The organism is Burkholderia sp. Se-20373 (assembly GCF_017104705.1).
In the GTDB taxonomy this organism is placed as follows: Bacteria; Pseudomonadota; Gammaproteobacteria; order Burkholderiales; family Burkholderiaceae; genus Burkholderia.
In genome coordinates this window covers 1-57,671 of the sequence record NZ_JAAGPH010000016.1, presented here as the reverse complement: position 1 = coordinate 57,671, position 57,671 = coordinate 1, and the positions used below count along the sequence as shown (strand labels likewise).

Sequence of the window (57,671 nt, the reverse complement as noted above, 5' to 3'; positions counted from 1 at the left end):
GCCGAGCCCCATCACCACCGCGCCCTCGAGTTGCGAGCGTACCCGCTCCGGATTGACCTGCGGGCCGCAGTCGATCGCGATGTCGACTCGCGGCACCGTGATCTTGCCGTCGGCATCGACTTGCACCTCGCACACCGCCGCCGTGTATGACACGAAGCTGCGATGCGCGGCGATCCCCAGGCCGTGCCCCTTCGGCAGCTTGCGCCCCCAGCCGGCGCCGCGCGCAACCGTCTCGACCACGCGCCGCAGCCGGCCGGTGTCGATCGGATACAGCGCCGGATCCTCGCCGTAGTTCGCGTTCTTCACCGTGATGTGCGGCTCGAAACGCCGCGCGGGCCCGATCAGGTCGAGCAGGAAATCCTTCGGGTCGCGACCGGCCGCGTGCGCCAGCTCCGACACGAAGCTCTGGATGCCGAACGCATGCGGGATGTTGTAGACCGAGCGGAACCAGCCGATCCGCGTGTGCGCTTGCGCGGCCGGATTCTCGATCCGCACGTTCGGAATCGCGAACGGCAGATCCGCGATGCCCTGCGCGAGCTCGCCCGGCTGCTCATGCACGACACCGGCCCTGAACGTCGACTGGATCGACGGGGCGACCGTGCGATGCTGCCACGCGACCACTTTCCCCGATGCATCGATGCCGCCGTCGAATGCCTCGAGCGACACCGCGTGGAAATAGTCGTGCGCGATGTCGTCCTCGCGCGTGAACGTCAGCTTGACGGGTGCGCCGACCGCCTTCGACAGCAGCGCCGCCTCCACCACGTAGTCGGGCTTCGACTTCCTCCCAAAACCGCCGCCGAGCAGCGTCACGTTGACCGTCACGCGTTCCGTCGGCCACCCGAGCGCCTTCGCGACCTCGTCGCGCGTGGTCTGCGGCGCCTGCGTGCAGGTCCACACGTCGCAGCGGCCGTCGGCCACGCGTGCAACGGCCGCGGGCGGCTCCATCGTCGCGTGCGCGAGATGCGGGATGTAGTACGTCGCGCGCACGCGCTTCGCGGCGCCGGCCAGCGCCGCCGCCGCGTCACCGTCGTTGCGGATCACGTCACCCGGTTGCGCGGCAGCCGCGTCGAGCGTCTCGCGATACGCGGCGGAATCGTAGTTCGCGTTGGGCCCGCGCTTCCAGTCGATCTTCAGTTGCGCGCGCGCCTGGATCGCCGTCCACGTATCGCGCGCGACGACGGCCACGCCGCCGAGCGGCTGGAAACCGGACGGCAGCGGTGTCGGCGCAAGCTGCACGACCTTGACGACACCCGGCAGCTTCTCCGCCGCCGATGCATCGAACGATGCGACCGTGTCACCGTAGGCAGGCGGTCGCGCGACGACCGCATACAGCATCCCGTCGAGCCGCGTGTCGATCCCGTAGCGTGCACGGCCGCCGACGATGTCGCGCCCGTCGATCAGCGCCGTTTCGCCCTTGCCGATATAGCGGAATTCCGCCGGCGCCTTCAGCGCCACCGTGGCCGGATCCGGCGTCGGCAGCGCAGCTGCCTTCGCGGCCAGTTCGCCGAAGCCGAGCTTGCGCCCGCTCTTCGTGTCGACGACCTCGTGCACCGTCGCCTTGACCTGACGCGCATCGACGCCCCACGCCGCGGCGGCCGCCTGCTCGAGCATCGTGCGCGCGGCCGCGCCCGCGCGGCGCAGCGCGGCGAAGCTCTGGCGCAGGCTGCGCGATCCGTCGGTGTTCTGGTTGCCGTAGCGCGGCTCGTCGCCCACGGCCTGCGCGACCTTCACGCGCGCCCAGTCGGCGCCCAGTTCGTCCGCCACCACGAGCGCGACGCTCGTGCGCACACCCTGCCCCATCTCGGAACGGATGCAGGTCACGGTGACCGTGCCGTCCGGTGCGATCGCGACGAACAGGTGCGGATCGTCGCGCAACCCGTGCGGCATCCCGGCGCCGCCGAATTGAGGATTCGCGCTGACGGGCGGCTGCACCGGCACGGCCGCGTGAACGAGCGACGGCACGCCGAACGCGAGCAGCAGCCCGCCGGACGCGAAGCCGAGCAGCAGCGCGCGACGGCTTTCGTTATGGACGGAGAGTTCGGGCGCGCTCATGCGGCACCTCCGCGGCGTACAGCCAGGCGGATCGCCGCACGAATGCGCGTGTAGGTGCCGCAGCGGCAGATGTTGCCGGACATCGCATCGTCGATGTCGGCGTCGGTCGGATGGGGATTCGTCTTCAGCAGCGATGCGGCCTGCATGATCTGCCCGGACTGGCAGTAGCCGCACTGCGCGACGTTCAGTTCCTGCCAGGCCTGCTGCAGCGGATGATCGACGTCCGTCGACAGTCCCTCGATCGTCGTCACGCGCTTGCCGGAAGCGGCCGCGACCGGGGTGATGCACGAGCGGATCGCAACGCCGTCGAGGTGCACGGTGCATGCGCCGCACAGCGCCATGCCGCAGCCGAACTTGGTGCCGGTATCGCCGAGGACATCGCGCAGATACCAGAGCAACGGCATGTCGGGATTGCCGTCGAAGTGCTGCTCGCTACCGTTGACGGTCAGCGTGATCATCGTTCACCTCCTGGTCGAGGCGCCCGCGTCGCACCACGGGTGCCGGGTGGGGATTCGAACGGTGCCGAGCCGGCACCGCCTGGTGGACTGCTTCGCCGGAAGTACCGGCGGTCGATGTGTTTCCCGGTGCTGCGGGCTGCCGAGGACTGCCGCGCGTACGATTCCGCTCGAAGGCGGGTGCCCGCGGGTCCCGATTCTGCCCCACCCAAACCGTCACGCCGGCAACACGAACCTGTCGAGGCTGCCAGAAACGGCGCGCCGGATCGCCGTTACCCGCGCGCGACGTTCGGCCCGGACGGGCGGATTCGTATGGGGATTGAGCCGAGCTCCGACTTTAACCGATGTGCGACGGTTTTGCGCCGGCGTGCCGGATGCAGCGCCTCGTGCGCGTCGAGCGCTTCCGCTATCCGACAGGCACCACCGGCATGCCCAGGAACTGCCGCGTGTTGAACCCTGCGGAAAACTGCGTTGCGGGTCGCACACATGCAAGGATCCGGCGGGCCTGGCGGCCGGACCGGATCCTTATGCGACGGCAGCGAACGATCTGGAAGACGCTATCGCGTGCTCCCCTCACGGCGACCGCAACGCCTGCAACCCCAGCGTGAGCGCATTGAACGGCATCTCCGCGGCCCCCATCGAAAAGCTCGTCGTCTTCGTCGTCACGCCCGGCGTGCGCATCAGCGCGTGAACGATCCGCTCGCTTGCGTGACCGTCTCCATACGGATTGCTCGCATGCGACATTTCCTCGTAGGCGCTCTCGCTGTCGAACAGGCGCGATGCCTCCCATACGATCCGTTCCTGGTCCGTGCCGACGAGCCGCGCGGTGCCGGCCTGGATCGCTTCGGGCCGCTCGGTCGTCTCGCGCGTGACGAGCACCGGCTTGCCGAGCGCCGGCCCTTCCTCCTGAATGCCGCCCGAATCGGTGATGATGAAATGCGCGCGGGACATCAGGAATACGAACGACAGGTATTCCTGCGGCTCGATCAGATAGATGTTCGGCACGCCGCCGAGCCGCGCACGCGCCGGCTCGCGCACGTTCGGGTTCATGTGCAGCGGATAGACGAACTGCGCGTCGCGATAGCGGCCCGCGAGCGTACGGAGCGCCTCGCAGAAATGCTGGAACGGTTCGCCGAAACTCTCGCGGCGATGGCCGGTGATCAGCACGACGCGCCGCGACGGTTCGAGAAACGGGAAATACGCGGCAACCTGGTCCGACAGCTTCGACGTGCGGTCCAGCATGCGTTTGACCTCGTGCAACGCATCGATCACGGTATTGCCGGTCAGCGAGACCGCGCTGCCCGGCACGCCCTCGCTGAGCAGGTTGTCGCGCGCCTGCCCGGTCGGCGCGAAATGCCACGACGACACCGCATCGGTCACGCGGCGATTCAGTTCCTCCGGCCACGGCGACCAGATGTCGCCACTGCGCAGCCCGGCCTCCACGTGCCCGACCGGCAGATAGCGGTAGAACGCCGCGAGGCTGACCGCAAGCGTGGTCGTCGTGTCGCCGTGCACCAGCACGACGTCCGGATGCAGATCGTCGAAGACCATGCCGATCGCCTGAAGAATGCCCGTCGTCACGTCGGTCAGCGTCTGGCTTTGCCGCATCAGGTTGAGATCGTAGTCGGGCTTGATGTCGAACAGCGTCAGCACCTGGTCGAGCATTTCCCGATGCTGCGCGGTCACGCACACCCGTGCGTCGACACCCGCTTGCGCCTTCAGCGCACGCACCAACGGTGCCATCTTGATGGCCTCCGGCCGAGTCCCGAACACAAGCAAGATCTTCTTCATCGTTATCCTCGTTGAGCCGCTTCGCGCGGATGATCCAGCACGTGGTGCGAAGCATGTATTCAGGCGACGCATCCCGTACTCGCACGCAGTCAGCGCGTGGCGGTGTCGCGGGGCGAGCGCGCCGTCTTGTCCACGCGGTCCCGGCCGCGCGAATCGTCGTACTACCGGCGTCCCGTTGCACTTGATCAGTCACGTCATGAGTCGTTCCTCGCTGTGTCGAGCGTCACGTCCGTACGTCACGTCGCTTCCACACCAGCAATATTCAAACCAGCCGCCCTGCGGCCGGGTCCGGTTCGCACGTCTCGCATCGCACACACGCGGTGCGCTACGGAATGTTTCACAACTGCTACGGGGCGTCTCATTGACGGATCGGCACGACAACGATAAACAGCCGGCCGACCGCTCGATCCGTCTGACGACGTCGTCCGATGAATCGCGAATGCATGTCGGGCACCGGTCGCGCATCGAACCGTCCGCATCTTTCGAAGCGCGTTGCGTCGTCTCGATTCGGCACTTTTGTCTGTGCAGCGCACTGCGTGCACGCGGCCGCCGGCCGCAGTCAGGTCCGCACGATTTCCCGGACAGGCGGCGGCGCTTGCGTCGCACGAATCGATGCGCGGGAAATGTTGCGAATGTGTAACGCAGATCCGGCGCGGCCAGATACATCGGAGTCCGGTCTATTCAGCACGGACGACGGCAATCGCCGTTTCGGCATCCAGGTCACCACGCACGCGGAGAACGACGCGCGATCGCGCGTCTCGCAAAGTCGCGGCGGGCAACGCGACGGCGACTCGTTAGACAAACCGCCAGCCGTGTGACGTGCGTGAGGGCCGTCGCGGCGTGCTTGGGGTCGAATGTCATGCGCATACGCTGATTCGTCAGTGAATCAAAACGCGCCGCCGTCGCCCCGGCCGCACGCACACCTCGCGCCCGGTCCCTTGCTGCGCGGGGCATCGCGTCCCATGGCTCACGCCTTGCTTAATGTCAGACAGGTGCGTCCCGAAGCACGCGCACGGCAGCAGCGGACACACGGGGACGCCAAAGCAACGAAGCCGGGAGGCGACGCAACGCGTCCGCCGGGGCGAACGAGATCCGCCCTTGCGCGACGAACGTGCGGCCGTGTCTCATTCACATCCGCGCGATCCACGGGCGCCTTCAGCTCTCATCGGTCGTTGTCGCGGACACCGGGGACCAGGACATGAAGAAAACGCGGATGGCGTCACTCTGCGAGCAAGGCATGCTGCTGCTGATCGTGCTTGCCTTCTCGCTGAGCGTGCGCGACACCGCATCGCAGGCGATCGCCGAACCGGCGCGCATCGCCATGCCTGCGGCTAACGTGGCGGTCGCTGTCGAGCGCACGGCCCTCGACAGCGCGCCGCTCGCGATCCCCTTGCCGGCGTCACCCCATGCGGACGCGTCGCTCGAACCGCCGCCGGCCAGCGCACCGGGTATCACATTCGACCCCGATCTGCTGCTGATGCCCTGCGTCGCATACCTGTGGCTGTTCACGCTGTTGACGTGCGTCTACGCCGGACGGCATTACGTGTTCAGCATCGACCGCCTGTTCAAGCCGCAATGCGCGCCCTACCGAACGATTACCCATGGCGAATGGCCGCGGCTCACGGTGTTCGTCGCCGCCCACAACGAAGAAGCCGTCGTCGTCGATTGCCTGATGGCGCTGCTGGCGACGACCTACCCGCGCGACAGGCTGACGATCATTCCCGTCAACGACCGGTCGACCGACAACACCCGCGCGCTGATCGACGAGGTCCAGGCACTTGCGCCCGACCTCATCCAGCCGTTTCACCGCGAGTCGGGCAAGCCGGGCAAGGCGGCCGCGCTGAAGGATGCGCTGCACTTCATCCGCGGCGACATCATGGTGGTGTTCGACGCCGACTACCTGCCGCGCCCGGGGCTGCTGAAGGAACTCGTCGCGCCGTTCTTCGACCCGGAAGTCGGTGCGGTGATGGGCCGCGTCGTGCCGCAGAACGCCGACAGCAACCTGCTCGCGCGGCTGCTCGATCTCGAGCGCGCGGGCGGCTACCAGGTCAACCAGCAAGCCCGCAACAATCTCAACCTGGTGCCGCAGTACGGCGGCACGGTCGGCGGCATCCGCAAGGGCGCGCTCGACGCGGTGGGCGGGTGGCGCGACGACACACTCGCCGAGGACACCGACATGACCTATCGCCTGCTGCTGAGCGACTGGCGCACGGTCTACCTGAACCACGCCGAATGTTATGAGGAAGTACCCGAGCGTTGGGCCGTGCGTGCCCGGCAATTGACGCGCTGGGCGAAAGGCCACAACCAGACGCTGCTCCGCTATCTGGTTCCGGTGCTGCGCAATCCGCTGATCTCGCGGCGCTGCAGGCTGGACGGCGCGCTGCTGCTCGGCGTGTTCGTGATGCCCGCGCTCCTCGCGGTCGCATGGAGCGCCGCACTCGCGCTCTACCTGTTCAACGGCGTCAACTCGACGGCGCTCGGCCTGATCGTGTCGCTGTTCGCGCTGTTTTCGTTCAGCACCTTCGGCAACTTCGGCGTGTTCTTCGAGATCGTCGTCGCGGCCCGGCTCGACGGCCGCGCGACGCGGTTGCGGCTCGTGCCGGTCAACGTCGTCGGCTTCTGCGTGACGATCGCGGCCGTCGTCTCCGCGCTATGGGGGCTCACGCTCGACGCCGCATTCCGCCGTGAACTGAAATGGGACAAGACCGAGCGTTTTCGCCGGCAACTGAAACCGGAGCGATGATCGATGACGACCTTCAATGTGATGGTGCCGGTGGCCGGTGTGTTGAGCCTGCCGTTCCTGCCGATGCTGCATGAACTGATTCGTCGCAGCGACGTCGCGGCGCTGCCGATCGGCGACGGTCCGTTCGTCGATCAGGCGTTGCTCGCCACGCGCTGGCACGACGCACTGCGTGCACACGCGACGGGCGAGACGCCGGCCGATCCGTGCGCCGCACCGCCCTGGCAAGCACTCGGGCTGACCGTGCAGCACGCCGACTCGATCCACGTCGCACACGACGAGCATCGCGACGACGTGCTCCATGCCGATCGCGCGATCACGCTCGACGGCGGCGCCCGCGCGGCGTACGCGTTCGCCGGCGAACGCATCGACGTTCATGCCGGCGCGACGATCGGCGCACTTGCACACGCGCCGCGGATCGACATCGACGGCGCGGTGCTGCGTGGCGTCGTGGTCGGCGGCACCGTGCACCTGCACGGCGCCGGCGGCTTCGCGTGCCTGTACGGCGAACCGATCGTCTTCGGTGCCGCGCCGAGCGCACGCCCCGCCGGCGCGCCAGCCGCGCCACGCCGCGCGATCTCGCTCACGCGCCACTTCGCGACGCTGCCGCATTGCTTCCTGCACGGCCGCTACCTGCTGCATTGCGATGTTCGCCTGCCCGCGCACACGGTCGTGCAAGGCAACCTCATCGTCGACGGCACGCTCGTGCTCGGCGAAGGCTGCGTGCTGCGCGGCAGCGTCAAGGCGCATCGCGTCGAACTCGAACGTCATGCGTTACTGCACGGCGCCGTGTTCGCGCGCGACGAAGTACTGCTCGCGAATGCGAGCTGCATCGACGGCGTCGTGTCGGCCGGCGGCCTGCTGCGACTGACCGGTGCGTGCATCGGTGTCGCCGGCCATCCTGTCAGCGCGTGTGCGCGCGATGTCTCGGTAGTCGGGCACGCATGCGTGCACGGCGACCTCGTCGCGTGGCGCAGCGGCTGGTTCCACGCATCCCGTTAAGGAGCGCCCTCATGTCCGATCGCCCCTGCCATCGCGGCCCGCGCGCGCCGGTTGCCACCCTGGCGGTGCTGTGCGGAGTCGCCTTCGGTACGCCGCCGGTACTGGCCGCCCTGCCGGATGACGCCGCCGCACCGCCCGTGCAGTCGCCCGACGCTCCGATCGTCATCACGCCGCGGCCGCGAGACGAATCCACGTTCGTGCGCGTCAGCGCCGACGGCCTGCCGGACGGCGTGCCGCTCGCCGAGTTCACGCCTGACGATACGAACCGCCCGCCGCTACCCGACGCAATCGTCACACATGTCCAGGCGCCGAAAGAATCGCATACCGAACTGTCGCTCGGCTATTCGAGCGCGCACCTGACGCACGGTTACGGCGACTGGTACGGCGTGCATCTGCGTGGCGTCTATCAGGACGGCGGGCGCACCGTGCTCGGCGAACTCGCGCAGCTTCATCGCTTCGGCGAGAACACGCAGCTCGGCGCCCTGACCTACGTGCAGGATATCGGCCCCGACTGGTTCGGCGGTATCGGCTTCGCCGGCGCCACGTCAGGGACGATCCTGCCGAGCGCACGCGTCGACCTGTCGATCAATCGCAAGTTATTGTCGGATCGTTCGCTGGTCGTGTCGCTGGGCGCCGGTTACGCATGGAACCGCAGTGGCCATCGCGATCAGCTCTATCACGCCGGCGTGATCTGGTACGCGCTGCCGAAATGGATCTTCGAGGCCGGCACGAACTACACGGTCGATTCGCCCGGATCGGTGAAGGCGCCCGCCTATTACGGCGCCGTCACCTACGGCGAAGTCGGCAAGAGCGTGATCGTGCTGCGCGGCGGGTTCGGCCGCGAGGCCTATCAGGTCACCGGTTCCGGCTCGCAGATCGCCGATTTTCGCAGCCACGAGATCGACGCGAAATGGCGCTACTGGTTCACGCGCAAGTGGGGCACGCAGCTCGAGTTCGACTACTACCACAACCCGTACTACTCGCGGATCGGCGGCGAGCTGAGCGTGTTCTATCGCTGGTAAGCGGGCGGGCGACATGCAGACGCATCCCGTCCGTCCTCCCGCCGACCGTTCGCTGCGAATCCACGCGTATCCGCAGCGCTGGCTGCTGTCGATCGTACTGCTGACGCCCGCGCTGTATGCGTTGCTGTGGGTCGGCCTGCCGCTGGCCTGGCGCTACTGGCGCGCGGTGATGGTCTGGGGCGCGCAGCAGATCGATCCTGCGCTCCACGTGATCGTGATCGGTTATCCGCCCGACGCGCCGCGCGTGCCGCTGCTGTCGATCGACGTCGCGGCGCGCATGCCGGGCGACGTGCTGCTGGGCGCCACCGCGGCGCTCTGCGCGATCGGCTTCGCCGCGTCCTTCTTGCGACACAGGAACTGGCTGCCTGTTGCATATCTGTTACGTATCGCGAGCTTCACCCAGTTGCTGATTTGCGCGTACTTCTGGCTCGCGCCCGGCACGTTTCCCTATGTCCCGTTGCTGCATCTGCGCGACATGTTCGTGCTGCACGGCGCGGCGATCGCGATGATCCCGCTGGTGATGGCGACGTTGTACTACCCGCTCGATTTCTCACTGCTTCAGAAGGCTTGTGCGTCGGTGCTGGTACTCGGCTACTTCATCGTCGCGCTGCCGTTCGTGATGCTGCTGCACGCGACGATCATCCATAACGGCTCGCTGCTGTTCCTGCCGTTCTGCTATTTCCTGCTCGGCGGACCGCTGCTGATCGGCCTGCTGGTCACGCTCTACACCTACTGCGCGAGCTGGCCCGGTGCGCTGACGAACGGCTCCGATTCCGTCTGCTGATTTCGCGCACAAACGCGCCGTATCAGCGATGAAACGAATCCACCGTGTTTGCCGCCGTGCCGTTCGACTGGCGCCGCAGGAAGCCAGAAGAACCGGGCCTCCGGGGCAAATGGCACGTTGTTCGCTTCACTCATTGCGTCGCATCGAGTCCTCTCGTCGATGACGACAGCATGGTGTACCGACGTGTCCCGTTGGTCCGGCTGTCGTCGACAGGTGCTGCTCGATGTCCGACGCACCGGACAGCCGCACACACCTACGGGGCAGGATTGGTCGACCTGGCGGCACGCGCATCACGGCTGCCGCGCGCCCCATTCCTTGAGCGAGGAGTACACCATGTTGGCAAAGTCAGGCAAGTTCTTGCGGATCCTGTTCGCGTTGTTCGCGCTCGCGTTCGCATTCAGTCCGGGCGGCGTTCAGGCGGCCACCAACCAGCTCATCCTGCTGGTGCCGAATACGCTGACGTTGCCCGATCCGCGCGTGTCCGCATGGCTCGACACCGCGCAAGAGGAAGGGCTGCAGATCACGGTGATGACCGACAGCCAGTTCATGGCGGCCGGCGCGTCGCTGTCGCAGTACCCCGGCCTGATCCTGCCCGATCAGGTGCATACGACGGCCGACGACACGCTCGTCACCGCGATCCAGAACTATGCGCTGAACGGCGGCAAGGTGATGCTCGTCTACGATTTCGGCGTGCTGAACTCGGCCGGCTTCTACGTGAGCCCGAAATCTCGTTTCAGCAACATGGTCGGTGTGGACTACGTACTGTATGACCAATTGGGCGGCAACATGATCGGCCTCGGCAACGTGACCGGCATGAGCAGCTGGCTGCGCACGCTCCAGGTGCCTCCCGGCAAGTCGATGACGTGGACCACGACCGCGGCGAGCACGACGACCGCCAGCGTCATGGCCGCGGCAACCACCAGCGGCTCGAAGACGAACAACTCGTCGAAGCCGACGACCGGTACCGCGCTCTACCTGTCCGGTAGCCCGTCGAACCCGGGCGGCCTCGCCAACTACAACCACGGCGCATGGTTCCAGTACGACACGCCGCCGGCAGGCAGCGGCATATTGAACCAGACGGCTCCGACGCTCAGCGGCGTCGCCAACGGCAAACTCGTGAAGTCCGGTACGTATAGCGCCAATTCGCTCGTCAGCACCACGACCGGCAAGGCAGCCACCACGCTCGCGTCGACCATGGCGACGACCACCGACACGCTCGAGGGCATTTCGGGCTACGTGTACGGCTTCCTGACCTATCCGAGTTTCGTCACACAGGGTACGTACACCGGCACGACGATCCTGACCTCGCCGACGTTCGGACTGGTGTCCGGCTACAACACGTACGGCAACGGCGGCGTGCTGTTCGTCAACCTGCCGCTCGCCTACCTCGACGGCCAGACCGATGGCATGCTGATCCACGGCTACCTGCATTATTTCGGCACGCAGATGCTGAACCTGCCGTCGCTGTCGCCGCTGCCGAAGGCGATGGCCGGGCTGGTGTTCAACTGGCACTTCTGCGCGGGCGACCAGATCCAGCCGGCGCTCCAGCTGAAGAACCTCGGCGTGTGGAACAACGGACCGTTCTCGCTCGTGATCACGGCCGGCCCCGATGAAGCGGCCTTCGGCGACGGCGACGGTGTCAACCTCGCCAACAACCCCACCGCGCTGAATCTCGTGAAGTATTTCCTGAGCAAGGGCCATCACGTCGGCAGCCACGGTGGCTGGATTCACGACTACTGGGGGGCGAACGCGAGCGAAACGAACGCGAGCACGTTCACGCAGTACCTGGTGATGAACCATCAGGCCGTTCAGGCAGCGACGGGCCAACCCGACGTCGAGTACGCGGCGCCGGAAGGCAACACGCCGACGTGGTCGGTCAACTGGCTCGAAAGCAACGGCTTCAACGGCTACTACTTCACCGGCCACACCGGCTCGGCACCGACCCGCGCATACCGCAACGGCGCGCTGCTGAACCCGGGCCTGTGGGCTTACCCCGTGATGCCGTTCGGCAAGTACGCGACGTTCGAGGAGTTCCAGCAGTATGCGGTACCGACGAGCGACGTGAACAACTGGTACGCAGCCCTGATGAACTTCGTCGTCGCGAACCGCACCAGCAGGCTGATCTACGCTCACCCGCTCGGCGCATCGTCCTATACGTCGACATTGAGCGCGATCTTCTCGCAGGCCAACACGCTGAAGCTGCTCGGTCAGTTCAAGTGGTACACGATGAGTGACATCACGATCTTCGATCGTGCGCGCCTGAACGTCACGTGGTCGGCCACCGACACGGGCAGCAGCTGGGCGTTCGCCGCCAGCCACCCGACGAGCCTGGCGAACATGACGTGGCTGTTGCCGAAGAAGGCCTACGCACTGCCGTTGATCACGCAAGGCAGCGGCATCGTCGTCATCACCGACGCGACGTACTGGCTCGTCACCGCGAACGGCGGCACCAGCCTCAAGTTCACCAGCGGCAAGGTGAACTGAGCCGCAACGTCGACACACTCGCCGGCGCGCGACGCGGCCAACGCCGCGCCCGGCGAGCATTGCGCAGGACTACCGCGCAGGAGCCCCCCAATCATGAACCGGCCCGCGCTTTCCCCGGCCGCACGCGCCCGCGTGACGGCCACCGCCCGGCTATGCCGCCTGTGGTGCGTTGCCTGCTGTGTCTCGGTATCCGGCTTCGCACTGCACGCGAACGCCGCCGAACTCCAGCTCAACGGCCTGTACCAGCGCCCCGACGGAGCGATCACCGTGCGTCTGAATGGCGCAGGCATCGATCCTTATTTTGCGGCGAAGGCGCTGCTCGCCGCCGACGACGCCGGGCTCGACGCGCACCAGGCCGCACTGGCGTGGATCGCGTGGCTGCTGCCGCGCCAGCGCCCCGACGGCGGCTTCGATCGCTACTGCATGAAGAGCGGCCAGTACAGCGCGTGCGCGGAAGCCGACGCCGACGACGCGATGATGGCGACCTGGATCGAACTGCTCTCCCGCTTCGCGCCGCCCGACGGCATGCCCGCCACGTGGGAACTCAGCCTGAACCGCGCGAGCGCGCATCTGGACACGCTGCTCAGCAAGCCCGCCGGCGTCTATCAGATCTCGTCGACGCTGCATGTCGCGCTGCTGATGGACAACGTCGAGGTGCACAGCGCGTTCCAGGCGCTCGCCGCGTACTACGTCCGGCACGCCGACTACACGCATGCGGGCCCGTGGAGCCAGCGCGCCGACCGGCTCTCGTTCGCGATCCTGAAGGTGTTCTGGCGCGGCACGCAATCCGGCTTTCGCGCGAGCACGCAGCGCATCAGCGACGCGACCTTCTATCCGGCGAAGGTCGCGCAGATCTTCCCGCTCCTGTCGGGCATCAAGGTCCCCGACCAATCGAGCGCGGCGATTTACGCGCAGTGGATGCAGAAATATGGCAAGACCTGGCTGCAACTGGCCGGCAGCGATTATCCATGGGGCTTGATTGCGCTGGTCGCATTCAAGATGAACGACTGGAGTACGGTCGCCTGCTGGCATGCGCGATCAGGCCCGTACCGGCACGGTGCGCACTGGAACGTACTGGAGGAATCGCTTTATCTCGCATTCGAAAGCAGGATGGCCGACCCCGTCGCGCCCGCTCAATGCGGCTTCACGACGGCGGAGGCAACGGAGACTGCATCGCGCTGACACAGCGTGCATGCGGCCCAAGAAAATCGCCAGGGAAGGAGACGTGTCATGTGTGGCATCGTCGGCGCGGTCGCGCAACGGGACATCGTCCCGATTCTGATTGAAGGTTTGCGTCGCCTCGAATATCGCGGCTACGATTCATGCGGCGTGGCGACGGTCGTCGACGGCCAGGCGCGTCGCGAACGCAGTGTGTCGCGTGTCGCCGATCTCGACGCGCACGTGCGCACCGCCGGCCTGACCGGCAGTACCGGCATCGCGCACACGCGCTGGGCGACGCACGGCGCACCGGCAACCTGCAACGCGCATCCGATCTTCTCGCGCGACGAAATCGCGCTCGTGCATAACGGCATCATCGAAAACCACGAAACGTTGCGCAAGCAACTTTCCGACGCACACTACGAATTCGACGGCCAGACCGACACCGAGGTCGTCGCGCACCTGATCCACAGCCAGTACCGCGGCGATCTACTCGCCGCCGTGCGCGCGGCGACATCGCAGCTTCACGGCGCGTACGCGATCGCCGTGTTCAGCAAGCACGAGCCGCAGCGGCTGATCGGCGCGAAGGTCGGCTCACCGCTCGTCGTCGGCGTGAAGGACGGCGAATGCTTTCTCGCCTCCGATGCGCTCGCGCTCGCCGGCATCACCGACCGCTTCATCTTTCTCGAGGAAGGCGACGTCGTCGAGTTGACGCCGGGCGGCGTACGCGTGCTCGATCGCGGCGGCGCACCGGTCGAGCGCGCGGTGCAAACCATTTCCTCCGCGCAGGCCGCGGTCGAACTCGGGCCGTACCGGCACTTCATGCAGAAGGAGATTTTCGAGCAACCGGAGGCCGTGGCCGCGACCATCCCGGATGCGGGGCTGTTCGATCCAGCCGTATTCGGCCCGGATGCCGCGCGGGCATTCGAGCAGATCGACAACGTGCTGATTCTCGCGTGCGGCACGAGTCACTATTCCGGCCTGACCGCGCGCCGCTGGCTCGAAACGATCGCGCGCATCCCCGCGCAGGTCGAGATCGCGAGCGAATACCGTTACAGCGATGCGCTCGCGATGCCGAACACGCTGGTGGTCAGCGTGTCCCAATCGGGCGAGACCGCCGACACGCTCGCCGCGCTCAAATACGCGCAGGCGCTCGGCCATATCGACACGCTGGCGATCTGCAACGTGCCGACCAGCGCGATGATGCGCCAGACCGGCCTGCGCTTCCTGACGCGGGCAGGCCCGGAAATCGGCGTCGCGTCGACCAAGGCGTTCACGACGCAGCTCGTCGCGCTGTTCCTTCTCGCCGTCACGCTCGGCCGGCTGCGCGGCTACGTCGACGATGCGCAGCTCGCGCGCTACACGATGCAATTGCGGCGGCTGCCCGGTGCGCTCGAGGATGTGCTCGGGCTCGAACCGCAGATCGAACGCTGGGCGGCGGAGTTCTCGCAGCACGAAAACGCGCTGTTTCTCGGGCGCGGGCTGCACTACCCGATCGCGCTTGAAGGCGCGCTGAAGCTGAAGGAGATTTCGTATATCCACGCGGAGGCGTATCCCGCGGGCGAGTTGAAGCATGGGCCGCTCGCGCTCGTGACGCACACGATGCCCGTCGCGACGATCGCGCCGAACGACGCGTTGCTCGAGAAGCTGAAGTCGAACATGCAGGAGGTGCGGGCGCGCGGCGGGCAGCTTTACGTGTTCGCCGATGCCGATACGCGGATCGACAACAGCGAAGGCGTGTCGGTACTGCGGATGCCGGATTACTACGGGCTGTTGTCGCCGATCCTGCATGTGGTGCCGTTGCAGCTGCTTGCGTATCACGCGGCGTGTTTGCGTGGCGCGGATATCGACAAGCCGAGGAATCTGGCGAAATCGGTGACGGTGGAGTGAGGGGGTTGGGTAACCGGGGGCGGACTGGTGAAGGTCTTCGAGGGATCAAACTGGCCCGCCCTACACGATTCGAACGTGTGACCTACGGCTTAGAAGGCCGTTGCTCTATCCAACTGAGCTAAGGGCGGTCGGGGAGAAAAGACACGGCCGGCGCGGGCTGCATTTGATGCAAGGCTTCAAGCGGCAGCAAGAACCACCACCCTCGAAGCCCCGAAACAAAACGGGCCCGGCATGAAGCCGAGCCCGAAATTATACCCGATCATCGCGCCACATCACGCGAGATCGGCCTTCGCAGCATCAAACCGGCTGTGGATGCAGCATGAACCAGCCGAGGCAGAACACACCGGCGATCACGCAATACACGCCGAACGAAGCCAGCCGGCCACGCCCTTCGAAGTAGCGCATCAGGAACCGCACGCTCAGATACGCGGCGATCGCCGTCAGCACGCCGCCGAGCAGCGCATCGGCGAGCTGGTCGCGCGCATGGAACAGCTTCGGCAGCTCAAGCACCCCCGCCGCGAAAATGATCGGCGTACCGAGCAGGAACGAGAATTCCGCGGCCTTCTCCGCCGTCAGCCCCGCGGCATTGCCCGCGATCATCGTCAGCCCGCTGCGCGAGAAGCCCGGAATCAGCGCGCCGATCTGCGCGAGCCCCACGAAGAACGCCTGCTTGAACGTCATCTTCTCCGGTGCCTGATGCGCGCGGCTTCGCTGAATGCGATCGCCGAGCCACAGCAGCACGCCGTTCACGATCAGCGCGATCGCGACGATCCGCAGGTCGTGGAACACGCGCTCGATGCGCTTTTCCAGCAGCAGCCCGACGATGCCGGTCGGAATCGTACCGATGATGAGCGCCCACATCAGGTGTCCGTCGTCGTTCTTGCGGCCGCCGAGCTGCGCAAAGAAGCCGCTGATCAACGCGATCCAGCGCGCGCGGAAATACCACAGCAGCGCCAGCGCGGTGCCGAGGTGCAGCGCGACGAGGAACGGCAGCAGTTGCGGTGCGTGCTTGTCGATGTGCATGCCGAACAGCGCAGGCACGAGCAGCGTATGGCCGAGGCTGCTGACGGGGAAGAGTTCGGTGACGCCCTGCAGGACGCTCAGGAATACCAGAAACCAGAGACTCACGCGTCGGTCCTTTTAGTGAAAATCAAGCGAAAAGAGAAGCGGACGACGCGATGCGCGTCCGTAAAAACGCGCCACGATTATGCCGAGCCCGGATTACTGCGCCAAGGCATTTGGCTGGATATTGCGGCAATGCACACAAACGCTTGCAATTTGTAAGCACTCAGAAAGCAAAAAGCCCGCCATTTGCATGGCGGGCCTTTCGACTTCGGCAGGAATTGCCGTCAGCGGCCGAGCTGATAGAAAAATAATACCGTGCTGCCGGTGAACATGCCGAACAGTGCGATACCCATTGCCATTGCCAGATCCATGGCCCCCTCCACGAAGTGTCATGACCCGGCAACATCACCGGTTTAGACGCATTATCCCGACCGATGACAGTCTAAAAAACTCGCGATTTCCCGAGAAGGGTTTTCCCCGAGCCGCCACGGCCCGATAATGGAGCGCGCCGTTCCCGTCCACCCGCCCAACCCGATTCGCCATGCCGACCTTCCAGCAACACGACATTCACGAACTTCACGCCGGCCCATCGCTCGTCCGGGTCGCTCCGCAATTCGGCGGCCGCCTGCTGTCATGGGATGTCGACGGCGAACCGGTAATCTTCTGGCCGGACACGGCCGACTGGAGCAATCTCGCACGCGTGCGCGGCGGCAACCCGCTGCTGTTCCCGTTCCTCGGCCGACACCGCGTCGACGGCGAACTCGGCCGCTGGCGCGATGCCGCCGGCGTGGTGCGCGACCTGCCGATGCACGGGTTCGCGCGCGACCTGCCGTTCGCCGCGCAACCGTCGGCCGATGGCGCCGCGCTGTCGATGACGCTCGACGCGACCGACGCGTTGCGCGCAAGTTACCCGTTCGACTTCCGGTTCGAAACGACCTACCGGCTGGCCGACTCGCACACGCTCGAAGTCGCGCTGACGACGACCAATCGCGGCGACACGCCGCTGCCCTACTACGCCGGCCACCATTTCTATTTCGCGCTGCCGCACGGCGAACGCGCCGACACCACGCTCGAACTGCCGCCCACGCATCGTTGCGCGCAGCAAGCCGACGGCTCGATCAGCACGCCCGAACCGGGCGAAGCCCGTTATCACCTCGACAACCCGGACATCCTTGACCGCTTCCACTGCCTCGACGGCGTGCCGGCCACGCCGGTGCGCATCGTGATGCCGGGCCGCCGCCGCACGATCGAGATCGCGCTCGACGTGCCGGGCTCGATCCCGTGGTACGCGGTGACGACCTGGACCGAGAAGCCGGATTCGGACTTCTATTGCGTCGAGCCGTGGCTTGGCCTGCCGGACGCGATCCACAACGGCCTCGGGCTGCGCCTGCTCGCACCGGGCGCGACCGAAACGGCCACGCTGCGGCTTCGCGTCCTTCCGCTCGCCGGCTGATACACAGGCTTGATACGCAGGCTGAAACGCCGTCAGGCAACGCGTGGAACCGGTGCGCCGCAGCCCCGATAACGGCCCAAACTGCGGTGCGCGGGTCGAACCCGTTAAAATCGGACGTTTTGTGTTGCCTGCCGCATCACGCGCGGCAGGGTTTTGCGAGGTTCAATGTTCGGAACAACAACGAAGCGACTCTTCGCAGCCGCCTGCGCCGCCCTGCTCGTCGCGTGCGGCTCCGCGCCCGTCGGCCCCGGGTTCTATCGCGTCGAGCGCGGCGATACGCTCTACAAGATCGCGCGCGACAACCGCACGTCGGTATCGAACATCGTGCGCTGGAACCAGATGACGAACCCCGATGCGATCGAAGTCGGCCAGGTGCTGCGCGTCGTGCCGCCGCCCGGCACGACCACCGCATCGACGCCGTCGACCACCGGCACCGGCAGTGCCGGCCGGGCCCGTCCCGCGCCCTCGGCGCCGGTCGAATCGGCCGTCAAGCCGGCCACGAGCATCGCGCTGATCTGGCCGGCCGCCGGCAATGTGGTCCGCACGTTCGACGGCTCGAAATCGAAGGGCATCGACATCGCGAACTCGCCGGGCACGCCGGTGGTCGCGGCTGCGCCGGGTGTGGTGGTCTATGCGGGTAACGGGCTGCGCGGCTACGGCAATCTGATCATCCTCAAGCACAACGCCGATTACCTGACCGCCTACGCGCACAACCGCGCGCTGCTGGTGAAGGAAGGCCAGTCGGTCACGCAAGGGCAATCGATCGCCGAGATGGGCAACAGCGACAGCGATCGCGTCGCGCTGCATTTCGAGTTGCGCTACGGCGGCCGATCGATCGACCCGTCACGCTACCTGCCGGCGCGCTGAACACCCGATGGACGACACGCGATGCCGGCACGCATCGCGTGTCGTCGCGGTGAAAACCGGGAAAGGTGATGTCAGCGCTTGCGCAGACGTCCGGTGAACCGGCCGGACAACGGATCGACGTGACGGGCAAACGCTACCAGTACGCCGATTCCGATCAGGCTGAACCCCGCAGCTATCAGAAGCAAATCCATGGTCACACACTGATTTTTTCGTGATCTTATGCGTCATTGTGGAATCGTGCACTGAGGCGGGCTATCGGACGAGTCCGAACATTCCCTATCAGCAGACACCATTGTGGATCCGCCTGCGTGAAATCCTGATGTAAGCCGCTCGCGCGACGCCACGTTCGCCCCCAGGAGACACCTCGATGCTGCCCGCCGCCGACCGCTACGACGACCTGCTCTCCCGCTTCGCGTGGGACGTCCCGGCGCGCTACAACATCGGCGTGGACGTCTGCGACAAATGGGCGGACGGCAGCGGGCGCCTCGCGCTGATCCACGAAACGGCACAAGGCGACGTTTTCCGCATCACGTTCGATGACCTGAGGAATGCCTCTAACCGGCTCGCGAACAGCTTTGCGCGCGCCGGCCTGCGGCGCGGCGACCGGATCGGCATCTTTCTCGCGCAGGGCCCCGAAACGGCCGTCGCGCACCTCGCCGCGTACAAGCTCGGCGCCATTGCAGTGCCGCTCTTCACGCTGTTCGGCGTCGATGCGCTCGAATACCGGCTCGCGAACAGCGAGGCGGCTGCGCTCGTCACCGATGCGGCCGGCTACGCGAAAATCGCGCCGCTGCGCGCCCGGCTGCCGGCACTGCGTACCGTCTACCGCATCGGCGACGATGCGCCCGATGAGCCCGATCAGCCGGGCGTGCTGCGCTACGACGCGGCGCTCGCCGCCGAAACACCCGACTTCGTGCCGGCCGATACGGCCGCCGACGATCCGGCGGTCATCATCTATACGTCCGGCACGACGGGCAAACCGAAAGGCGCGCTGCACGCGCATCGCGTGCTGCTGGGCCACCTGCCGGGCGTCGAGATGTCGCAGCAGTGCTTCCCGCGCGACGCGCGCCTGTTCTGGACGCCCGCCGACTGGGCATGGATCGGCGGCCTGCTCGACGTGCTGCTGCCGTCGTGGCATCACGGCGTGCCGGTGCTTGCGCGCCGCTTCGAGAAATTCGACGGCGACGCGGCGTTCGCGCTGATGGCGCGGCACGGTGTCACTCATGCATTCCTGCCGCCCACCGCACTGAAGCTGATGCGTACCGTCCCGGCACCGCGCGAACGCTACGCGCTGTCGCTGAAATCCGTCGCGAGCGGCGGAGAATCGCTCGGCACCGAGCTGACGGCCTGGGGGCGCGACGCGCTCGGCGTGACGATCAACGAGTTCTACGGGCAAACCGAGTGCAACATGGTGCTGTCGTCGTGCGCCGCGCTGTTCGATGCGCGGCCCGGCGCGATCGGCAAGGCGGTGCCCGGCCATGCGGTCGCGATCGTCGACGCGGACGGCACGCCGCTGCCGCCCGGCGTCGAGGGGCGCATCGCGGTGCGCCGCCCCGACCCGGTGATGTTCCTCGAATACTGGCGCAACGCCGACGCGACGCGCGACAAGTTCGCCGGCGACTACCTGCTCACCGGCGACACGGGCACGATCGACGCCGACGGCTTCGTGCGCTTCGTCGGCCGCGACGACGACGTGATCACGAGCGCCGGCTACCGGATCGGCCCGGGCCCGATCGAGGACTGCCTGCTCACGCATCCGGCGGTGCGGATGGCCGCCGTCGTCGGCGTGCCCGACGCGACGCGCACCGAGATCGTCAAGGCGTTCGTGGTGCTGAATCCCGGCCACGCCGGCGACGAGGCGCTCGTGCAGGCGCTGCAGGCACATGTGCGCACGCGCCTCGCCGCGCACGAGTATCCGCGCGCGATCGCGTTCGTCGACAGCCTGCCGATGACCGCGACCGGCAAGATCGTGCGCCGCGCGCTGCGCGACGCGTAGGCTGGCCGCCCCCCATGCCGCCGGCCCGGCCGGATGGTTTATAGTGGCGCCACTACGCAGTCTTTCCTAGAAAACGATGTCCTCTGATCACCACTCCGACGCGGGCGCGTCGCACAGCCCGCTCTACGCCAAACTCCTCGGCGAAACCGCCAAGATCGACTGGTGCGATCTCGAACGCTTCTTCGCGCAAGGCAAGCTGCTGTCCGTGGCACGCGACCTCGATCTCGTCAGCGTCGCGGAAGCCGTTGCCGACGACGATGCCGAGCAGGTCACGCGCTGGCTGTCGGCGGGCCTCGTCGCGCGCATGCCGGCCGAAACCGCTGCCGATTACGCGGCGCGCAACCCGGAGCTGTGGGCGGTCGTCGTCTCGCCCTGGGTCTGCGTGCAGGAACGCGCCTGACGCGTCCGCCATGTCCGAAGCCGCGTTACCGCACGGGGCCGGCACGGCCGCCGTCACGCACCGGCGCGTCCTCGCGCTCGCATTCCCGATCGTCCTCGCGAACCTGACCCAGCCGATCCTCGGTGCCGTCGACACGGCCGTCGCGGGCCACCTCGACGGCACGCAGTACTTGGGCGGCGTCGCGCTCGGCGGGCTGTTCTTCAACTTCGTGTTCTGGGGGTTCGGTTTCCTGCGGATGGGGACGACGGGCCTCGTCGCGCAGGCGCATGGCGCCGGCGACGCCGCCGGGATCCGCCTGAACCTGCTGCGCGCGTTGATCGTCGCATTCGCACTCGGCGCCGCGATACTGACGCTGCAGGTGCCGCTGCTGTCATGTGCGCTGTCCGCGCTCGGCGGCAGCGATGCCGTCCGCACCACGGCGCTTGCCTACAGCCACGCGCGCATCTGGAGCGCCCCGTTCGCGCTCGCGAACTACGTCGTGCTCGGCTACCTGCTCGGCGTGCAGCGCGTGCGGCTCGCGCTCGTCGCGCAGGTGTTCATCAATGCGGTGAACATCGGCGCCGTGCTGCTCTACGTGTATGGCTTCGGCTGGGGCATCGCCGGCATCGGCGCCGCGACGGCCACCGCGGACACATGCGGTTTCGCGCTCGGCGCATGGATGCTGTGGCGGCTGCGGCCGCGCGGCCTTGCGCCGATCGCGGTACGTGCACTCGCCGACCGCGTCGCGCTCAAGCGGCTGATCGTGCTCAATCGCGACATCTTCCTGCGCACGCTGTGCCTGCTCGGCGCATTCGGCTGGTTCGCGCACCTCGGTGCGAAACAGGGCGATGCGACGCTCGCGGCGAACGCGCTGCTGCTGAACTTCCAGACGTTCATGGCGTACGGCCTCGACGGCTTCGCGCATGCGGCCGAGGCGCTCGTCGGCGCGGCGGCCGGCGCGCGCGACCGCCGCGCGTTCCGGCAGGCCGTACGCGTCACGCTGTTCTGGTCGGCGCTCGGCGCGCTGCTGTTCGCACTCGTGTACTGGGCCGCCGGCGGCTGGATCGTCGCGCGCCTGACCGATCAGGCCGAGATCCGCGAAATGGCGCTGCGCTACCTGCCGTGGGCCGCGCTTTCTCCGATCGTGTCGGTCTGGGGCTTCCTGCTCGACGGCGTGTTCATCGGCGCCACGCAGACACAATCGCTGATGCGTGCAATGGTCGTGTCGTTCTCGATCTTCGTCGTGGCCACGCTCGCCGCCGTCGGCACGTTCGGCAATCACGGCCTCTGGTTCGCGCTGCTGCTGTTCATGGCCGCGCGCGGCGCGACGCTGGCGCGCTACCTGCCGGCGCTGTTGCGGCACATCGGCGCCGACACGCCCGTGGCCCGCGCCTGACGGCGGCCCGAACCGGCCGTTACTGCGTGGGTTTCGGCGGCGGCGCGTCGAGCATCGACGGCGGCGTCATGTCGGTCGGCACGCCGTGATAGTCGGCCGGATCTTCCGGCGGATGGCCGCGACGGGCCTGATGCGGATCGCTGGTACAGCCGGCGAGCAAAGATGCGGCCAGCACGGCCAGCATGAAACGGTTCATCGGGTAGGGCTCCGGAAAGCGGCGCGCCCATCGCACGCCGGGACCGCGTCGAGTCTAGCGGAAATCTCGCTTCGAAGTCGCGCCGCGCATGTCCTACTATGTACGCATGGCGCTGTGCCGTGGAAAGGAGGCTGCCATGTCGTCTGAAGAAATTGCCGGCCTGATCGGGCTGTTCGTCGGTCTGATGGTGCTCGTCGCCCTGTCGTTCTTCGAGTCGCGCGAATACAAGCGCAGCCATGAAGGCGAAGGGATGATCCACCACTGGATGGCCGAACACCACCTGCTCGACTGGCGGCGCAAGCACTAAGCGCGCCGCTGCCGTCCGGCCCTTCCCCGGGGCCGTTCACGAACGTGCCGTCCCGCGGCACGCTGGTGATCGCGTATCGCCGAAATTAACAGGGTCCGGTTCACACACGTAGATCGGATGGACGAACGCCGTCGCGCGGCTCGTACCACGCGACGGCGTTCGCTTGCGCGCGCCCCGGCGGGCGCGACGCGATTCCGACGGCTCAGCCCAGGAAGTGGCGGGCGTAGCGCGCGTTGATGTCGGACAGGCGGAACAGCGTCAGGAAATCCGCGCAGTTGAAGTCGGGATCCCAGGCCGGCGCACCGCAGATCTTCGCGCCGAGACGCAGGTAACCCTTGATCAGCGGCGGCGGCGCCACGACGGTGCCCGTCTGCAGTTCGTCGACCGGCAGGGCCGTGTGCGGGAACGCGCGATATTCCGGCGCCGTCAGCGAGCCTGCCGACAGCGACTGGTACAGGTTCGCCGCATAGTGGCCGCCGTCGGCCATCGACACGCTCGCGCAGCCGAGCATCGTCTCGTAGCCGTTCTGCATCATGTACGCGCCGAGGCCGCCCCACAGCGCCATGATGACGGCGCCGCTGCGGTAGTCGCTGTGCACGCACGAGCGGCCGACCTCGACCATCTTGCCGCGCAGATGCGTGAGGCGCGACAGGTCGAATTCGCCTTCGGCGTACAGGCGGCCGACACGCGCCGCCTGGTGCGGCGGCAGCACGCGATACGTGCCGACGACCTTCAGGGTGTCGAGATCGCGAACCAGCAGGTGGTCGCAGTACGCATCGAACGGATCGACGTCGAGACCGGAGGGGCCGCTGACCTGCGCGCCCATCTCTTCGGCGAACACGCTATAACGCAGGCGCTGGGCTTCGCGCAATTCGTCTTCGGTACGCGCCCACGCGGCGCGCAGGCGATACTCCGATGTGACGGTTTCAGCAGCGCGCGGCAGGTGGCGCCGCGACGTGTCGAGGGGCAGCGAGGCAAAAGGGAGCGTAGGCGTCGGCAGTTCTCGCATTAGGCTTTCCTGATCGTAAGGAATAGGACGACATGCCCGCCAATGTAGTAATCGGCCGTGACCGTTATGTGGCACGACCGTGTCCTTTCAATGACGTGTCGCCGAATTGACTTTAGCAGAAAGCTTGCGAAACCGTATGATCAATCCCTTCAAAGCCCTTCAGGCGGGCCTCACAGCAGGTCGGGCGTCAATACCGCACGCAGTACCGCCTGCCGGCTGCCGTCACGCGTGCGGCTCGCCAGCCACACGATTCCGCCCTTCTTGACGCTCCAGCTGTCGTCGCCGCCGGCGATCAGCTGCGCGGCAACGCTGCCGAGCGTCGGCTGGTGCCCGACGATCACGACCGTCGGCGCGATGCCTTCCGGCCAGCCGGCCGCCGCCAGCACGTCGTCGACGCTGCCGCCCGGCGCGAGCGCGTCGACCGTCCGGTACTGGTCGGTCAGCGCCTCGACCGTCTGCACAGTGCGGGCCGCCGGGCTCGCGAGGATCACGGCGTTCGTCTCGAGCCGGCCACGCAGCCATTTGGCCATCGCCTGCGCGTCCTTGCGGCCACGGACGGTCAACTGGCGTGCGAGATCGCTCGTCGCGTAGTCTTCGGCTTCGGCGTGGCGCCACACGATCAGGTTCATCATGATGTTCTCCTTGCTTCGGCGAGCGGGCCCGCGCCCATGCGTCCGGGCCCCGCCGATGACCGGGCGAATTGTCGCAAACTGCGGGCGTTTGCCGCCGCGGCATTTACCCGCATATAGGGATTGACCGGATCAGATATTCAACGATACAATCTTTGGCTCGTCGGAGCGTAGCGCAGCCTGGTAGCGCATCTGATTTGGGATCAGAGGGTCGTAGGTTCGAATCCTATCGCTCCGACCAAAGGAATCAAGGGGTTACGGTTAATACCGTAACCCCTTTTTCCGTTTCTGGGCCCTTCAAGCGTCAACCGGCGACTCCCGGTTCGCAGCGCCTCGATTCATTGTAGGGATCCATTGGGGCATCGACGCTACAACGATCCGCGCAGCCCCCGGCAGCCATATTTCGACGGCCGGCACAAAGCAAATGGCTGACGACCTCGCGCTTTCAATGCAGGAAAGGATCGAGCGTCAGCCTGTCCGGCCCGTCGAATCACCGACGGCATACGGGCCAACGCGCCATCCGCAGCCCGCATACGGCACTTGCCGGAACACGCGATAATGCGCGTGGACAACCTGCCCTCGCGCATGAAAAACAACATCCTCAAAACCGCCCTCTGCGCATCGCTGCTCGCGCTCGCGACTGCCGGCACCGCGTCGGCCAAGGCGCTTGACGACGCACTCGACTGCCACTCGACCGGCCACAAATTCGTCGCGCCGCTGCTCGCGGCCGGCGACATCCAGTCGGAGCCGATGCATGTCGAATCGAACTCGGTCAATGCATTTCGCACGAGCCATGCGCTGACGGCGTACGGCTTCGGTGTCTATGTCGTGCTCGGATACCAGGCGAACGACCCGATCTTCCGCGCGGGCGACGGCACGCCGATCGGCGACTGGGCCTATGGCGTCGTGGTGCGGGGCACGAAAAGCGCGGTGGAAGAAGCCGTGCGCAAGGCCGGCAGCGACGCGACCGTCAAGCAGGCGTTTCCGTTCCTGACTGCGATCGTCTGCTCGTCGGACTGAGCGGCCGCCACGACGATCACGCGGCAAGCGTGAGGGGCACCACGCCTGCCTGCTGCCCGGCCCCTCCCAGCCCCGCTATCGACCTCGCCGCGGCCTCGCTTCAGCCGGTTACGCGCCGGTATACACCACGCGATACGGGATGCCGACCTTCTCCCACTCGGCCGCCTCCTGGCTGAGGCTGTAGTCGGTCAGCGGGTTTTGCTCGACCCACGCGCTCGGCAGGCGCACTTCATACCCGCCTTTCTTCATCTGCGAAACGGAAATGTCCGGCAGCCCGGCATCGGTCCGGCGCCGGCACAGCAGCGCCGCGAGCCGCAGGCAGAACAGCAGCGGCCACTCGACCTCGCGCGCCTGCGACAGCTTGCCGAGCTTGCCCGCGTGACCGAGCACGAGCGCGGCGAGGCGCGCCTGGTCGGTGCGCGAAAAACCCGGCATGTCCGCGTTGCTCGCGATATAAGCCGAGTGCTTGTGATACGCGCTGTGCGAGATCGACAAACCGATCTCGTGCAACGCGGCCGCCCAGCCGAGGAACATCCGCCCTTCCTCGCGCGCTTCTTCGTCGGCTTCCTCGAGTTCGTCGTAGAAGCGCCCCGCCAGCGCGCCGATCCGCTCGGCTTGCGCACGATCGACACCGTAGCGGCGCGTGAAGCCCTCGACGGTCACCGCACGCATGTCCTCGTGCTGCGTCCGGCCGAGCAGGTCGTACAGCACACCGAGGCGCAATGCGCCGTCGGTCGTATCGACGTAGTCGACACCGAGTTCCTCGAACACCGCGAGCATGATCGCGAGGCCGCCCGCGAGCACCGGCACGCGATCGGGCTTCAGCGCGATCAGCTTCAGCCGGTTGACGTTCTCCGACTTGATCAGCGCACGCTTGAGCCGCTCGAGGCCACCACGCGAAATGCCGTGCGTGATGCCCGGATCGTTGAAGCCGTTTGCCTCGACGAGTTCCGCGAGCGCACGCGCGGTGCCCGACGAGCCGATCGCCTGGTCCCAACCGGCTTTCTTGTACTCGCTCGAAATGATCTGGATCTCGCGCTTGGCCGCGAGCTCGGCCTGCCGCATCGTGTATTCGTCGACGTTGCCGGCCGGAAAGAAGGTGCGGCTATGGCTCACGCAGCCGATATAGAGGCTCTCCATCACGATCGGCGTGTAGTGCGAGCCGATGATGAATTCGGTCGAGCCGCCGCCGATGTCGACGACGAGCCGCTTGCCCGCGCTCGCCGGCACCGAGTGCGCGGCGCCCGCATAGATCAGCCGCGCTTCTTCGCGGCCCGCGATCACTTCGATCGGGAAACCCAATGCCGCTTCGGCTTCGCCGAGAAATTCGGCCGCGTTCTTCGCGACGCGCAGCGTGTTGGTCGCCACCGCGCGCACGTGATCGGGATGGAAATCGCGCAGGCGCTCGCCGAACCGCTTGAGCGCTTCCCAGCCACGCTCCTGCGACGCGCGATCGAGCATCTTGTCGCTCGACAGGCCCGCGGCCAGCCGGACGGGCTCGCGCAGCGCGTCGACGGGATAGATCTGGCTGCCCGCCGGCGTTTCCTCGACACGACCGACGATCAGCCGGAAGCTGTTCGAGCCGAGATCCACGGCAGCCAGCAAGTGGGGGGTTGTAACCATCAGAAGGGGCTCCGTGCGCGTTCGCCCGCGGCGGCCGGTGCAGCCACCGCGGACGATCAATCAAAGGCGACATTTTAAGCGTGGAACGCTTGCCATTGCCACGCTTCACGGGCATGCATCCTGCTCGATTGCATATAGCCGAAACATTTATGAGACGAAACGGTTACAGCGTAGAATTTCCCGATATAAATACATCATTGTCATTCGCACGTCATCGTACCGTGAGAGTTTCCGAGCGTCCTTTCGAATCATCGCCTGAATCACCCCCTACTCTGCCGATGTCCGTCCGTTATCCGCTTCTCAATCGTGAACTCGGCATCCTCGGTTTCAACGAGCGCGTGCTGGCCCAGGCAGCTGATCCGCAAGTCCCGTTGCTCGAGCGCCTCCGCTTCATCTGCATCACCAGCAGCAACCTCGACGAATTCTTCGAAGTCCGGATGGCCGGCCTGCAGGAGCAGATCCGCGACAACCCCGGCGCACTGACGCCCGACGGCATGTCGTTACAACATGCTTACGACCTCGTCGTCGAACGCGCGCAGCGGCTCGTCCATCGACAGTACACGATGCTGCACGAAACCGTGCTGCCCGCGCTCGAGCAGGAAGGCATCTACTTCCATGCGAGCGACACGTGGAACGACGAGCAGCTCGAATGGGCGCGGCACTACTTCCTCGACGAGCTGCTGCCCGTGCTGACGCCGATCGGCCTCGATCCCGCCCATCCGTTCCCGCGCGTGCTGAACAAGAGCCTGAATTTCGTCGTCGAGCTCGAAGGCCGCGACGCGTTCGGGCGCCAGGCCGTGATGGGTATCGTGCAGGCGCCGCGCGCGCTGCCGCGCGTCGTGCGCATGCCGCACGCGCTGTCGGGCTTCGAGCACGGCTTCGTGCTGCTGAGCTCGTTCATGCAGCGCTTCGTCGGCGAGCTCTTCCCGCAACTGACGGTGAAGAGCTGCAACCAGTTCCGCATCACGCGCAACAGCGAACTGTTCGTCGACGAAGACGAAATCACGAACCTGCGCGTGGCGCTGCAGGGCGAACTGCCCGCGCGCCACCTCGGCAATGCAGTACGCCTCGAGGTGTCGGCCGACTCGCCGCCGCACATCGTGCGCCGCCTGCTCGTGGAAAGCGAACTCGGCGAGAAGGACTGCTATCGCGTGGCCGGTTCGGTGAACCTCGTGCGGCTGATGCAGATTCCCGATCTCGTCGATCGTCCCGACCTGAAGTTCACGCCGTTCACCGCGTCGACCCCGTCCGCGATCACAAACGCGCCGACGATGTTCGACGCGATCGACAACGGCGACATCCTGCTGCACCACCCGTACGAGAGCTTCCAGCCGGTGCTCGAACTGCTGCAGCAGGCCGCGAGGGATCCGAGCGTCGTCGCGATCAAGCAGACGATCTACCGCACCGGCACCGATTCGCCGCTGATGGACGCGCTGATGGAAGCCGCGCGCAACGGCAAGGAAGTGACCGTCGTCGTCGAACTGCTCGCGCGCTTCGACGAGGAAACCAACATCAACTGGGCGTCGCAGCTCGAAGCCGTCGGCGCGCATGTCGTGTACGGCGTGGTCGGCCACAAGTGCCACGCGAAGATGATGCTGATCGTGCGGCGCGTCGTGCAGGCCGGCAAGGCGTCGCTGCGCCGCTACGTGCACCTCGGCACCGGCAACTACCATCCGCGCACGGCACGCCTCTACACCGACTTCGGCCTGATGACGGCCGACCAGAAGATCTGCGAGGACGTCCATCACGTGTTCCAGCAACTGACCGGCATCGGCGGCGAACTCACGCTGCACGAGCTGTGGCAGTCGCCGTTCACGCTGCATCCGCGCATCATCGATTCGATCCGCGCGGAGATCGACAATGTACGCGCCGGCAAACGCGCGCGCGTCGTCGCGAAGATGAACGCGCTGCTGGAGCCGACGGTGATCGCCGCGCTGTACGAAGCGTCGCAGGCCGGCGTCAAGGTCGACCTGATCGTGCGCGGTGTCTGCGCGCTGAAACCCGGCGTGCCGGGGCTGTCGGAAAACATCACCGTGCGCTCGATCGTCGGCCGCTTCCTCGAGCACCACCGGATCTACTACTTCCACGCGAACGGCGCCGAGGAGGTCTATCTGTCGAGCGCCGACTGGATGGACCGCAACCTGTTCCGCCGCGTCGAAGTCGCGTTCCCGATCCGCGATCGCAAGCTCAAGCGGCGCGTGATCGCCGAAGGCCTGTCGGTGTGCCTCGGCGACAACCAGTCGGCGTGGCAGATGCATAGCGACGGTCACTACCGCCGGCGCCGTGCCGGCAAGACGATCCGCAACGCGCAACTCGGGTTGCTCGCGAAGTTCTGCTCCTGAAGAATCAGCCGCGCGGCACAAGTCGCGCGCCGCGTCGCTCCCAATAAAAAACGCAGCCGGCTGGCTGCGTTTTTATATTGCGGAGCCGGCATACCTCAGCCCACCGAACGAGCGTCGGATGCCGTCACGCGATCATGCCTCGTAGGCGGCCGGCCGGATCGCGATGATGCGCGAGCCCGGGAAGCGCGCGGTGAACGTGCTGCCGCGCCCTTCCTCGCTCTGAACGTACAGGTGCGCGTCGTGCCGCTGCAGCACGTGCTTGACGATCGCAAGGCCGAGCCCCGTGCCGCCGGTGTCGCGCGAACGGCTGCGGTCGACACGGTAGAAGCGCTCGGTGAGCCGCGGCAGGTCGGCGGCCGGAATCCCGAAGCCGCTGTCCGTGACGGAAAACACGCCCTGCGCGCCTTCGCGCCGCCATGTCACGACGATCTTGCCGCCTTCCGGCGTATAGCGGATCGCGTTGGTGACCAGATTCGCGAACGCGCTGAACAGCTCCGTCTGCGCGCCGGTGACGCCGAGCGTTTCGTCGATCGAGAACGCGATGTCGTGATGCCCGTTCGACAGCGTCTGCGCGTCCTCCTTCAGATGGTCGAACACGGCACGCATGTCGATCGCGCGATCGAGCGGCGGCTTGCTCTCGCCCTCCAGCTTCGCGAGCACCAGCAGGTCGGTCACGATGTGCCGCATCCGCGACGCCTGTTGCTCCATCATGTCGAGATAGCGCGCACGGTCTTCCTCGTTCAGCGGCAGCTCGCGCATCGTCTCGAGGAACCCCGACAGCACGGTGAGCGGCGTCTTCAACTCGTGCGACACGTTCGCGACGAAGTCGCGCCGCATCGCATCGGTCCGCTCGAGCTCGGTGATGTCCTGCGTGAGCAACAGCTTGCGATTCTCGCCGTACGGAAACACCTGCACTTCCAGCACGTTCTGCCGCGAATCGCCCATGCCGCGCATCACGAGCGTCTCCTCGTAATGCTGCGCGTTCAGGTAGCGAACGAACTCGGGATGGCGAACCAGGTTGGTGATGTGCTGGCGCAGGTCGCGCTTCGCGTCGAGGCCGAAATGGACCTCGGCGATCGCGTTGCACCACTCGATCTGGTCGTGATCGTCGAGCATCGCGACGCCGTTCGGCGACGCCTGGATCGCCTGGATGAAGCGCGAATGCTGCTGCTCGACCTGCCGCACCTGCGCATGCCACTGCTTCGCGAGCTTGTGCAGACGATAGTAGATCTCGCCCCAGATGCCCGGCGCGCTCGGCACCTCGCCGTAGACCGGTGCATCGAGCAGCCGCCACAGACGCTGCGTATGGAAGGTGCTGAAAAAGCCCTGCGCGACCAGCATCACGACCACGAACACGAGGCCCGCGGTCGGGCCGGCGAAGACGCCGACCAATACGCCGATCAGCACGAGCAGCACGAGCGACACCAGAAAGCGCGCCCAGATGATGTTCATGATTCAGCGCCCGAAAGAATGAACGGCATGCCGTGGCACACGGCATGCGTGGATACGTTACGCGTGCTTGGCGAGCCGGTAGCCGCTGCCGCGCACGGTCTCGATCATCGCATCGCAGCCGGCCGGTTTCAAGGCCGCGCGCAATCGTTTGATGTGCACGTCGACGGTGCGCTCCTCGACGAATACATGGTCGCCCCACACCTGGTCGAGCAGTTGCGTGCGGCTGTGCACGCGCTCCGGATGCGTCATGAAGAAATGCAGCAGGCGGAACTCGGTCGGGCCGAGATCGAGCTTGATCTCGCTGCCTTCCGCATGCGCGGCGACGCGATGCGTGGCCGGGTCGAGGCGCAGCCCGTTGATCGACACGACGTCCTCGGTCAGTTGCGGCGCGCGACGACGCAGCACGGCCTTGATCCGCGCCATCAGCTCCTTCGGCGAGAACGGCTTCGTCACGTAGTCGTCCGCGCCGATTTCGAGGCCGAGCACCTTGTCCTGCTCGTCGCCACGTGCGGTCAGCATGATGATCGGGATGTGCTTGGTCCGTTCGTTGTTGCGCAGGTCGCGCGCGAACGCAATACCGGACTTGCCCGGCAGCATCCAGTCGAGCAGCACGAGATCGGGCAGCACGTCGCTGATCAGGTTCTGCGCCTGTTCGGCGTTGTACGCCCGAATCGGGCAGTGACCGGCGTGCTGGAGATTCACCGAGATCAGTTCGGAAATCGCGGGCTCATCTTCAACGACGAGAATGTTGCTGGGCATCGGCACCTCTGTTCTTCCTTACGGAGTCGATTAACTGTTGGCTTCGCGATCGAGCGTGTCGCGCGGCTGGTGCCGCACGTCGGTGCCCTTCACGATGTAGATGATGAATTCGGCGATGTTCTTCGCGTGGTCGCCGATCCGCTCGATCGCCTTCGCGATGAACAGGTATTCGAGGCCCACCGAAATCGTGCGCGGATCTTCCTGCATGTACGACACGAGCTTGCGCACGAACGCACGGAATTCCTGGTCGATTTCCTTGTCGTCCTTGACGATCTGCGCGGCGGCCACCGTATCGAGACGCGCAAACGCGTCGAGCGCGCGGCGCAGGATCGTCACGGCCATCTCGCCCGACACCTTGATCTCGGCGATGTTGACCGTGCGCGCGGCCGGCTCGTCGACCAGGCGGCGCACGCGCTTCGCGATCTTCTCGGCCTCGTCGCCTGCGCGCTCGAGGTTCGTAATCGTTTTCGAAATCGACATCAAAAGACGCAGGTCACGCGCGGCAGGCTGCCTCCGCGCGATGATGTTGCCGCATTCCTGGTCGATGTCGACTTCCATCGCGTTCAGCGTTTCCTCCGCCGCGATGACCTTCTCGGCCGTATCGCGATCGAATTCGTTCAGCGCGTGCATCGCGCCGACGATCTGCGACTCGACGAGCCCGCCCATTTCCAGCACTTTCGACGACACCGCGTTGAGATCGGCGTCGAACTGGCTCGACAGATGTTTATCCGACATGGCTGTTGTTCTCCGTCATCAGCCGAAGCGGCCGGTGATGTAGTCTTCCGTTTCCTTGCGCACCGGCTTGATGAAGATCTTTTCGGTCTCGCCGAACTCGATCAGCTCGCCCAGGTACATGTAGGCCGTGAAATCCGAGCAGCGTGCGGCCTGCTGCATGTTGTGCGTGACGATCACGACCGTGTAGTCGCTCTTGAGCTCCGCGATCAGCTCTTCGATGCGGCCCGTCGAGATCGGGTCGAGCGCCGAGCACGGTTCGTCGAGCAGCAGCACTTCCGGACGGATCGCGATGCCGCGCGCGATGCACAGACGCTGCTGCTGGCCGCCCGAGAGGCCGTAGCCGCTCTGGCTCAGCTTGTCCTTCACTTCGTTCCACAGCGCGGCCTTCGTGAGCGCCCACTCGACGCGATCGTCCATTTCCGAGCGCGTGAGCTTTTCGAACATCTTCACGCCGAACGCGATGTTGTCGTAGATCGACATCGGGAACGGGGTCGGCTTCTGGAACACCATGCCGATCCGCGCGCGCAGCAGCGAGATGTCGCGCTTCGTCGTCAGCAGGTTCTCGCCGTCCATCAGGATTTCGCCTTCGGCGCGCTGCTCCGGGTAGAGCGCGAACATCTTGTTGAACGTGCGCAGCAGCGTCGACTTGCCGCAGCCCGACGGGCCGATGAACGCCGTCACCTTCCCTTCGGGAATGCTCAGGTTGATGTTCTTCAGCGCGTGGAACTTGTTGTAGAAGAAGTTGAGGTTGTTGACCTCGATCTTCGCGTTCAGCGGCTCGAGCGGACGGCCGTGCGCCGCATCGTGCGTGCCGGCGGGCGCAGCGGTGCGCTCGACGGGATTCAGGTGGCTTTCTGCCATATTCATCGGATTGCTCCGCCGTTACTTTTTCGAGAAGATCGAGCGCGCCAGGATGTTGAGTCCAAGCACCCCGAGCGTGATCAGGAACACGCCCGCCCAGGCGAGCGACTGCCATTCCGCGAACGGGCTCATCGCGAACTTGTAGATCGTGACGGGCAGGTTCGCCATCGGCTGGCTCATGTCGACCGAGAAGAACTGGTTCGACAACGCGGTGAACAGCAGCGGCGCCGTTTCGCCGGCGATCCGCGCGACGGCGAGCAGCACGCCCGTGATGATCCCGCCGACCGACGCGCGCAGCGTGATCTTCAGCACCATGCGCCACTTCGGCGTGCCGAGCGCGAAGGCCGCTTCGCGCAGCGCGTTCGGCACGAGCTTCAGCATGTTCTCGGTCGTGCGGATCACGATCGGAATCTGCAGCAGCGCGAGCGCGATCACGCCGGCCCAGCCCGAGAAGCGCCCCGACTTCGCAACGACGATCGCGTACACGAACAGGCCGATGACGATCGACGGCGCGGACAGCAGGATGTCGTTGATGAAGCGGATCGTGCTCGCCAGCAGGTTCTTCTGGCCGTATTCGGCGAGATAGACACCGGCCAGGATGCCGATCGGCGTGCCGACCAGCGTGCCGAAACCGCACAGCAGCAAGCTGCCGACGATCGCGTTCGCGAGACCGCCGCCTTCCGTGTTCGGTGCCGGCGTCGATTCCGTGAACAGTTGCAGCGACAGGCCGCCGATGCCGAGATGCACCGTCGTGTAGAGAATCCACACGAGCCACAAGAGGCCGAATGCCATCGCGCCGAGCGACGCGGCGAGCGCGATCGCGTTGACGGCCTTGCGCTTGCGCTGCAGGCGGTTGCGCATCGCGTCGAGCACGGCGCCGTCCGGCCCCGGGAAATTCATGATGGGCTCGCTCATTTCTTGCCCTCTCCCTTCTCGAGACGAAGCAGCAGCAGTTTGGAGATGGACAGCACGATGAACGTGATCACGAACAGGATCAGGCCCAGCTCCATCAACGCAGACGTATGCAGGCCCGGCTGCGCTTCCGCGAATTCGTTGGCCAGCGCCGACGTGATGCTGTTGCCCGGCGCGAACAGAGAAATGCTGTCGAGCAGGTTCGTATTGCCGATCACGAAGGTCACGGCCATCGTCTCGCCGAGCGCGCGGCCGAGGCCGAGCATCACGCCGCCGATCACGCCGGTCTTCGTATAGGGCAGCACGACCTTCCACATCACTTCCCAGGTCGTGCAGCCGATCCCGTACGCCGATTCCTTCAGCAGCACGGGCGTGACTTCGAACACGTCACGCATCACCGATGCGATGTACGGGATGATCATGATCGCGAGAATCACGCCGGCGGCCAGGATGCCGATACCGATCGGCGGGCCGGCGGTCAGCGGGCCGAGCACCCACACGTCCTTGAACAGGCGGCCGATCGGCTTCTGGAAATATTCCGCGAAGATCGGTGCGAACACGAGCAGGCCCCACATGCCGTACACGATCGACGGAATCGCGGCGAGCAGCTCGATCGCGATGCCGAGCGGGCGGCGCAGCCACACGGGCGACAGCTCGGTGAGAAACAGCGCGATGCCGAAGCTGACCGGCACCGCGATGACGAGCGCGATGACCGACGTCACGATCGTGCCGTAGATCGGCACGAGCGCGCCGTAGATGTCCGAGTTGGGATCCCACTCGGATTGCCACAGGAAGCCGAGGCCGAACTTCTGGATGGTCGGCATCGACGCGATGATCAGGGAAACGATGATCCCGCCGAGCAGCAGCAGGGTCACGATGGCGGCAAGCCGTGCAAGACCGCCGAATACGACATCCCCGAGGCGGCTCGGCGCGCGTTGCTGCGCAACGTCGGCGGACCGTGAGGACGTATAGGAAATATCAGACATGGGTGCCTGCTTTTGATTGCCGGGCGCCGTAACGCCCGGCTTTACCGCACACACTGCCCGACCGGCACGGCCGGGCAGCGAACCGCTGCAATGCTTACTCGGCGGCGACCGGCTTGCCCGAAGCGTCCGTCACCTTGATCTTCCACTGCTTGCGGATTTCCGCTTCGACTGCCGGCGGCAGCGAGATGTAGTCGAGGCTGTCAGCAGCCTTCTCGCCGTTCTTGAACGCCCAGCTGAAGAACTTCAGCGTTTCCACGCCCTGCTCCGGCTTGTCCTGCTTCGCGTGCAGCAGCACGAACGTCGCGCCGACGACCGGCCATGCTTCCTTGCCCGGCTGGTTCGTCAGGATCTGGTAGAACGACTTCGACCAGTTCGCGCCTGCAGCAGCGGCCTTGAACGTTTCCGTCTTCGGCTCGACCACCGTGCCCGTCGAGTTCTTCAGGGCCGTGTAGACCATGTTGTTCTTCTTCGCATACGCCCATTCGACGTAGCCGACTGCGCCCGGCAGGCGCTGCACGAACGCTGCGACGCCGTCGTTGCCCTTGCCGCCCGTGCCCGTCGGCCAGTTGACCGTCGTGCCTTCGCCGACCTTCGACTTCCACTCGTCGTTGACCTTCGACAGGTAGTTCGTCCAGATGAAGCTCGTGCCCGAGCCGTCAGCGCGGCGAACCACGGCGATGTCCGTGTCCGGCAGCTTGACCTTCGGGTTCAGCGCGGCGATCGCCGGGTCGTTCCACTTCTTGATCTTGCCGAGATAGATGTCGCCGAGCACCGGGCCCGACAGCGTCAGTTCACCCGGCTTCACGCCCGGCACGTTGACGACCGGCACCACGCCGCCGACCACCGTCGGGAACTGGAACAGGCCTTCCTTCGCGAGCTCGTCATCCTTCAGCGGAGCGTCCGAACCGGCAAAATCGACCGTCTTCGCGACGATCTGCTTCAGGCCGCCCGACGAGCCGATACCTTGGTAGTTGACCTTCGCGCCGCCGGTCTGCTGGTAGTCAGCAGCCCATTTCGTATAGATCGGCATCGCGAACGTGCTGCCTGCGCCCGTGATGTCGGCAGCGTGAGCGGCGACGGCGAAAAGCGCGCCAGCCAGGCCGGCAATCGCGGTTTGCATCAATTTCATGAGACCTCCAGTGTGTGAGCGGATGACTACGGCACCGCGAAGGTTAGGGGCTCCTCATGACGGTAATGTGACAATCGATGAAACTGGCGTGACAGTAACATGACTGGTTGAAAGGGAGTAGCGGGTGCGGCGCGCGCGGCGCCAGGGCGGCGCCTGAACGGCGGCGGCGGCAAGAATTGCCTGCCTGGAAGGGACGGGAGACGTCCCGCTTTACATCGGTGCGAGCGGATCGTAGCGCAGTGCCTGCGCCCAGGAAAGCCCCCGCTTGTGGCTGGCCCGATATCAGGGGTCCGACGATTTTTCGACACTGGATTGCGGGGGCGACGCGCCCTTCTCTTTATAGGTATCGCAAACCTTTGCGTCCGACGAAATCACGGCGCCCCGAAGGCGCCGTGTGCGGGTTCACCGGAACACCGGCGCGCAGGTGCTTGACCTGACGCGCCGGGCCCGCGCGTCAGGTCGTCGCCGCGCGCACCGCGTCGGCGATCGTCTCCGCATGGCGCACCGCGTCGGCCGCCTGCTGTGCTTCGACCATCACGCGCAGCACGGGCTCCGTGCCCGATGCGCGGATCAGCACGCGACCGCTGCCGGCGAGCGCGGCTTCGGCTGCGTCGATCGCGGCGCGAATCGACGTGCTGCCCTTCCAGTCGGCACCCGGCTTCATCCGCACGTTGATCAGCTTCTGCGGGAACAGCGTGACGCCGTCGAGCATCTGCGCGAGGGTCTTGCCGCTGCGCTTCAGCGCGGCCAGCACGAGCAGTGCCGACACGATGCCGTCGCCGGTCGAGTGGCGATCGAGCGACAGGATGTGGCCCGAGCCTTCCGCGCCGAGCTGCCAGCCGTGCTCGCGCAGTTGCTCGAGCACGTAGCGATCGCCGACCGCCGCGCGGACGAACTTCACGCCCTCGCGCTGCAGCGCGACTTCGACCGCGAGGTTCGTCATCAGCGTGCCGACCGCGCCTTCGACCTTGCCGTCGGTCGCGATCCGGTCCTTCACGAGCACGTAGAGCAGCTCGTCGCCGTTGTACAGGCGACCGGCCGCATCGACCACCTGCAGGCGGTCAGCATCGCCGTCGAGCGCAATGCCGAGATCGGCGTGGTTCGCACGCACCGCGCGCACCAGCGCGTCCGGCGCGGTCGCACCGACACCATCGTTGATGTTGAAGCCGTTCGGCGCGACACCGATCGGAATCACGTCCGCGCCGAGTTCGTGGAACACGTGCGGCGCGATCTGGTACGCGGCGCCGTGCGCGCAGTCGATCACGAGCTTCAGCCCGCGCAGGTTGAACGCGGCAGGGAACGTGCTCTTGCAAAACTCGATGTAGCGGCCGGCCGCGTCGTCAAGGCGGCGCGCCTTGCCGAGACCGTCCGACGACGCGCATTCGAGCGGCTTGTCGAGCCACGCTTCGATCGCGGCTTCGGTGTCGTCCGGCAGCTTGTTGCCGTCGGCGGAGAAAAACTTGATCCCGTTGTCGTGATACGGGTTGTGCGATGCACTGATCACGACGCCCGCCGACAGGCGCAGCGCGCGCGTCAGGTACGCGACGCCCGGCGTCGGCATCGGGCCGGCCAGCATCACGTCGACGCCGGCCGCCGAGAACCCGGCCTCGAGCGCGGCTTCGAGCATGTAGCCCGACACGCGCGTGTCCTTGCCGATCAGCACGGTCGGGCGCGAGCCTGCCGCGACATCGGCCGAGCTGGCCAGTACCTTGCCGGCCGCGTAGCCGAGACGCAACACGAAATCCGGCGTGATGGGCGCCTCGCCCACCGTACCGCGAATGCCGTCCGTGCCGAAATATCGACGTCCCATGGTGAACCTTCCTCCTTCGTCTTCTGCTTTATCGTTGCCGCGCGGCTTCGCGCACGGCATTCAAGATTTTCAGCGCGTCGACCGTTGCCGCGACGTCGTGCACGCGCACGATCGCCGCCCCACGCTCGACCGCGCACACCGCGGCCGCCACGCTCGCCGCGACGCGCTCCATCGGCGGCTTGCCGCCGATCACCGCGCCGAGCATCGACTTGCGCGACATGCCCGCGAGGATCGGATACGCGCGGCCGTCGGGCCGCACGGGTGCCGTGTCCGGCAACGCGGCCAGCAACGCATAGTTGTCGTCGACGACCGCCTTGCCGAATCCGAAACCGGGATCGACGCAGATCCGCTCCGGCGCAATCCCCGCATCGCGCAGCGCCTGCGCGCGCTCGGCGAGAAAATCGCGCACGTCGGTCACGACGTCGCCGTAATCGGGTTCGCCGACCTGCATCGTCCGTGGCTCACCCAGCATGTGCATCGCGCACAGCCCGCAGTTGCCGTCGCGCACCGCGTCGATCGCGCCCGGCTGGCGGAACCCCCAGATGTCGTTGATCAGGTCGGCGCCGGCGGCCAGCGCGGCGTGCATCACGGCCGGCTTGTAGGTATCGATCGACAACGGCACGTTCAGCGGCCGCAGCGCTTCGACGAGCGGGATCACGCGTGCGAGTTCCTCGTCGAGCGGCACGGGCGGCGCGCCGGGGCGCGTCGATTCGCCGCCGATATCGAGAAGGTCGACGCCTTCGGCAATCATCCGCTCGGCCTGGCGCAGCGCATCGTCGCGCGCGAGGAAGCGGCCGCCGTCGGAGAACGAATCAGGCGTGGCGTTGAGGATGCCCATCACGAGCGGGCGTTCGAACGTCAGTTCGAAGCGGCCGCACCGGAGCGGCGCGGGAATGATTGGGGAAACAGCGGAATCGGACACGAGCAACTGGCGTGAATGAATGCAAAACGGGCCGGTGTGAAGCCACACCAGCCCGTGAACGGCGCTAAAGCGGAGATTATGCCGCCGGCGAAGCGGGCGCCGGCGCGTTGGCGGGCTTCACCTCGGCGCTGCTGCCACCACCCGACGAATCGCCGCCGACAGCCGGCGAGCTCTTCGGGGAGCGCGGCGGACGGCCTTCCATGATGTCGTTGATCTGATCGGCATCGATCGTCTCCCACTCCATCAGCGCGGCGGTCATCGCTTCGACCTTGTCGCGGTTCTCTTCGAGCAGGCGGCGCGCAAGGCCGTACTGTTCGTCGAGCACACGGCGGATTTCCGAATCGACCTTCTGCTGCGTCGCTTCCGAGATCGTGCGCGTGAAGCCGCGGCCGAACGGCGATGCATCGTTCTCGTCGTCGACGTAGACCATCGGCCCGAGCGCGTCGGTCATGCCGAAACGGGCCACCATCGCACGCGCCGTCTGCGTTGCCTTGTTGAAGTCGTCCGATGCGCCGGTGCTGACGAGGTTCATGAACAGCTCTTCCGCCACCCGGCCACCGAACAGGATCGCAAGGCGGTCCATCAGGTAGTCCTTCGAGTACGTTTCGTTGTCGTGCTCCGGCAACTGCCACGTGACACCCAGTGCGCGACCGCGCGGGATGATCGTGACCTTGTGCACGGGATCCGCCTTCGGCAGCAGCTTCGCGATCACCGCGTGGCCCGACTCGTGATAAGCGGTCGCACGCTTCGCTTCTTCGCGGATCACGGCCGACTTGCGCTCCGGACCCATGAAGATCTTGTCCTTCGCGTCTTCGAAATCCTGCATCTCGACGATGCGCTTGCCGCGACGTGCGGCGAACAGCGCAGCCTCGTTCACGAGGTTCGCGAGATCGGCGCCCGAGAAGCCCGGCGTGCCGCGTGCGATGACTGCCGCATCGACGTCGTTCGCGATCGGCACCTTGCGCAGGTGCACGCGCATGATCTGTTCGCGGCCGCGGATGTCCGGCAGACCGACGTAGACCTGGCGGTCGAAGCGGCCCGGACGCAGCAGCGCCTTGTCGAGCACGTCGGAACGGTTGGTCGCGGCGATCACGATCACGCCCGAGTTCGCCTCGAAGCCGTCCATCTCGACGAGCATCTGGTTCAGCGTCTGTTCGCGCTCGTCGTTACCGCCGCCCATGCCGGCGCCGCGATGACGGCCGACCGCATCGATTTCGTCGATGAACACGATACACGGTGCATGCTTCTTTGCCTGCTCGAACATGTCGCGCACACGCGCCGCGCCGACACCGACGAACATTTCGACGAAGTCCGAACCCGAGATGCTGAAGAACGGCACCTTCGCTTCACCCGCGATCGCGCGGGCCAGCAGCGTCTTGCCGGTACCCGGCGGGCCGACCAGCAGCACGCCGCGCGGAATGCGGCCGCCCAGCTTCTGGAATTTCTGCGGATCGCGCAGGAAGTCGACGAGCTCGGACACTTCTTCCTTCGCTTCGTCGCAGCCCGCGACGTCGGAGAAGTTCACCGCGTTGTTGTTCTCGTCGATCAGCCGCGCGCGCGATTTCCCGAACGAGAATGCGCCGCCTTTGCCGCCCCCCTGCATCTGCCTCATCATGTAGAACCAGAACACGATGATCAGGATCGTCGGCCCGAGGTAGTACAGCGCGGACATCAGCGCGTTCGGCTCGTCGTCGGCCTTGCCGCTGACCTGCACGCCGTACTTCATCAGATCGCCAACCATCCAGATGTCGCCGGGCGACACGATCTGGTATTTCTGGCCATCAGCCGGAGTGACGGTGAGGTTGCGCCCCTGAACGATGACGTTCTTGACCTTGCCGTTCTTGGCGTCGTCCATGAACTGCGAATAGGACACGCCTTCCTGGACGCGGGGCTTGTCGAACTGCTTGAACACCGTAAACAGCACCAGTGCGATCACCAGCCACACCGCTGCCTTCGAAAACATATTGTTGTTCAAAGCACCACTCCTTCACTCGTAGACGAGCGCCTACATTTTCCTTGCGGCGCCCCTCGGTCATTCTAATCCAGTCCGACCACCCTCGCCATAAGCATTGACAACCGCCGCGATAGCGCTTCGCTTGTCTGGCAAGGGCCGGAGCCCGTTTGCGGCACCTCGCTGCGCGTCAGCGCGGACGTTTCAGATGCCGACCCAAAATGAACGTTTCGGACGATTTGTCGCGGGACGCCTTCGGCTTGCGCGGCGCGACGGTCTTAAACTGCTGTTTGAATTTCTCGACGATCTGGCTGTAGCCGCTGCCGTGAAAGCATTTCACGAGCAGCGCACCATCCGGCTTCAGATGATTCTGCGCAAATTCGAGCGCCAGATCGCACAGATGCTCGATGCGCGCCGCGTCTGCCGAGGCCACGCCAGAGAGGTTGGGGGCCATGTCGGAAATAACAAGGTCCACCGCGCGCCCTTCGAGCACTTCTTCGAGCTGGTGAAGGACTTCGTCCTCGCGGAAGTCGCCCTGCAGGAAGTGGACGTCGGCGATCGGCTCCATCGGCAGGATGTCGAGCGCCACGATCGTGCCGTCGATGCCGCCTTCGCGTTCCGCGTCACGCTTCTTGCCCTGCGCGAGCTTGTTGCGGGCATACTGGCTCCAGCTGCCCGGCGTCGCGCCGAGGTCGACGATCACCTGGCCCGGACGGATCAGCTTGTCCTGCTCGTCGATTTCCTTCAGCTTGTACGCGGCGCGCGCGCGATAGCCCTCCCGCTGCGCCATTTTGACGTAGGGGTCGTTGATGTGGTCGTGCAGCCAGTGCTGGTTGAAGCGGTTTTTTGCCATTCGAGAGAGAGATTGCTGCCCATTGCTTCGTGAAGCCGCGCTTTTAGCGGATAATACGCGTCTTCTTCGCGCGGCTGCGGCCCCTTTTCAGGCCCAAGCCGCGATTTTACGTGGTTTCGGCGCACGGCTGACGCGGTAACTTCCCGCGATCGCTATTCAGTCAGCGCGCCCTTATTTAGATTTCGACATTTCCATGCCCGCCCTTTCGCTTTCTCCCGCCGAGCGCTCCGCGCTGCGCTCCCAGGCCCATGCGCTCAAGCCCGTCGTGCTGATCGGGGCCGAAGGGCTCACCGACGCCGTGCTGAAGGAAATCAAGGTGCACCTCGACGCGCACCAGCTGATCAAGATCCGCGTGTTCGGCGACGAGCGCGACGAGCGCATCGCGATCTACGACGAGATCTGCGACCGCCTCAGCGCGGCGCCGATCCAGCACATCGGCAAGCTGCTGGTGATCTGGAAGCCCGAAGCCGCCGCAGCGGCTCCGGCTCGCGGCCGTCGTGCCGGCACCGTGCCCAGCGCGGCCGAAGCCGTCGACGACAAGAAAGGTCGTGCACCGCGCACCGTCAAGGTCGTCAAGGTATCGCCGAACGCGAGCCCCGTGCGTCGCCCGCGGCCGGTCAAGGTCACGGTGCGCGGCAACGAGCGCGTGACGGCAGGCGGTAACGTGAAGCGCGCCAAGAAGCGCCAGGCCAGCACGAAGCGTCCGTTCCAGGACAAGTGAGCATCGAGGCGGCACGGCTCGCCGTGCCGCCACCCTGCCCGCGGGCCCGGCCTCGACCGGGCCCGCGCGGTATTCGCGTCAGGCGTCGCGCGCCGGCAGACGCCAGATCAGCATCAGCCCCAGCACACTCTCGACGAGGTAGAACACGCTCGAGACGCCGTGCAGCATCCCGAAGCGGCTCGCATACGGCGAGTTCGCGATATCGGTGCCCGCGTCCATCGCGGCCACCCGCAGCGCATTCATGAACGGCTGCAGCGCGAAATATCCGACCAGCACGCACACGACCATCGCGGCGACGATCCAGCGCACGCGGCGATATTCGCTGCTGCCGCGCCGCACCTGCTGGTTCGACAACGCAAGCAGCAGCACGCCGCACACGACACCGAGGATCGCCTCGATACGGAACAGCTGGGCGGCGACCGAACCGGCCGTCATCCGCTCCAGCGTCTTGAACAGCACGGGCGCGACCGCATACCCGATCGTCAGCAGGCTGCCGACCCACACGGCCGACAGCAGACGGAACACGCGATGCGGCATCACGTCGCCCCGCTTCAGATGTAGCTGACCGAGATGATTTCGTACTCGCGCACGCCGCTCGGCGCCTGCACGGCCGCGACGTCGCCTTCGGACTTGCCGATCAGTGCGCGCGCGATCGGCGAGCTGACCGAGATCAGGCCGTGGTCGATATCGGCTTCGTCGTCGCCGACGATCTGGTACTTGACGGTGTCGCCCGACTCGAGATCCTCGAGTTCGACGGTCGATGCGAAAACCACGCGGCCTTCGGCATCGAGCACGGTGGGATCGATGACTTGCGCGGCCGACAGCTTCGATTCGAGTTCCGCGATACGACCCTCGATGAAGCCCTGCTTTTCCTTCGCCGCATCGTATTCGGCGTTTTCGGACAGGTCGCCCTGTGCGCGGGCCTCCGCGATCGCGTTGATCACGGCCGGCCGCTCGACGGACTTGAGGCGCTGCAATTCATCGCGCAGGAGTTCCGCGCCACGCTTTGTCAACGGAATGGTGCTCATAAACGGCTCAATCGCTAAAAACGGCTTTAAAAAAAATCACCGCGATTAAGCGCGTTTCCGATGCACTGGAAACACCGCCTAATCGCGGCACGTGTTGCTTCGACAGGTAACTGACTGCTTAGTTTAGGCGAGCGTGAAGACCTTGTAAATCATAGACTTCCAGATCCTTCAGGTAGCGCAAGCCTTCAACCGCCGCGCGCGCGCCCGACATCGTCGTGTAGTACGTGACCTTGTGCGCCTGCGCGCTCATGCGGATCGAACGCGAATCGGCGATCGCCTGGCGCGTTTCGTCGACCGTCGTGAACACGAGTGCGATCTCGCCGTTCTTGATCATGTCGACGATGTGCGGACGGCCGTCCTTCACCTTGTTCACGACCTTCACCGGCACGCCGGCCGCTTCGATCGCGGCAGCCGTGCCCTTGGTCGCGACGATCGGGTAGCCGAGGTCGTGCAGCATGCGCGCGACTTCGACCGCCTTCGGCTTGTCGGCGTCCATCACGGTCAGCAGCACCGTGCCCGACTCCGGCAGGCGCGAACCGGCCGCGAGCTGCGACTTGAACAGCGCTTCGCCGAACGTCTGGCCGACACCCATCACTTCGCCGGTCGAACGCATTTCAGGCCCGAGGACCGGATCGACGGTCGGGAACTTGACGAACGGGAACACCGCTTCCTTCACGCTGAAGTACGGCGGCTCGACTTCCTTCGTCACGCCCTGCTGCGCGAGCTTCTGGCCGACCATCGCACGCGCCGCGATCTTCGCGAGCGGCAGGCTGGTCGCCTTCGACACGTAGGGCACCGTGCGCGACGCGCGCGGGTTCACTTCCAGCACGTAGATGATGTCCTGCTTCGAACCGTCCGCCTGCGGCACCTGCTGGATCGCGAACTGCACGTTCATCAGGCCGACCACGTTCAGCGCCTTCGCCATCGCGCCCGTCTGGCGCTTCAGCTCGGCAACGGTTTCCTTCGACAGCGAGTACGGCGGCAGCGAGCATGCCGAGTCGCCCGAGTGGACGCCCGCCTGCTCGATGTGCTCCATCACGCCGCCGATGAACACGGCTTCGCCGTCGCAGATGCAGTCGACGTCGCACTCGATCGCGTCGTTCAGGAAGCGGTCGAGCAGCACCGGCGAATCGTTCGACACTTTCACGGCCTCGCGCATGTAGCGCTCGAGGTCGCGCGGCTCGTGGACGATTTCCATCGCGCGGCCGCCCAGCACGTACGACGGGCGCACGACCAGCGGATAGCCGATCTCTTCCGCGAGCGCGAGCGCTTCGTCTTCGGCGCGTGCGGTGCGGTTCGGCGGCTGGCGCAGGCCGAGGTCCTGCAGCAGCTTCTGGAAGCGTTCGCGGTCTTCGGCTGCGTCGATCATGTCCGGCGACGTGCCGACGATCGGCACACCGTGCGCCTCGAGGTCGAGCGCGAGCTTCAGCGGCGTCTGGCCACCGTACTGGACGATCACGCCGACCGGCTTTTCCTTGTCGACGATCTCGAGCACGTCCTCCAGCGTCAGCGGCTCGAAGTACAGGCGGTCGGACGTGTCATAGTCGGTCGACACCGTTTCCGGGTTGCAGTTGACCATGATCGTTTCGTAACCGTCCTCGCGCATCGCGAGGGCCGCGTGCACGCAGCAGTAGTCGAACTCGATACCCTGGCCGATCCGGTTCGGGCCGCCGCCGAGCACCATGATCTTCTTGTTGGTGGTCGGCTGCGCTTCGCACTCTTCCTCGTAGGTCGAGTACATGTACGCGGTTTTCGTCGCGAACTCGGCCGCGCAGGTGTCGACACGCTTGTAGACCGGGCGCACGTTGAGTTCGACGCGGCGCTTGCGGACGTCTTCCGGCGTCGCGCCGAGCAGCTTCGCGAGGCGGCGGTCGGAGAAGCCGCTCTGCTTCAGGTAGCGCAGTTCGTCGAACGACAGCGATGCGAGCGTGCGGCCGCCGAGCGCCTTTTCCTTCAGGATGATCTGCTCGATCTGCTCGAGGAACCACGGGTCGATCGCGGTTTCCGCGTAGATTTCCTGGGCCGTCATGCCGATCCGGAACGCATCGCCGACGTACCAGATGCGGTCCGGGCCCGGCTCGTGGATCTCGATCGCGATCTCGTCGCGGTTGGTCGACTTCTCGTCGAGACCGTCGACGCCCACTTCGAGGCCGCGCAGCGCCTTCTGGAACGATTCCTGGAACGTGCGGCCGATCGCCATCACTTCGCCGACCGACTTCATCTGCGTGGTCAGGCGCGAATCGGCTTCGCGGAATTTCTCGAACGCGAAGCGCGGGATCTTCGTGACGACGTAGTCGATCGTCGGCTCGAACGACGCCGGGGTCTGGCCACCGGTGATTTCGTTCTTCAGCTCGTCGAGCGTGTAGCCGACCGCCAGCTTCGCCGCGACCTTCGCGATCGGGAAGCCCGTGGCCTTCGACGCGAGCGCCGACGAACGCGACACGCGCGGGTTCATCTCGATGACGACCATGCGGCCGTCCTTCGGGTTGATCGAGAACTGCACGTTCGAGCCGCCCGTGTCGACGCCGATCTCGCGCAGCACCGCGAGCGATGCGTTACGCAGGATCTGGTACTCCTTGTCGGTGAGCGTCTGTGCCGGCGCGACCGTGATCGAGTCGCCGGTGTGCACGCCCATCGGGTCGAGGTTCTCGATCGAGCAGACGATGATGCAGTTGTCGGCGCGGTCGCGCACGACCTCCATCTCGTATTCCTTCCAGCCGAGCAGCGATTCTTCGATCAGCAGCTCGCGCGTGGGCGAGAGATCCAGGCCGCGCTTGCAGATCTCTTCGAACTCTTCGCGGTTGTAGGCGATGCCGCCGCCCGAGCCGCCGAGCGTGAACGACGGACGGATCACGACCGGGTAGCCGCTGCCGCCGGTGAGCGCCATGATCTCGGCGTGCACCTGGGTCGCTTCTTCCATCGAATGCGCGATGCCCGACTTCGCGGAACCGAGACCGATCTTGGTCATCGCTTCCTTGAACTTCTGGCGGTCTTCCGCCTTGTCGATCGCTTCCGGCGACGCGCCGATCAGCTCGACGCCGAACTTCTCGAGCACGCCGTGGTGGTGCAGGTCGAGCGCGCAGTTCAGCGCGGTCTGGCCGCCCATCGTCGGCAGGATCGCATCCGGGCGCTCCTTCTCGATGATGCGCGCGACGACTTCCCACGTGATCGGCTCGATGTAGGTCACGTCGGCCGTGTTCGGGTCGGTCATGATCGTCGCCGGGTTGCTGTTGACGAGAACGACCTTGTAGCCCTCCTCACGCAACGCCTTGCAAGCCTGCGCGCCCGAATAGTCGAACTCGCACGCCTGGCCGATGATGATCGGGCCGGCGCCGATGATGAGGATGCTCTTGATGTCTGTGCGTTTTGGCATGGCTCTGTCAATCAATAAATAAACGTTAATGCTGCACGTCGCGGCCGGTTCGCTGGCCGCCGACTTCACAGGGGAGGCGCGCTGGCCTTCCGCTGCTCTGCCTGCTTCAAATCTTCATTCAGGACGCGAAGTAGCGCCTGGAGTCCCTCCAGGTCACTCTCCGCCATCTGGTTCTGCACCTTCTCGAACTGCCCGACCAGTCCCTTGAGACCCGCCTCGATTTCACGCATGTGTTCCGCTCGGGACGGGTTAGATTCTGTCAATCCGTCAGCCTTGACGAAAAACCAACCAAGCCTGATCGCGTTGGGCAATTGCGACGCGAGAAAGTGGTTCAACAGGCTGTACCGCTCGACATCGGTGCCCACCATTCGATGGATACGCTGGCTGGTCCTGATCAGCGCACTCCATTCGTCCTCGATCACACTGCCTTTCAATTGCGAGTACATCTGGCTCATCTCGGCCATTTGTTCGTCGAGGAGGCTTGACGCCAGTCCGTGCCTGTTCGCCGCTGTACCAGCCACGGACGAAAGCTCGGCTTGCTGCAGCGGCTGCGGCGCCGGTCGAGACGACGACATCCACGCGGTCAGGATGTATTCCCGAATCCAGTCCTGCAGTTCCGGGAACCCACGGTAATACTTGTGCAACAACCACTCGATCCGCGCGGAGTCCGGGGTTTCCAGCGCGCGCAACCCCCACCAGACGAGCAGCGCAGCCGGCAACACGATCCATCCTACGCTCAGCCAGACCGTCGGCAGAAAATAGGCAAAAGCGGTCAGAAGCCCGATGGCAAGGTGGACCCGCGGCACCAGGTACAGGTGGCGGAACGCCAACCCCGTGACCGCTCCCATCAGGAAGAGCGACATGCCTGCACCCGCGATCATCACCGCGATTACCCACGGCCCAAAATCCACGAACCGAGCGTGCTTGTCGAATTCGTGCAACTTGTCCACCAGACCGACTGCGGCGACCAGCGACGCCGCACCGACCCCAACCGCCGTTCCCGCGAACGCGGAACCGTATGCCACGAATCCGTGCCACAAGCTCATCCACAGCGCACGGACAATGAGCCGGGTGCCGCCTTTCGGCCGCACCTTTGGCAATTGAAGACGTCCGCCCCAGCGCAGCATCACGCCCCCGCCGCCTGACGCGCCAACGACGTCCGCAGATCCGATTCGAGCTTCTTCAATTCGACCTCGACCGCTGCTCGGTTCTTCCGGCCTTCCGCCTGGATTTCCATCACGTCACCGACCGTGCGCAGCAGCAATTCATTCGCATGACGCACCGATTCGATATCGATGACACTACGCTGGCTTGCCTGCTCGATCGACGTAGCGCTGCGGTGCAGTTGCTCGGCATTCTTGCGCAGCAGTTCATTGGTCATGTCGACCACGGCCTGCTGCGTCTCGTACGCCTGCTTCTGCCGCTCAAGCGCAAGCGCGGTGATGAACTGCGCCTTCCATGCGGGAATCGCGGTATGAATCGCCGTATGGATCTTGTCCACCAGCAGGGCATCGCCATTCTGCACGATGCGGATCTGCGGCAGGCGCTGCAACCCGACCATTCGCGCGAGCTTCAGGTCATGCACCTTGCGCTCGAGCCGATCGATGTTGCGTGCGAGATCCTGCACCTTCTCCTGCTGGAGCGCGCGCTCATCGTCCGACAAGCCGCTCATCGCGGCCTGCAATTCCGGCATACGGCTTTGCCGGAATTCAGCGACGTACTGCTCGCCCGCCGTGATGTACGTGTCCAGGTTCTTCACGTACTGGACGCCGTTCGCGTGCAGGTCGTCCAGCATCGCGATGTCGCGACGCATCGCCTCGCGCCATATCTCTAGCCGCAGCGCCACCTCGTTGATCTGGCCCGACACATCCTCGTAGCGGCGCACGAAACGCTCGACTGCCCGCTGCGCGGTGCCGAGCATACGCGAAACGAAACCCTGCTTCTGCAACGACTCCGGATCCAGTGAACGAATCTGGTCCTGCAGATTCGACAGGAGCACCCCCGCTTCGCCTACATCTTTGCCTTTCACGTCTGCCAGGATGCGATCGGAATACGCGCTGAGCTCGCGCATCGCGTCGTCGCCGAAGGACAGCACGGCAGTGGACGACTCTATGTCGATCGACGTCCGAATGCGCGCGACCGCCCCGTCCGCCTCATTCCGCGGCGTGGCAGCCGCAGATGCGGCCGTCAAATCGATCGATGCAGTGCTCTCGCTCAACGAATTGCTTCCTGGCGTGTCAGTCAAAATGGTTTCCCCGGATGATTGGTCGATTCTTTTTATTGGCCCGCCACCCGACCTGCAAACGCGCAAGCGTTCGCTCGTCGGGTGACTCGCTTAACTCATCGTCGCCAGCGCGAGCTTCACCGAGAATCCGATGAACAGGCCGCCCACGCTGCTCGCCGCGCCTGCTGCAAGCTTGCGGCGGCGGCGGAAGTGCTCGGCGAGCCGCGCACCCGCGAAGATCAGCGTGCTCAGGTACAGGAAGCTCGCGCATTGCGCGATCGCCCCGAGCACGACGAACGACAGCGCGGGATGCGGGAATGCCGGGTCGACGAACTGGATGAAGAACGAGATGAAGAACAGGATCGCCTTCGGATTCAGCAGGCTCACGATCAGCGCCTTGCGCAACGGCCGCTCGCCATCGACCGCAGGCGCTGCCTCGACCGGCGCATTCGCCGGCGCGCGCAGCTTCTGCCACGCGCTGCGCAGCATGCCGGTGCCGATGTAGAGCAGATACGCGGCGCCGCCGTACTTGACGACGGAGAACAGCAGCGGGTTCGCCTTCAGCAGCGACGCGACGCCGGCGGCGGACAACACCATCAGCACCGTGTCGCCGACGAACACCCCGCACGCCGCCCGATAGCCGGCCTTCACGCCGCGCTGCGCCGCGAGCGACAGCACGTACATCGAGTTCGGCCCCGGCAGCAGGATGATGAAGATCACGCCGAACACGTAGGTCCAGATATCCGTGATGCCGAGTGCGTGGCCGAACATGATGCGAATCTCCCGTTCTTCGGTTGCGTCGTTGACGTCAGGCGTTGCGCTGCTTCGCCGCGTCCATCAGCGCGGTGAAACGGTCGAACAGGTAGCCGATGTCGTGCGGGCCAGGCGACGCCTCCGGGTGGCCCTGGAAGCAGAATGCCGGCTTGTCGGTCAGCTCGAAGCCCTGCAGCGTGCCGTCGAACAACGACACGTGCGTCACGCGTGCATTGGCCGGCAGCGAATCCGCATCGACCGCGAAGCCGTGGTTCTGCGACGTGATCACCACGCGACCGTCGCCAAGATCCTTCACCGGATGGTTCGCGCCGTGGTGGCCCGTCTTCATCTTCAGCGTCTTCGCGCCGACCGCGAGGCCCATGATCTGGTGACCCAGGCAGATACCGAAGGTCGGCACGCCGCGCTCGATGAACTGCTTCGTGGCCGCGATCGCGTAGTCGCACGGCTCCGGATCGCCGGGGCCGTTCGACAGGAACACGCCGTCCGGATTCAGCGCGAGCGCATCTTCCGCGCTCGCCTGTGCCGGCAGCACCGTCACGTGGCAGCCGCGCTCCGCGAGCATGCGCAGGATGTTGTACTTGACGCCGAAATCGTACGCGACGACGCGGTACTTCGGCGCTTCCTGCATGCCGTAGCCGCCTTCGAGGCGCCATTCGGTCTGCTTCCACTCGAACGGCTTCGTGGTCGACACGACCTTCGCGAGATCCATGCCCGCGAGACCCGGGAACGAGCGCGCGAGTTCGATCGCCTTCGCTTCGTCGTCCGAGCCCGTCAGGATGCAGCCGTTCTGCGCACCCTTGTCGCGCAGGATACGGGTCAGCTTGCGGGTGTCGATGCCGGCGATCGCGACAACGCCTTCGTCGCGCAGGTAGTCGCCGAGCGTGCGGTCCATGCGGAAGTTGGAGGCGAGCGACGGCAGATCACGGATGATCAGGCCGGCGGCATGGACTTTCGTGGCTTCGACGTCTTCGGCGTTGACGCCGACGTTGCCGATATGCGGATAGGTGAGCGTGACGATCTGGCGCGAGTAGCTCGGGTCAGTCAGGATTTCCTGATAGCCGGTGATCGCGGTATTGAACACGACTTCGCCGATCGTGTGGCCTTCGGCCCCGATCGAATAACCACGAAAGACCGTGCCGTCGGCGAGTGCAAGCAAGGCGGGAGTAAAAGACGGCAACACGGGAGGCTCCTTGGGGAACACCCTGCTGCCGACCTGTTTACCCTGCCGCGCGAGCGCCGCGCTGCGTGGGCGCGCGCGGTCGCTTGCTGGACGCGACCTGCGTTGTCGAGACGCGAACCCGGCGCGTGGCGCACGAGGCTTCGCGGCATCGCCCGGCAGGCGGCGTGCGGCGGATGAACGGGATGAATGAGGTAGGCGCTAGGGTGCGAGGTTGATCAGCACAAACTTTCAAATTATAGCCTGAAAATGGCCCTATCTTCAATTGATATGGCCGTCCGATCGTGCGCGCGCCGCATCCGGCGGCGCGGCGCAACGCGCTGCGGCCCCGTTTACGCGGCCGCCCTACCCGCCAGCGTACCGCCGGATCAGTGCGCTTGACCAGCGCCGCGCGCGGGCCAGACGTACCAGACCGCGCTCGCGAGCTGCAGCGCGAGCAGCACACCCCACGCGGTGAAGTGCGCGGCGGCCGGATAGCGGCCGTCGACCGCCGGCCAGTGCGACAGCACCGCGCCGACCCCGATCTGGAACGCAAAGATCAGCAGGAAGATCACGAGCGTGAGCGTCGTGTTCGCGCGGCCGATCAGGTGAGCCGGAAAATGCCCGGCCATCACCGCGTAGGTCAGGATGCCGACGCCGCCGAACATCCCGTATGCAGCCCACAGCACGGCCGGCGGCAACGGCACGCGCGCGACGATCGCGACCTGGGTCGCGACGAACAGCGCCATGCCGGCGCCGCAGAATGCGTACACGGACACGCCGCGCCGCTCGAGCACCCGCGCCGCGGCGCCGAAGCCGACGCAGCCGGCCATCATCGCGAAACCGAGCACCGACACGAGGCGCGCGGCATGCGGCGCATCGAACCCCGCGACGTCGCGCAAGTACGGCCCGACCCACAGCGACTGCATCGCGTAGAACACGCCCTGCGTGACGACGGAGAACGACGAGATCTTCCAGAACGCACGGCTGCTCAGGATATGCCACGTGCCCTTGAACTGGCTGACGATCCCGCCCTGGTGGCGCACCTGCTGCGCTTCCGGTGCGCCCAGCCCGATCGACGCCGCGACGATCACCGTCAGTACCGCGAGGCCGAAACAGATCGCGCGCCAGCTCGTCCAGCCGAGCAGCCAGGTCAGCGGCGAACCGACCATCACGCCGCCGAGGCCGCCCACGGCCATCACGAGGCCGTTGACGAGCGGCAGCCGGCCGACCGGGAAATGTTGCGCGAGCGCCTTGAACGCCGCGCCGAGACACACCGAGACGCCGACGCCGATCAGCAGCCGGCCGACCATCATCGTGCCGAGACTGTGCGCGGCGCCGAACACGGCCGCGCCGGCGGCCGCGAACAGCAGCATGCCGGCCGTCACGCGGCGCGGGCCGAAGTGGTCGAGCATCACGCCCGCCGGGATCTGCGCGCCCGCGAAGCCGAGGAAATAGAGACTGGTGAGCAGGCCGAGATCGGCGGCCGACAACCCGAGCTCGTGCGTGACGAACGGCGCGAAGCCCAGATTGACACCGCGGAACACGTACGACACGAAATACCCGACCGAAAACAGCGCGAGCACCCTCACCTGCACCGACGACATCACTTCCCCTTGTCATATGAAGGCCTTCGAAGCAGCGCCCCGCGCCGCGCACAAACAAAAACGCCGTCACCTCGGTGACGGCGTTTCCTTGCATTTCGTCGGATGATACCGCAACCGCGCGAACCGGGCTGGCCGCACGATGCGCGCGCGACTGCGTTACTTCTTCTTGCCCTTGTGCGCGGCGGCCTTGGCCGGTGCCGCCTTCGCCGATTTGGCCGCCGGCTTCGCCGCGCCGCGCTTCGCGCCGTGCGACTTGCCGCCCACCGCCAGGCTCGCGCGCTCGATGTGCGCCCCGCCGGCCGACGTCGCGATCCGCTCCGGCCCCGGTTCCGCCGGCACCGAACGGCCGACCGGCACGTGCAGCACGAGCGCCTGGCCCGGCATCACGAGATCGCGGTGCGTCCGGTTCCACGCCTTGAGCTGGCCGACCGATACACCGTAGCGGCCGGCGATCGCCGCCATCGACTGCTTGCGGCGCACGCGGATCAGCATCTTGCGCGTATCGGGTACGTCGGGTTCCATCGCGAGCGCGCCGTTTTCGGCGACGTCGGCGCTGATGTCCTCGTCGTCGTCATCGCCGCGCGGCACGACGATCGTCGAGCCCGGCTTCAGGCGCATGCCGGCCGGAATCTTGTTGATCGACATCAGCGTGTCGGCGTCCACGCCGATCTTCTCGGCGATCGCGGCCGGCCGCGCCCGCTCGCTGACCGTATAGGTGGTCCACGACGACAGCTGGCCGTTGTATGCCTTCAGGTTCTTCTCGAACGCCGACGCGTTGTCGAACGGCAGCAGGATCTGCGGCTCGGTCGCGCCGAGGATCACCGGCTTCGAGAACGACGGGTTCAGCGAGCGGAATTCGTCGAGCGACAGGTTCGCGAGCTTCGCGGCCACCGCCACGTCGATGTCGCGCGACGTCGTGACCGTCACGAAATACGGGTGGTTCGGAATGTCCGGCAGCGCAAGGCCGTACTGCTGCGGGTTCGCGATGATGTTCTTCACCGCCTGCAGCTTCGGTACGTAGTTGCGCGTCTCGTTCGGCATCCGCAGGCTCAGGTAGTCGGTCGGCAGGCCGGCCGCCTGGTTGCGGGCGATCGCGCGCTGCACGTTGCCCTCGCCCCAGTTGTACGCGGCCAGCGCGAGATACCAGTCGCCGAACATGTCATGCAGGCGCGACAGGTAGTCGAGCGCGGCGCTCGTCGACGCGAGCACGTCGCGGCGCTCGTCCTGCCACATGTTGCGCTTCAGGTTGTACGTGCGGCCCGTGCCGGGCATGAACTGCCACATGCCGGCCGCCTTCGCGACCGACAGCGCCTGCGGGTTGTACGCAGACTCGATGAACGGCAGCAGCGCGAGCTCGGTCGGCATGTGGCGCGCCTCGAGTTCCTCGACGATGTGGTACAGGTACTTCTGCGAGCGCTCGGTCATGCGCTGCACGTAGTCCGGGCGCTGCGTGTACCACGTGGTCTGCATGTCGACGAGGTCGGTCTGCAGGTCGGGCATCTGGAAACCGCGGCGGATGCGACCCCAGAGATCGGAGTCCGCACTGGTCAGATCGCCGACGGATTGCTTGTCGACGTCGACAGTTTCTTTGGCGGTGGCGGATTTACGGAGGTAGGTGGACGTCGCCTGCGAATCGGCGGCGTTGTTGGCGACAGGGGCCTGGCTCGCACAAGCGGCGAGCAGCAGAACCACCATCGCACTCAATATAAGTCGCATGAAAATCTCTGCTTCCGACGGCTGGAAATTGCAGGCGATACTACGGAAGTGCGTGCTTCACGTCAATAAAAACACCGAAAACTCAGCGAAATCCTACATTTGGAGCAATTTTTACAGACTCCGCTTGAGCTTTGGAGTCCTCCGGAAATCATCATCGGAACCGGTTTTTCCACTCGCGCATCAGCGTGAACGCCGTCAGACGATCCGGCACCGTTTCATGCAGTTCCGCTTCGAGCGTCGCGCGGATCGCCTCGCTGCCCGCCCGCATGAACGGGTTAACGGCACGCTCGTGCGCGATCGTAGTGGGCAGTGTCGGCACGCCGCGCGCGCGCAGCGCCTGTGCGTCGTCGCGCCACGTGGCGAGCGCCGCATTGCCGGGTTCGCACGCGAGCGCGAAGCGGATGTTGGACAGCGTGTATTCGTGTGCGCAATGCACGTGGGTGTCGCCCGGCAATGCCGCGAGCGCGTCGAGCGACGCGAGCATCTGCGCGGGCGTGCCCTCGAACAGGCGCCCGCAACCGCACGAGAACAGCGTGTCGCCGCAGAACACGTGCGGCGCCGCGTTGCGCTGCCCGGCCGCCTGGAAATAGGCAATGTGGCCGCGCGTATGGCCGGGCACGTCGAGCACGTCGAACGTGGCGGCGGGTGCCTCGAGCGTCACGCGCGCGCCGCCCGAAAGCGGCCGCGTGACCTCCCCGATCGCCTCGGCCGCGGGGCCGTAAACGACGAGCGGAACATCGTCCGGTTGGCTATCGCGCAGGGCCGCGACACCGCCGACATGGTCGGCGTGGTGGTGCGTGAGTAAAATAGCGGTCAACCGCCAGCCTCGTTCGGCTAGAACCCGGCGCACCGGCGCGGCTTCACCCGGATCGACGGCGATCGCATCGCGGCCGTCCGAGACGAGCCAGATATAGTTGTCATCGAATGCCGGAACCGGCACGTATTCCAGCTCGTTCATGGGCGCGCAATCATCGTTATGTCTGACCGTCAAATTATAGACTGGCCCGCCTGGACCGACTCACCGCCCGGCCGCTACGTGCTGGGCTGGGAGCAGGCGCAGCTCGACCGGATCGTGTCCGACGTCTTCGGGTTCCACGCGCTGCAGCTCGGCCTGCCGCAGCTCGACGCGCTGCGCGAGAACCGCATGCCGTATCGCGGCCTCGTGCTCGATCCGGCGAGCGGCGCGAGCGCGCCGTACCAGTATCCGTGGGCGCGCGAAGCGCATGCGCCCGAGCACGCGCCCGACGGCCGCAGCACGACCTGGTGCGACCTGCTCGACCTGCCGTTCGAGTCGCAGAGCGTCGACCTGATCGTGATGCCGCACACGCTCGAATTCACGTCCGATCCGCACCGGCTGCTGCGCGAGGCCGAGCGCGTGTTGATGCCGGAAGGCCAGCTCGTGATCACCGGCTTCAATTCGCTCAGCCTGTGGGGCATGCGGCAATCGTTCGGGCGCATGGCGAACCGCCCGTTCGTGCCGGCCACGCGCGACCAGATCGCGTTCATCCGGCTCAAGGACTGGATCAAGCTGCTCGGCTTCGACCTCGAACGCGGCCGCTTCGGCTGCTACCGGCCGCCGCTCGTCACCGACAAGTGGCTGGCCCGCTACGGCTTCATGGAAGCCGCCGGCGACCGCTGGTGGCCGATCTTCGGCGCCGTCTACATGGTGACGGCCGTCAAGCGCGTGCGCGGCATGCGCCTCGTCGGCCAGATCCGGATGAAGAAGCCCGTGCTCGCACCGGGCCTGACGCCGGCGGCCTCCCCGACCACCCATCAAGAACATTCATGACTACCGATACCATCGACATCTATACCGACGGCGCCTGCAAGGGCAACCCCGGCCCCGGCGGCTGGGGCGCACTGATGCGCTACGGCGACAAGGAGAAGGAGCTGTTCGGCGGCGAGCCCAACACGACCAACAACCGCATGGAGCTGATGGGCGTGATCGCCGCGCTCGAAGCGCTGAAGCGGCCGTGCCAGGTGATCGTGCACACCGACTCGCAATACGTGCAGAAAGGCATCAGCGAGTGGATCCACGGCTGGAAGAAGAAAGGCTGGGTCACCGCGGCGAAGACGCCCGTGAAGAACGCCGACCTGTGGAAGCGGCTCGACGCGCTCGTCGCGCAGCACGAGGTCGAGTGGCGCTGGGTCAAGGGCCACGCGGGCCATCCCGAAAACGAGCGCGCGGACGCACTCGCGAATCGCGGCGTCGAATCGCTCACGGCCTGAACACGGGCCGCTCCCCTGTTTCCTACGTATTTCCCGACATGCGCCAGATCATTCTCGATACCGAAACCACCGGCCTGAACGCCCGCACGGGCGACCGCCTCATCGAAATCGGCTGCGTCGAGCTGCTGAACCGGCGGCTCACCGGCAACAACCTGCATTTTTACGTGAACCCCGAGCGCGACAGCGATCCGGGCGCACTGGCGGTGCACGGGCTCACGACCGAATTCTTGAGCGACAAGCCGAAATTCGCGGAAGTCGCCCACCAGATCCTCGACTTCGTGACGGATGCCGAGCTGATCATCCACAACGCGCCGTTCGACCTTGGCTTCCTCGATGCGGAATTCGCGCGGCTCGGCCTGCCGCCGTTCACCGAGCATTGCGGCGGCGTGATCGACACGCTGGTGCAGGCCAAGCAGATGTTCCCCGGCAAGCGCAACTCGCTCGACGCGCTGTGCGACCGCTTCGGCATCAGCAACGCGCACCGTACGCTGCACGGCGCATTGCTCGACTCGGAGCTGCTCGCCGAGGTGTATCTGGCGATGACACGCGGCCAGGACAGCCTCGTGATCGACATGCTCGACGACGCGGGCGCCGACGGCGGTGCGGGCAACGGCCAGCGCGTGTCGCTCGCCGCGCTCGACTTGGCCGTGGTGGCCGCAAGCGACGACGAATTCGCCGCGCACCAGGCGCAGCTCGACGAACTCGACAAGTCGGTCAAGGGCACCTGCGTGTGGCGCACGTCCGCCGACGCGGGCGCCGCCGAAGCGGCTTGAAGCGGCGGCCGGCGGCACGCGCCGCGGCCGCGCTCACGCG

General features: G+C 66.0%; 48 protein-coding genes and 2 tRNA genes (1 of these 50 running past the window's edge). 20 read left to right on the top strand and 30 right to left on the bottom strand.

Annotated elements, in window-relative coordinates; all coding sequences use genetic code 11:
• The 3 genes from G3N96_RS08475 to wecB form a co-directional block, all read right to left on the bottom strand.
• Positions 1 to 2,052, bottom strand: the 5' portion of a protein-coding gene (locus G3N96_RS08475) for a xanthine dehydrogenase family protein molybdopterin-binding subunit (protein ID WP_206136918.1). The gene continues 273 nt to the left of window position 1, outside the view; 2,052 of the gene's 2,325 nt are visible here — the first part of the coding sequence; it begins with the start codon at positions 2,050 to 2,052; the stop codon falls past the left edge of the window.
• Positions 2,049 to 2,510 carry a (2Fe-2S)-binding protein gene (locus G3N96_RS08470; protein WP_175237329.1) on the bottom strand — a complete coding sequence of 154 codons (462 nt, stop codon included), beginning with the start codon at positions 2,508 to 2,510 and terminating at the stop codon, positions 2,049 to 2,051. Before G3N96_RS08470 ends, G3N96_RS08475 begins: the two co-directional genes overlap by 4 nt.
• A 570-nt stretch (positions 2,511 to 3,080) precedes the next feature.
• Complete coding sequence (gene wecB, locus G3N96_RS08465) at positions 3,081 to 4,298, bottom strand: UDP-N-acetylglucosamine 2-epimerase (non-hydrolyzing) (RefSeq protein ID WP_124575833.1); 1,218 nt, start codon at positions 4,296 to 4,298, stop codon at positions 3,081 to 3,083.
• A gap of 1,198 nt (positions 4,299 to 5,496) precedes the next feature.
• Between wecB and G3N96_RS08460 the strand changes: the two genes are divergently transcribed.
• From G3N96_RS08460 to glmS, 7 genes are all read left to right on the top strand, one after another.
• Positions 5,497 to 7,041 carry a glycosyltransferase gene (locus G3N96_RS08460; RefSeq protein ID WP_124575834.1) on the top strand — a complete coding sequence of 515 codons (1,545 nt, stop codon included), beginning with the start codon at positions 5,497 to 5,499 and terminating at the stop codon, positions 7,039 to 7,041.
• Positions 7,042 to 7,044: 3 nt separating this feature from the next.
• Positions 7,045 to 8,040, top strand: coding sequence for a polymer-forming cytoskeletal protein (locus G3N96_RS08455; RefSeq protein WP_206136917.1), 996 nt, complete (start codon positions 7,045 to 7,047; stop codon positions 8,038 to 8,040).
• 11 nt (positions 8,041 to 8,051) lie between these two features.
• Complete coding sequence (locus G3N96_RS08450; RefSeq protein ID WP_206136916.1) at positions 8,052 to 9,062, top strand: YaiO family outer membrane beta-barrel protein; 1,011 nt, start codon at positions 8,052 to 8,054, stop codon at positions 9,060 to 9,062.
• Between the two features lie 13 nt (positions 9,063 to 9,075).
• The gene (locus G3N96_RS08445; RefSeq protein ID WP_206136915.1) at positions 9,076 to 9,846 is read left to right on the top strand and encodes a hypothetical protein; all 771 of its coding nucleotides are present in this window, start codon (positions 9,076 to 9,078) and stop codon (positions 9,844 to 9,846) included.
• 333 nt (positions 9,847 to 10,179) lie between these two features.
• A complete protein-coding gene (locus tag G3N96_RS08440) occupies positions 10,180 to 12,330 on the top strand; it encodes a polysaccharide deacetylase family protein (protein ID WP_206136914.1) in 2,151 nt (716 codons plus the stop codon).
• Positions 12,331 to 12,423: 93 nt separating this feature from the next.
• Positions 12,424 to 13,512 carry a hypothetical protein gene (locus G3N96_RS08435; RefSeq protein ID WP_206136913.1) on the top strand — a complete coding sequence of 363 codons (1,089 nt, stop codon included), beginning with the start codon at positions 12,424 to 12,426 and terminating at the stop codon, positions 13,510 to 13,512.
• Between the two features lie 48 nt (positions 13,513 to 13,560).
• Positions 13,561 to 15,378, top strand: coding sequence for a glutamine--fructose-6-phosphate transaminase (isomerizing) (gene glmS / locus G3N96_RS08430; protein ID WP_206136912.1), 1,818 nt, complete (start codon positions 13,561 to 13,563; stop codon positions 15,376 to 15,378).
• A gap of 51 nt (positions 15,379 to 15,429) precedes the next feature.
• Here glmS and G3N96_RS08425 read toward each other — a convergent pair.
• Together G3N96_RS08425 and G3N96_RS08420 are read right to left on the bottom strand one after the other, a co-directional pair.
• Positions 15,430 to 15,506, bottom strand: a tRNA-Arg gene (locus G3N96_RS08425).
• A 169-nt stretch (positions 15,507 to 15,675) separates the two neighbouring features.
• On the bottom strand, positions 15,676 to 16,506 hold the full coding sequence (locus G3N96_RS08420) for an undecaprenyl-diphosphate phosphatase (protein WP_059649338.1): 831 nt from the start codon (positions 16,504 to 16,506) through the stop codon (positions 15,676 to 15,678).
• 478 nt (positions 16,507 to 16,984) lie between these two features.
• Here G3N96_RS08420 and G3N96_RS08415 point away from each other — a divergent pair, with 478 nt between their 5' ends.
• From G3N96_RS08415 to G3N96_RS08395, 5 genes are all read left to right on the top strand, one after another.
• Complete coding sequence (locus G3N96_RS08415) at positions 16,985 to 17,896, top strand: aldose epimerase (RefSeq protein WP_206136911.1); 912 nt, start codon at positions 16,985 to 16,987, stop codon at positions 17,894 to 17,896.
• Between the two features lie 165 nt (positions 17,897 to 18,061).
• Entirely contained in the window at positions 18,062 to 18,763 is a 702-nt protein-coding gene (locus G3N96_RS08410; protein ID WP_089494582.1) for a peptidoglycan DD-metalloendopeptidase family protein, read from the top strand.
• A gap of 367 nt (positions 18,764 to 19,130) precedes the next feature.
• A complete protein-coding gene (locus tag G3N96_RS08405; RefSeq protein ID WP_206136910.1) occupies positions 19,131 to 20,759 on the top strand; it encodes an acyl-CoA synthetase in 1,629 nt (542 codons plus the stop codon).
• Between the two features lie 76 nt (positions 20,760 to 20,835).
• Positions 20,836 to 21,159, top strand: a complete 324-nt coding sequence (locus tag G3N96_RS08400; protein WP_069247660.1) for a DUF2288 domain-containing protein — start codon at positions 20,836 to 20,838, stop codon at positions 21,157 to 21,159.
• 10 nt (positions 21,160 to 21,169) lie between these two features.
• Entirely contained in the window at positions 21,170 to 22,534 is a 1,365-nt protein-coding gene (locus G3N96_RS08395; RefSeq protein WP_206136909.1) for an MATE family efflux transporter, read from the top strand.
• Between the two features lie 19 nt (positions 22,535 to 22,553).
• Here G3N96_RS08395 and G3N96_RS08390 read toward each other — a convergent pair whose 3' ends face one another.
• A complete protein-coding gene (locus G3N96_RS08390; protein WP_089439761.1) occupies positions 22,554 to 22,730 on the bottom strand; it encodes a hypothetical protein in 177 nt (58 codons plus the stop codon).
• A gap of 136 nt (positions 22,731 to 22,866) precedes the next feature.
• Here G3N96_RS08390 and G3N96_RS08385 point away from each other — a divergent pair, with 136 nt between their 5' ends.
• Positions 22,867 to 23,037 carry a hypothetical protein gene (locus tag G3N96_RS08385; protein WP_011351621.1) on the top strand — a complete coding sequence of 57 codons (171 nt, stop codon included), beginning with the start codon at positions 22,867 to 22,869 and terminating at the stop codon, positions 23,035 to 23,037.
• Positions 23,038 to 23,239: 202 nt separating this feature from the next.
• Here the strand turns inward: G3N96_RS08385 and G3N96_RS08380 are convergent, their stop codons facing one another.
• On the bottom strand, positions 23,240 to 24,046 hold the full coding sequence (locus G3N96_RS08380) for a GNAT family N-acyltransferase (RefSeq protein WP_011351620.1): 807 nt from the start codon (positions 24,044 to 24,046) through the stop codon (positions 23,240 to 23,242).
• 170 nt (positions 24,047 to 24,216) lie between these two features.
• Positions 24,217 to 24,678 (bottom strand): phosphohistidine phosphatase SixA, encoded by a 462-nt coding sequence (gene sixA, locus G3N96_RS08375; RefSeq protein ID WP_206136908.1) that lies wholly within the window; start codon positions 24,676 to 24,678, stop codon positions 24,217 to 24,219.
• A gap of 161 nt (positions 24,679 to 24,839) precedes the next feature.
• Here sixA and G3N96_RS08370 point away from each other — a divergent pair.
• Positions 24,840 to 24,916, top strand: a tRNA-Pro gene (locus G3N96_RS08370).
• Between the two features lie 344 nt (positions 24,917 to 25,260).
• A complete protein-coding gene (locus G3N96_RS08365; protein WP_124575849.1) occupies positions 25,261 to 25,695 on the top strand; it encodes a hypothetical protein in 435 nt (144 codons plus the stop codon).
• 108 nt (positions 25,696 to 25,803) lie between these two features.
• Here G3N96_RS08365 and ppx read toward each other — a convergent pair whose 3' ends face one another.
• Entirely contained in the window at positions 25,804 to 27,318 is a 1,515-nt protein-coding gene (gene ppx / locus G3N96_RS08360; protein WP_089455972.1) for an exopolyphosphatase, read from the bottom strand.
• Between the two features lie 278 nt (positions 27,319 to 27,596).
• On the opposite strand from ppx, the gene ppk1 reads away from it, so the two are divergent.
• Complete coding sequence (gene ppk1 / locus G3N96_RS08355) at positions 27,597 to 29,660, top strand: polyphosphate kinase 1 (protein WP_206136907.1); 2,064 nt, start codon at positions 27,597 to 27,599, stop codon at positions 29,658 to 29,660.
• Positions 29,661 to 29,792: 132 nt separating this feature from the next.
• On the opposite strand, the gene phoR is transcribed toward ppk1, so the two are convergent.
• The 11 genes from phoR to G3N96_RS08300 form a co-directional block, all read right to left on the bottom strand.
• The gene (gene phoR, locus G3N96_RS08350; RefSeq protein WP_089425008.1) at positions 29,793 to 31,112 is read right to left on the bottom strand and encodes a phosphate regulon sensor histidine kinase PhoR; all 1,320 of its coding nucleotides are present in this window, start codon (positions 31,110 to 31,112) and stop codon (positions 29,793 to 29,795) included.
• A 57-nt stretch (positions 31,113 to 31,169) separates the two neighbouring features.
• On the bottom strand, positions 31,170 to 31,871 hold the full coding sequence (gene phoB, locus G3N96_RS08345; RefSeq protein ID WP_027787869.1) for a phosphate regulon transcriptional regulator PhoB: 702 nt from the start codon (positions 31,869 to 31,871) through the stop codon (positions 31,170 to 31,172).
• A 30-nt stretch (positions 31,872 to 31,901) separates the two neighbouring features.
• Entirely contained in the window at positions 31,902 to 32,606 is a 705-nt protein-coding gene (phoU, locus tag G3N96_RS08340; RefSeq protein WP_046545372.1) for a phosphate signaling complex protein PhoU, read from the bottom strand.
• An 18-nt stretch (positions 32,607 to 32,624) separates the two neighbouring features.
• A complete protein-coding gene (gene pstB, locus G3N96_RS08335; protein ID WP_089425006.1) occupies positions 32,625 to 33,473 on the bottom strand; it encodes a phosphate ABC transporter ATP-binding protein PstB in 849 nt (282 codons plus the stop codon).
• Between the two features lie 15 nt (positions 33,474 to 33,488).
• The gene (gene pstA / locus G3N96_RS08330; RefSeq protein WP_206136906.1) at positions 33,489 to 34,382 is read right to left on the bottom strand and encodes a phosphate ABC transporter permease PstA; all 894 of its coding nucleotides are present in this window, start codon (positions 34,380 to 34,382) and stop codon (positions 33,489 to 33,491) included.
• Positions 34,379 to 35,365, bottom strand: a complete 987-nt coding sequence (pstC, locus tag G3N96_RS08325; RefSeq protein WP_089494578.1) for a phosphate ABC transporter permease PstC — start codon at positions 35,363 to 35,365, stop codon at positions 34,379 to 34,381. Before pstC ends, pstA begins: the two co-directional genes overlap by 4 nt.
• A 94-nt stretch (positions 35,366 to 35,459) precedes the next feature.
• Positions 35,460 to 36,494, bottom strand: coding sequence for a phosphate ABC transporter substrate-binding protein PstS (pstS, locus tag G3N96_RS08320; protein ID WP_069247650.1), 1,035 nt, complete (start codon positions 36,492 to 36,494; stop codon positions 35,460 to 35,462).
• 454 nt (positions 36,495 to 36,948) lie between these two features.
• Positions 36,949 to 38,304: a phosphoglucosamine mutase gene (gene glmM, locus G3N96_RS08315; RefSeq protein WP_206136905.1), complete on the bottom strand. Its 1,356-nt coding sequence runs from the start codon at positions 38,302 to 38,304 to the stop codon at positions 36,949 to 36,951.
• A gap of 28 nt (positions 38,305 to 38,332) precedes the next feature.
• The gene (folP, locus tag G3N96_RS08310; protein ID WP_206136904.1) at positions 38,333 to 39,274 is read right to left on the bottom strand and encodes a dihydropteroate synthase; all 942 of its coding nucleotides are present in this window, start codon (positions 39,272 to 39,274) and stop codon (positions 38,333 to 38,335) included.
• Positions 39,275 to 39,302: 28 nt separating this feature from the next.
• A complete protein-coding gene (gene ftsH / locus G3N96_RS08305; protein ID WP_039347669.1) occupies positions 39,303 to 41,201 on the bottom strand; it encodes an ATP-dependent zinc metalloprotease FtsH in 1,899 nt (632 codons plus the stop codon).
• 166 nt (positions 41,202 to 41,367) lie between these two features.
• The gene (locus G3N96_RS08300) at positions 41,368 to 42,030 is read right to left on the bottom strand and encodes an RlmE family RNA methyltransferase (protein WP_046545366.1); all 663 of its coding nucleotides are present in this window, start codon (positions 42,028 to 42,030) and stop codon (positions 41,368 to 41,370) included.
• Positions 42,031 to 42,223: 193 nt separating this feature from the next.
• On the opposite strand from G3N96_RS08300, the gene G3N96_RS08295 reads away from it, so the two are divergent.
• Complete coding sequence (locus tag G3N96_RS08295; protein ID WP_089439703.1) at positions 42,224 to 42,751, top strand: YhbY family RNA-binding protein; 528 nt, start codon at positions 42,224 to 42,226, stop codon at positions 42,749 to 42,751.
• Positions 42,752 to 42,829: 78 nt separating this feature from the next.
• On the opposite strand, the gene G3N96_RS08290 is transcribed toward G3N96_RS08295, so the two are convergent.
• From G3N96_RS08290 to gloB, 10 genes are all read right to left on the bottom strand, one after another.
• Entirely contained in the window at positions 42,830 to 43,288 is a 459-nt protein-coding gene (locus G3N96_RS08290; RefSeq protein WP_006497614.1) for a DUF4149 domain-containing protein, read from the bottom strand.
• 14 nt (positions 43,289 to 43,302) lie between these two features.
• Positions 43,303 to 43,779: a transcription elongation factor GreA gene (greA, locus tag G3N96_RS08285; RefSeq protein WP_057927897.1), complete on the bottom strand. Its 477-nt coding sequence runs from the start codon at positions 43,777 to 43,779 to the stop codon at positions 43,303 to 43,305.
• Between the two features lie 118 nt (positions 43,780 to 43,897).
• A complete protein-coding gene (carB, locus tag G3N96_RS08280; RefSeq protein ID WP_089439702.1) occupies positions 43,898 to 47,152 on the bottom strand; it encodes a carbamoyl-phosphate synthase large subunit in 3,255 nt (1,084 codons plus the stop codon).
• A 65-nt stretch (positions 47,153 to 47,217) separates the two neighbouring features.
• A complete protein-coding gene (locus tag G3N96_RS08275) occupies positions 47,218 to 48,282 on the bottom strand; it encodes a 5-bromo-4-chloroindolyl phosphate hydrolysis family protein (protein WP_206136903.1) in 1,065 nt (354 codons plus the stop codon).
• Positions 48,279 to 49,370, bottom strand: a complete 1,092-nt coding sequence (locus G3N96_RS08270) for a toxic anion resistance protein (protein WP_206136902.1) — start codon at positions 49,368 to 49,370, stop codon at positions 48,279 to 48,281. The genes G3N96_RS08275 and G3N96_RS08270 overlap by 4 nt, the downstream gene beginning before the upstream one ends.
• 117 nt (positions 49,371 to 49,487) lie before the next feature.
• Positions 49,488 to 50,147 carry a leucine efflux protein LeuE gene (gene leuE, locus G3N96_RS08265; protein ID WP_124575856.1) on the bottom strand — a complete coding sequence of 220 codons (660 nt, stop codon included), beginning with the start codon at positions 50,145 to 50,147 and terminating at the stop codon, positions 49,488 to 49,490.
• 37 nt (positions 50,148 to 50,184) lie between these two features.
• Positions 50,185 to 51,330: a glutamine-hydrolyzing carbamoyl-phosphate synthase small subunit gene (gene carA, locus G3N96_RS08260; protein ID WP_041492797.1), complete on the bottom strand. Its 1,146-nt coding sequence runs from the start codon at positions 51,328 to 51,330 to the stop codon at positions 50,185 to 50,187.
• A gap of 365 nt (positions 51,331 to 51,695) precedes the next feature.
• Positions 51,696 to 52,913 (bottom strand): MFS transporter, encoded by a 1,218-nt coding sequence (locus tag G3N96_RS08255; RefSeq protein ID WP_124575857.1) that lies wholly within the window; start codon positions 52,911 to 52,913, stop codon positions 51,696 to 51,698.
• A gap of 156 nt (positions 52,914 to 53,069) precedes the next feature.
• Positions 53,070 to 54,629 (bottom strand): transglycosylase SLT domain-containing protein, encoded by a 1,560-nt coding sequence (locus G3N96_RS08250; protein ID WP_069247643.1) that lies wholly within the window; start codon positions 54,627 to 54,629, stop codon positions 53,070 to 53,072.
• Positions 54,630 to 54,780: 151 nt separating this feature from the next.
• Complete coding sequence (gloB, locus tag G3N96_RS08245; protein ID WP_124575858.1) at positions 54,781 to 55,587, bottom strand: hydroxyacylglutathione hydrolase; 807 nt, start codon at positions 55,585 to 55,587, stop codon at positions 54,781 to 54,783.
• 18 nt (positions 55,588 to 55,605) lie between these two features.
• On the opposite strand from gloB, the gene G3N96_RS08240 reads away from it, so the two are divergent.
• From G3N96_RS08240 to dnaQ, 3 genes are read left to right on the top strand one after another with little or no spacing between them, the layout of a single operon-like run.
• Positions 55,606 to 56,418: a class I SAM-dependent methyltransferase gene (locus G3N96_RS08240; protein WP_089430881.1), complete on the top strand. Its 813-nt coding sequence runs from the start codon at positions 55,606 to 55,608 to the stop codon at positions 56,416 to 56,418.
• On the top strand, positions 56,415 to 56,858 hold the full coding sequence (rnhA, locus tag G3N96_RS08235) for a ribonuclease HI (RefSeq protein WP_039347704.1): 444 nt from the start codon (positions 56,415 to 56,417) through the stop codon (positions 56,856 to 56,858). The genes G3N96_RS08240 and rnhA overlap by 4 nt, the downstream gene beginning before the upstream one ends.
• A 38-nt stretch (positions 56,859 to 56,896) precedes the next feature.
• Positions 56,897 to 57,631, top strand: coding sequence for a DNA polymerase III subunit epsilon (gene dnaQ / locus G3N96_RS08230; protein ID WP_206136901.1), 735 nt, complete (start codon positions 56,897 to 56,899; stop codon positions 57,629 to 57,631).
• The last annotated feature ends 40 nt before the right edge of the window (positions 57,632 to 57,671 follow it).

Bases quoted from the DNA above. Each gene is read 5' to 3' on its own strand.
- greA (WP_057927897.1), bottom strand. From the start codon at position 43,779: ATGAGCACCATTCCGTTGACAAAGCGTGGCGCGGAACTCCTGCGCGAT.
- G3N96_RS08390 (WP_089439761.1), bottom strand. From the start codon at position 22,730: ATGAACCGTTTCATGCTGGCCGTGCTGGCCGCATCTTTGCTCGCCGGC.
- G3N96_RS08400 (WP_069247660.1), top strand. From the start codon at position 20,836: ATGTCCTCTGATCACCACTCCGACGCGGGCGCGTCGCACAGCCCGCTC.
- leuE (WP_124575856.1), bottom strand. From the start codon at position 50,147: ATGTTCGGCCACGCACTCGGCATCACGGATATCTGGACCTACGTGTTC.
- G3N96_RS08365 (WP_124575849.1), top strand. From the start codon at position 25,261: ATGAAAAACAACATCCTCAAAACCGCCCTCTGCGCATCGCTGCTCGCG.
- pstS (WP_069247650.1), bottom strand. From the start codon at position 36,494: ATGAAATTGATGCAAACCGCGATTGCCGGCCTGGCTGGCGCGCTTTTC.
- pstA (WP_206136906.1), bottom strand. From the start codon at position 34,382: ATGAGCGAGCCCATCATGAATTTCCCGGGGCCGGACGGCGCCGTGCTC.
- G3N96_RS08385 (WP_011351621.1), top strand. From the start codon at position 22,867: ATGTCGTCTGAAGAAATTGCCGGCCTGATCGGGCTGTTCGTCGGTCTG.
- G3N96_RS08455 (WP_206136917.1), top strand. From the start codon at position 7,045: ATGACGACCTTCAATGTGATGGTGCCGGTGGCCGGTGTGTTGAGCCTG.
- G3N96_RS08295 (WP_089439703.1), top strand. From the start codon at position 42,224: ATGCCCGCCCTTTCGCTTTCTCCCGCCGAGCGCTCCGCGCTGCGCTCC.
- ppk1 (WP_206136907.1), top strand. From the start codon at position 27,597: ATGTCCGTCCGTTATCCGCTTCTCAATCGTGAACTCGGCATCCTCGGT.
- pstB (WP_089425006.1), bottom strand. From the start codon at position 33,473: ATGAATATGGCAGAAAGCCACCTGAATCCCGTCGAGCGCACCGCTGCG.
- G3N96_RS08445 (WP_206136915.1), top strand. From the start codon at position 9,076: ATGCAGACGCATCCCGTCCGTCCTCCCGCCGACCGTTCGCTGCGAATC.
- carB (WP_089439702.1), bottom strand. From the start codon at position 47,152: ATGCCAAAACGCACAGACATCAAGAGCATCCTCATCATCGGCGCCGGC.
- G3N96_RS08250 (WP_069247643.1), bottom strand. From the start codon at position 54,629: ATGCGACTTATATTGAGTGCGATGGTGGTTCTGCTGCTCGCCGCTTGT.
- rnhA (WP_039347704.1), top strand. From the start codon at position 56,415: ATGACTACCGATACCATCGACATCTATACCGACGGCGCCTGCAAGGGC.
- G3N96_RS08450 (WP_206136916.1), top strand. From the start codon at position 8,052: ATGTCCGATCGCCCCTGCCATCGCGGCCCGCGCGCGCCGGTTGCCACC.
- G3N96_RS08415 (WP_206136911.1), top strand. From the start codon at position 16,985: ATGCCGACCTTCCAGCAACACGACATTCACGAACTTCACGCCGGCCCA.
- pstC (WP_089494578.1), bottom strand. From the start codon at position 35,365: ATGTCTGATATTTCCTATACGTCCTCACGGTCCGCCGACGTTGCGCAG.
- G3N96_RS08440 (WP_206136914.1), top strand. From the start codon at position 10,180: ATGTTGGCAAAGTCAGGCAAGTTCTTGCGGATCCTGTTCGCGTTGTTC.
- G3N96_RS08290 (WP_006497614.1), bottom strand. From the start codon at position 43,288: ATGCCGCATCGCGTGTTCCGTCTGCTGTCGGCCGTGTGGGTCGGCAGC.
- gloB (WP_124575858.1), bottom strand. From the start codon at position 55,587: ATGAACGAGCTGGAATACGTGCCGGTTCCGGCATTCGATGACAACTAT.
- G3N96_RS08255 (WP_124575857.1), bottom strand. From the start codon at position 52,913: ATGTCGTCGGTGCAGGTGAGGGTGCTCGCGCTGTTTTCGGTCGGGTAT.
- ppx (WP_089455972.1), bottom strand. From the start codon at position 27,318: ATGGTTACAACCCCCCACTTGCTGGCTGCCGTGGATCTCGGCTCGAAC.
- G3N96_RS08300 (WP_046545366.1), bottom strand. From the start codon at position 42,030: ATGGCAAAAAACCGCTTCAACCAGCACTGGCTGCACGACCACATCAAC.
- phoR (WP_089425008.1), bottom strand. From the start codon at position 31,112: ATGAACATCATCTGGGCGCGCTTTCTGGTGTCGCTCGTGCTGCTCGTG.
- sixA (WP_206136908.1), bottom strand. From the start codon at position 24,678: ATGATGAACCTGATCGTGTGGCGCCACGCCGAAGCCGAAGACTACGCG.
- G3N96_RS08470 (WP_175237329.1), bottom strand. From the start codon at position 2,510: ATGATCACGCTGACCGTCAACGGTAGCGAGCAGCACTTCGACGGCAAT.
- G3N96_RS08395 (WP_206136909.1), top strand. From the start codon at position 21,170: ATGTCCGAAGCCGCGTTACCGCACGGGGCCGGCACGGCCGCCGTCACG.
- G3N96_RS08460 (WP_124575834.1), top strand. From the start codon at position 5,497: ATGAAGAAAACGCGGATGGCGTCACTCTGCGAGCAAGGCATGCTGCTG.
- wecB (WP_124575833.1), bottom strand. From the start codon at position 4,298: ATGAAGAAGATCTTGCTTGTGTTCGGGACTCGGCCGGAGGCCATCAAG.
- glmM (WP_206136905.1), bottom strand. From the start codon at position 38,304: ATGGGACGTCGATATTTCGGCACGGACGGCATTCGCGGTACGGTGGGC.
- G3N96_RS08240 (WP_089430881.1), top strand. From the start codon at position 55,606: ATGTCTGACCGTCAAATTATAGACTGGCCCGCCTGGACCGACTCACCG.
- G3N96_RS08380 (WP_011351620.1), bottom strand. From the start codon at position 24,046: ATGCGAGAACTGCCGACGCCTACGCTCCCTTTTGCCTCGCTGCCCCTC.
- G3N96_RS08405 (WP_206136910.1), top strand. From the start codon at position 19,131: ATGCTGCCCGCCGCCGACCGCTACGACGACCTGCTCTCCCGCTTCGCG.
- phoU (WP_046545372.1), bottom strand. From the start codon at position 32,606: ATGTCGGATAAACATCTGTCGAGCCAGTTCGACGCCGATCTCAACGCG.
- glmS (WP_206136912.1), top strand. From the start codon at position 13,561: ATGTGTGGCATCGTCGGCGCGGTCGCGCAACGGGACATCGTCCCGATT.
- G3N96_RS08435 (WP_206136913.1), top strand. From the start codon at position 12,424: ATGAACCGGCCCGCGCTTTCCCCGGCCGCACGCGCCCGCGTGACGGCC.
- G3N96_RS08410 (WP_089494582.1), top strand. From the start codon at position 18,062: ATGTTCGGAACAACAACGAAGCGACTCTTCGCAGCCGCCTGCGCCGCC.
- phoB (WP_027787869.1), bottom strand. From the start codon at position 31,871: ATGCCCAGCAACATTCTCGTCGTTGAAGATGAGCCCGCGATTTCCGAA.
- dnaQ (WP_206136901.1), top strand. From the start codon at position 56,897: ATGCGCCAGATCATTCTCGATACCGAAACCACCGGCCTGAACGCCCGC.